This is a genomic window from Enterovibrio norvegicus DSM 15893 (assembly GCF_900115495.1).
Lineage (GTDB): Bacteria > Pseudomonadota > Gammaproteobacteria > Enterobacterales > Vibrionaceae > Enterovibrio > Enterovibrio norvegicus.
On sequence record NZ_FOWR01000040.1, the window covers coordinates 1 to 48,058 of the forward strand.

General features: G+C 48.2%; 47 protein-coding genes and 1 pseudogene. 28 read left to right on the plus strand and 20 right to left on the minus strand.

Annotation, left to right across the window (positions count from 1 at the left end; all coding sequences use genetic code 11):
• Nucleotides 1-2,454, minus strand: a 2,454-nt coding sequence (locus tag BM082_RS19955) for a S8 family serine peptidase (protein WP_140424778.1), incomplete at its 3' end; no start/stop codon positions are given.
• Nucleotides 2,455-2,863: 409 nt separating this feature from the next.
• Here BM082_RS19955 and BM082_RS19960 point away from each other — a divergent pair.
• The 7 genes from BM082_RS19960 to BM082_RS19995 all read left to right on the plus strand — a co-directional run bounded on the left by BM082_RS19960 (nt 2,864) and on the right by BM082_RS19995 (nt 9,442).
• A complete protein-coding gene (locus BM082_RS19960; protein WP_074928353.1) occupies nt 2,864-4,825 on the plus strand; it encodes a RecQ family ATP-dependent DNA helicase in 1,962 nt (653 codons plus the stop codon).
• Nucleotides 4,826-5,559: 734 nt separating this feature from the next.
• Nucleotides 5,560-5,847, plus strand: a complete 288-nt coding sequence (locus BM082_RS19970) for an acyl carrier protein (protein ID WP_017013488.1) — start codon at nt 5,560-5,562, stop codon at nt 5,845-5,847.
• Complete coding sequence (locus tag BM082_RS19975; protein ID WP_074928355.1) at nt 5,840-7,090, plus strand: beta-ketoacyl-[acyl-carrier-protein] synthase family protein; 1,251 nt, start codon at nt 5,840-5,842, stop codon at nt 7,088-7,090. Before BM082_RS19970 ends, BM082_RS19975 begins: the two co-directional genes overlap by 8 nt.
• 23 nt (nt 7,091-7,113) lie before the next feature.
• The gene (locus BM082_RS19980; RefSeq protein ID WP_244276060.1) at nt 7,114-7,626 is read left to right on the plus strand and encodes a 3-hydroxyacyl-ACP dehydratase FabZ family protein; all 513 of its coding nucleotides are present in this window, start codon (nt 7,114-7,116) and stop codon (nt 7,624-7,626) included.
• 265 nt (nt 7,627-7,891) lie between these two features.
• Entirely contained in the window at nt 7,892-8,239 is a 348-nt protein-coding gene (locus tag BM082_RS19985; RefSeq protein ID WP_074928357.1) for a hypothetical protein, read from the plus strand.
• Complete coding sequence (locus BM082_RS19990; RefSeq protein ID WP_074928359.1) at nt 8,232-8,834, plus strand: GNAT family N-acetyltransferase; 603 nt, start codon at nt 8,232-8,234, stop codon at nt 8,832-8,834. Before BM082_RS19985 ends, BM082_RS19990 begins: the two co-directional genes overlap by 8 nt.
• Nucleotides 8,835-8,836: 2 nt before the next feature.
• The gene (locus BM082_RS19995; protein WP_074928361.1) at nt 8,837-9,442 is read left to right on the plus strand and encodes a CPBP family intramembrane glutamic endopeptidase; all 606 of its coding nucleotides are present in this window, start codon (nt 8,837-8,839) and stop codon (nt 9,440-9,442) included.
• Nucleotides 9,443-9,453: 11 nt separating this feature from the next.
• On the opposite strand, the gene BM082_RS20000 is transcribed toward BM082_RS19995, so the two are convergent.
• The 17 genes from BM082_RS20000 to BM082_RS20080 all read right to left on the minus strand — a co-directional run bounded on the left by BM082_RS20000 (nt 9,454) and on the right by BM082_RS20080 (nt 27,446).
• Nucleotides 9,454-10,698: an ABC transporter permease gene (locus BM082_RS20000; RefSeq protein ID WP_074928363.1), complete on the minus strand. Its 1,245-nt coding sequence runs from the start codon at nt 10,696-10,698 to the stop codon at nt 9,454-9,456.
• The gene (locus BM082_RS20005; protein ID WP_074928365.1) at nt 10,695-11,357 is read right to left on the minus strand and encodes an ABC transporter ATP-binding protein; all 663 of its coding nucleotides are present in this window, start codon (nt 11,355-11,357) and stop codon (nt 10,695-10,697) included. The genes BM082_RS20000 and BM082_RS20005 overlap by 4 nt, the downstream gene beginning before the upstream one ends.
• Nucleotides 11,344-12,465 (minus strand): efflux RND transporter periplasmic adaptor subunit, encoded by a 1,122-nt coding sequence (locus tag BM082_RS20010; protein WP_074928367.1) that lies wholly within the window; start codon nt 12,463-12,465, stop codon nt 11,344-11,346. The genes BM082_RS20005 and BM082_RS20010 overlap by 14 nt, the downstream gene beginning before the upstream one ends.
• Nucleotides 12,466-12,663: 198 nt before the next feature.
• Nucleotides 12,664-14,364 carry an ABC transporter ATP-binding protein gene (locus tag BM082_RS20015; protein WP_244276061.1) on the minus strand — a complete coding sequence of 567 codons (1,701 nt, stop codon included), beginning with the start codon at nt 14,362-14,364 and terminating at the stop codon, nt 12,664-12,666.
• A gap of 721 nt (nt 14,365-15,085) precedes the next feature.
• Nucleotides 15,086-16,384 (minus strand): TRAP transporter large permease, encoded by a 1,299-nt coding sequence (locus BM082_RS20020; protein ID WP_017013485.1) that lies wholly within the window; start codon nt 16,382-16,384, stop codon nt 15,086-15,088.
• Nucleotides 16,381-16,881, minus strand: a complete 501-nt coding sequence (locus BM082_RS20025) for a TRAP transporter small permease (protein ID WP_074928369.1) — start codon at nt 16,879-16,881, stop codon at nt 16,381-16,383. Before BM082_RS20025 ends, BM082_RS20020 begins: the two co-directional genes overlap by 4 nt.
• Before the next feature lie 164 nt (nt 16,882-17,045).
• Entirely contained in the window at nt 17,046-18,029 is a 984-nt protein-coding gene (locus BM082_RS20030) for a TRAP transporter substrate-binding protein (RefSeq protein ID WP_074928371.1), read from the minus strand.
• 131 nt (nt 18,030-18,160) lie between these two features.
• On the minus strand, nt 18,161-18,856 hold the full coding sequence (locus BM082_RS20035; protein WP_074928374.1) for an RraA family protein: 696 nt from the start codon (nt 18,854-18,856) through the stop codon (nt 18,161-18,163).
• Complete coding sequence (locus tag BM082_RS20040) at nt 18,856-19,563, minus strand: alpha/beta fold hydrolase (RefSeq protein ID WP_074928378.1); 708 nt, start codon at nt 19,561-19,563, stop codon at nt 18,856-18,858. The genes BM082_RS20035 and BM082_RS20040 overlap by 1 nt, the downstream gene beginning before the upstream one ends.
• Nucleotides 19,563-20,522 (minus strand): cupin domain-containing protein, encoded by a 960-nt coding sequence (locus BM082_RS20045; RefSeq protein WP_017016607.1) that lies wholly within the window; start codon nt 20,520-20,522, stop codon nt 19,563-19,565. The genes BM082_RS20040 and BM082_RS20045 overlap by 1 nt, the downstream gene beginning before the upstream one ends.
• Nucleotides 20,523-20,639: 117 nt before the next feature.
• Nucleotides 20,640-21,608 (minus strand): nuclear transport factor 2 family protein, encoded by a 969-nt coding sequence (locus BM082_RS20050; RefSeq protein ID WP_017016608.1) that lies wholly within the window; start codon nt 21,606-21,608, stop codon nt 20,640-20,642.
• On the minus strand, nt 21,605-22,624 hold the full coding sequence (locus BM082_RS20055; protein WP_017009688.1) for a LacI family DNA-binding transcriptional regulator: 1,020 nt from the start codon (nt 22,622-22,624) through the stop codon (nt 21,605-21,607). Before BM082_RS20055 ends, BM082_RS20050 begins: the two co-directional genes overlap by 4 nt.
• The gene (locus tag BM082_RS20060; RefSeq protein ID WP_017016609.1) at nt 22,624-23,394 is read right to left on the minus strand and encodes an SDR family NAD(P)-dependent oxidoreductase; all 771 of its coding nucleotides are present in this window, start codon (nt 23,392-23,394) and stop codon (nt 22,624-22,626) included. Before BM082_RS20060 ends, BM082_RS20055 begins: the two co-directional genes overlap by 1 nt.
• A complete protein-coding gene (locus BM082_RS20065) occupies nt 23,391-24,446 on the minus strand; it encodes an ester cyclase (protein WP_017013479.1) in 1,056 nt (351 codons plus the stop codon). Before BM082_RS20065 ends, BM082_RS20060 begins: the two co-directional genes overlap by 4 nt.
• A 6-nt stretch (nt 24,447-24,452) precedes the next feature.
• On the minus strand, nt 24,453-25,769 hold the full coding sequence (hisD, locus tag BM082_RS20070) for a histidinol dehydrogenase (RefSeq protein ID WP_017016610.1): 1,317 nt from the start codon (nt 25,767-25,769) through the stop codon (nt 24,453-24,455).
• A 61-nt stretch (nt 25,770-25,830) separates the two neighbouring features.
• Nucleotides 25,831-26,358 (minus strand): ester cyclase, encoded by a 528-nt coding sequence (locus BM082_RS20075; RefSeq protein WP_017009692.1) that lies wholly within the window; start codon nt 26,356-26,358, stop codon nt 25,831-25,833.
• The gene (locus BM082_RS20080; protein ID WP_017016611.1) at nt 26,355-27,446 is read right to left on the minus strand and encodes an ABC transporter ATP-binding protein; all 1,092 of its coding nucleotides are present in this window, start codon (nt 27,444-27,446) and stop codon (nt 26,355-26,357) included. Before BM082_RS20080 ends, BM082_RS20075 begins: the two co-directional genes overlap by 4 nt.
• A 440-nt stretch (nt 27,447-27,886) precedes the next feature.
• Here BM082_RS20080 and BM082_RS20085 point away from each other — a divergent pair, with 440 nt between their 5' ends.
• From BM082_RS20085 to BM082_RS20105, 5 genes are all read left to right on the plus strand, one after another.
• Entirely contained in the window at nt 27,887-29,131 is a 1,245-nt protein-coding gene (locus BM082_RS20085) for an ABC transporter substrate-binding protein (RefSeq protein ID WP_074928381.1), read from the plus strand.
• A 51-nt stretch (nt 29,132-29,182) separates the two neighbouring features.
• Nucleotides 29,183-30,214 (plus strand): carbohydrate ABC transporter permease, encoded by a 1,032-nt coding sequence (locus BM082_RS20090; protein ID WP_017009695.1) that lies wholly within the window; start codon nt 29,183-29,185, stop codon nt 30,212-30,214.
• 9 nt (nt 30,215-30,223) lie between these two features.
• Nucleotides 30,224-31,102, plus strand: a complete 879-nt coding sequence (locus tag BM082_RS20095) for a carbohydrate ABC transporter permease (RefSeq protein WP_017009696.1) — start codon at nt 30,224-30,226, stop codon at nt 31,100-31,102.
• Between the two features lie 3 nt (nt 31,103-31,105).
• Nucleotides 31,106-32,140: a nuclear transport factor 2 family protein gene (locus tag BM082_RS20100; protein ID WP_017016613.1), complete on the plus strand. Its 1,035-nt coding sequence runs from the start codon at nt 31,106-31,108 to the stop codon at nt 32,138-32,140.
• A 152-nt stretch (nt 32,141-32,292) separates the two neighbouring features.
• Nucleotides 32,293-32,814, plus strand: coding sequence for a DUF2058 domain-containing protein (locus tag BM082_RS20105; RefSeq protein WP_017009698.1), 522 nt, complete (start codon nt 32,293-32,295; stop codon nt 32,812-32,814).
• A gap of 70 nt (nt 32,815-32,884) precedes the next feature.
• Here the strand turns inward: BM082_RS20105 and BM082_RS20110 are convergent, their stop codons facing one another.
• Nucleotides 32,885-33,451, minus strand: coding sequence for a hypothetical protein (locus BM082_RS20110; protein WP_017013474.1), 567 nt, complete (start codon nt 33,449-33,451; stop codon nt 32,885-32,887).
• A 391-nt stretch (nt 33,452-33,842) separates the two neighbouring features.
• Between BM082_RS20110 and phnC the strand changes: the two genes are divergently transcribed.
• From phnC to phnP, 14 genes are all read left to right on the plus strand, one after another.
• Nucleotides 33,843-34,676 (plus strand): phosphonate ABC transporter ATP-binding protein, encoded by an 834-nt coding sequence (phnC, locus tag BM082_RS20115; RefSeq protein ID WP_017009700.1) that lies wholly within the window; start codon nt 33,843-33,845, stop codon nt 34,674-34,676.
• A 27-nt stretch (nt 34,677-34,703) separates the two neighbouring features.
• Nucleotides 34,704-35,699 (plus strand): phosphonate ABC transporter substrate-binding protein, encoded by a 996-nt coding sequence (gene phnD, locus BM082_RS20120; RefSeq protein WP_017013473.1) that lies wholly within the window; start codon nt 34,704-34,706, stop codon nt 35,697-35,699.
• A 137-nt stretch (nt 35,700-35,836) separates the two neighbouring features.
• Nucleotides 35,837-36,625, plus strand: coding sequence for a phosphonate ABC transporter, permease protein PhnE (gene phnE / locus BM082_RS20125; RefSeq protein ID WP_017009702.1), 789 nt, complete (start codon nt 35,837-35,839; stop codon nt 36,623-36,625).
• A gap of 72 nt (nt 36,626-36,697) precedes the next feature.
• Nucleotides 36,698-37,393 (plus strand): phosphonate metabolism transcriptional regulator PhnF, encoded by a 696-nt coding sequence (phnF, locus tag BM082_RS20130; RefSeq protein WP_017009703.1) that lies wholly within the window; start codon nt 36,698-36,700, stop codon nt 37,391-37,393.
• On the plus strand, nt 37,394-37,846 hold the full coding sequence (gene phnG, locus BM082_RS20135) for a phosphonate C-P lyase system protein PhnG (protein WP_017009704.1): 453 nt from the start codon (nt 37,394-37,396) through the stop codon (nt 37,844-37,846).
• Nucleotides 37,843-38,451 carry a phosphonate C-P lyase system protein PhnH gene (gene phnH / locus BM082_RS20140; protein ID WP_017013472.1) on the plus strand — a complete coding sequence of 203 codons (609 nt, stop codon included), beginning with the start codon at nt 37,843-37,845 and terminating at the stop codon, nt 38,449-38,451. Before phnG ends, phnH begins: the two co-directional genes overlap by 4 nt.
• The gene (locus BM082_RS20145; RefSeq protein ID WP_017013471.1) at nt 38,442-39,542 is read left to right on the plus strand and encodes a carbon-phosphorus lyase complex subunit; all 1,101 of its coding nucleotides are present in this window, start codon (nt 38,442-38,444) and stop codon (nt 39,540-39,542) included. Before phnH ends, BM082_RS20145 begins: the two co-directional genes overlap by 10 nt.
• A complete protein-coding gene (locus BM082_RS20150; protein WP_074928382.1) occupies nt 39,539-40,426 on the plus strand; it encodes an alpha-D-ribose 1-methylphosphonate 5-phosphate C-P-lyase PhnJ in 888 nt (295 codons plus the stop codon). Before BM082_RS20145 ends, BM082_RS20150 begins: the two co-directional genes overlap by 4 nt.
• The gene (gene phnK, locus BM082_RS20155; protein ID WP_017013469.1) at nt 40,417-41,238 is read left to right on the plus strand and encodes a phosphonate C-P lyase system protein PhnK; all 822 of its coding nucleotides are present in this window, start codon (nt 40,417-40,419) and stop codon (nt 41,236-41,238) included. Before BM082_RS20150 ends, phnK begins: the two co-directional genes overlap by 10 nt.
• An 8-nt stretch (nt 41,239-41,246) precedes the next feature.
• Entirely contained in the window at nt 41,247-41,969 is a 723-nt protein-coding gene (gene phnL / locus BM082_RS20160) for a phosphonate C-P lyase system protein PhnL (RefSeq protein ID WP_026024855.1), read from the plus strand.
• A gap of 15 nt (nt 41,970-41,984) precedes the next feature.
• Nucleotides 41,985-43,121: an alpha-D-ribose 1-methylphosphonate 5-triphosphate diphosphatase gene (gene phnM, locus BM082_RS20165; protein WP_017013467.1), complete on the plus strand. Its 1,137-nt coding sequence runs from the start codon at nt 41,985-41,987 to the stop codon at nt 43,119-43,121.
• A gap of 45 nt (nt 43,122-43,166) precedes the next feature.
• Nucleotides 43,167-43,742 (plus strand): ribose 1,5-bisphosphokinase, encoded by a 576-nt coding sequence (gene phnN, locus BM082_RS20170; protein ID WP_074928386.1) that lies wholly within the window; start codon nt 43,167-43,169, stop codon nt 43,740-43,742.
• Nucleotides 43,735-44,397, plus strand: a complete 663-nt coding sequence (locus tag BM082_RS20175) for a DapH/DapD/GlmU-related protein (protein WP_017013465.1) — start codon at nt 43,735-43,737, stop codon at nt 44,395-44,397. The genes phnN and BM082_RS20175 overlap by 8 nt, the downstream gene beginning before the upstream one ends.
• A 71-nt stretch (nt 44,398-44,468) precedes the next feature.
• Nucleotides 44,469-45,227: a phosphonate metabolism protein PhnP gene (phnP, locus tag BM082_RS20180; RefSeq protein ID WP_017013464.1), complete on the plus strand. Its 759-nt coding sequence runs from the start codon at nt 44,469-44,471 to the stop codon at nt 45,225-45,227.
• Nucleotides 45,228-45,471: 244 nt separating this feature from the next.
• Here phnP and BM082_RS20190 read toward each other — a convergent pair.
• A pseudogene (locus tag BM082_RS20190) lies at nt 45,472-46,095 on the minus strand (carboxypeptidase M32); the annotation flags it as partial.
• A gap of 279 nt (nt 46,096-46,374) precedes the next feature.
• On the opposite strand from BM082_RS20190, the gene BM082_RS20195 reads away from it, so the two are divergent.
• Together BM082_RS20195 and BM082_RS20200 are read left to right on the plus strand one after the other, a co-directional pair.
• Nucleotides 46,375-47,403, plus strand: a complete 1,029-nt coding sequence (locus BM082_RS20195; protein ID WP_017013462.1) for an outer membrane beta-barrel protein — start codon at nt 46,375-46,377, stop codon at nt 47,401-47,403.
• A gap of 406 nt (nt 47,404-47,809) precedes the next feature.
• Nucleotides 47,810-48,058, plus strand: a 249-nt coding sequence (locus BM082_RS20200) for a transposase (protein WP_074928388.1), incomplete at its 3' end; no start/stop codon positions are given.

Below are 48,058 nucleotides of genomic sequence, written 5' to 3' on the forward strand. Positions count from 1 at the left end.
TACGGTGTCATTACGACGATAAGTGACAGAGCCTTCTGCTACGTCAATCGATAAGGTATCGCCAACCGCAATTGAGCCAAACGTACCTTTTGAACCACCACTTTCATAGATATATAGGGTGCTATTAATGAGATAGAACGCGTAATCAATGTCGGTATAACTTGCAGAGCTTTCAACATTGCCAAGCCCAATCATGTTGTAGGTGCCGAGCGCATCAATCTTAAAGCTAAATCGGTAATTGTCGCTAAAACCATACGTGGAGATTCGGGCAGAGTTAGCTTGATAACCCCACGAACCGCCATTGGCAGAAAGCACATCGTCAGCAAATGTCGCGTTACCTGTTAACACAGGCCAATCCGTAATATCTGCTTGTGTACGAGATTCTAATTCATCGGCAAGGCCATCGTTATCACGGTCGATATCTCCATTATCACCGACGCCATCGCCATCAGAATCGGTTGTTTCGTTTGGATCATTCGGGAAGGTGTCTGTGTTATCGCCAACGCCATCGCCGTCAGAATCCGTGGTTTCTGTCGCGTCGAGTGGGAAGGCATCGTTAGCATCTTCAACGCCGTCATTATCGTCGTCGTTGTCAGTGTTATTACCTACGCCATCACCGTCGGTATCATACTGCTCTGATGGATCAAGTGGACGCCAGTCATCGCTATCCGAAACACCGTCGCCATCATCATCGGTATCTGTGTTGTTGCCGATGCCATCGCCATCGGTGTCGACGGTTTCATTGGGATCTTTCGGGAAGGCATCGTCAACGTCGAGCACACCGTCATTGTCGTCATCGGTATCAACATCATCGAGAATGCCATCGCCGTCGGTATCAAGAATCACAGACTCCACCAGGGTTTTCATGTCCACGATCGCGCCAGAACGCGTTAATCCCTGCCAAGCGGCTACAGGGCGGGCGGTGTCCATGACGAGATTTTTGATTTCACGGAATGTCATAGTCGGGTCCATGGACCACGCAAGGGCGATGACGCCCGTCATCACGGGTGTGGCTTGGGATGTCCCACTAAAGCCTGAATACCCACCGCTAGAGTTGACGGTGTTGAATTCTGTTGGAGCGGCGATATCCACACTTACCACGCCGAAGTTTGAATAGCTGATTCGGCCTTCGCTGCGATTAGAGGCGGCGATACTCAGAATGTTGTCGTTGTCATACGACGCAGGATAAACAGGGCTGGAATCAATATTGGAATTAAAGTTGTGAGAGGCAATCACCATCAAGTGGTCATCGTCTTGAATTTCAGTGATTAGATCTTTGAAAGCTTGGCTGTAATCCCCACGAATTCCCCAACTGTGGTTCGAGATTTTCGAGCCTTTATCAGTGGCATAAGAGAGCGAAGCCATCGCATCAGACACGGCAGCAGCAAAACTGAGCGGTCCCCCCGTGTCCATTAGCTGACAGGTCCAGGCACTGCCGACGTAACCAATACTGTTATCACCGCGGCCACATATTGTACCTGCTACGGGTGTACCGTGACTGCCAAATACACGATTGGTTCGGCCATTAATGTCATCGACAATGCCATTGTTATCATCATCAACGCCGTTGCCTTCAATTTCGTCTGGATTCACCCAGAAGTTGCCTTGGAGATCGGGATGGCTACGTAAAATACCTTGGTCATAAACCGCGACAGGGCCAATGGCAGAGGCATCGGTAATGGTATCCCATGCTTCATAGGCGCGAATTTGGTTGAGCCACCAGGCGGTGCCGTTGCTTATGCCATCATTCGTTTCGTTGGGCGCGAGGGCCCATTCGATCAAATAATCAGGCTCTGCATACGCAACAGCAGGGTGGGCATTCACCGTTTCGAGCGCTTCAAGAAACGACATGTCGTTGGGAATGGTGTACACGTGAACGCGACCTTGAGGGTCCGCCTCGTTAACGGGTCGATCGTGTATCAACCCGATATCTAATAAGGCTGTTTGGCTTACCGCGTTATCAAGAATTCGCACTGTCAACGCGTTGGGTACATGTTCCGACGCTAGCATTCGCGCAAAGGTCGGTAAAAGGAGCGGATCGCGGTTTTTACTTAGGTGGTAATTTTCAAACTTTAGCCAACCCGGCGTGCGTGCCTGAGCCAAATGATCTTGCACTTGTTGGCGCCAGTAGGGGCTGTCAGGGTGACTCTTAATGGATTCAGACAACCAAAGACGTTCCGGATCTGTTGGAATTGGAACACCGTTCCCCGCCAAGCTTTCCGAATAAGCCAGCACTGGAGGGGGAATGGGTTTCACGTTTTTGTGAGGCGCTAAATGGGGAGAAAATCGACCAGAAGACGAGGTGTCTTCGGCAGATGCTTGCTGGTTTTCTTGACCGCTGTTTGCGCTGAGATAAATCACGCTGCTTGTGAAGAGTGTACCGAGGATAAAAAGTGCGGCTTTTGTGTAAGGACCTTTTTTTTCACCATGATTTTTTTTATTTAATTCAGACACAGGCTAACCCTTTTTATGATTGGTCACGTCCATCGCGAAACGTCTGGATGACGAGATTGGGGCACCGCGTGTTCGCTACCTTTGATACCTAATGTAAAGCTAATTGCAAAACAGATAACTGCAGATTCTTATATGTATATAAAAAGAGTAAGCGAAGGTTTGAAGGGAAATTTGTCACAGTTTTACGACGGTACTTATTCTTGCCATTGCTAATAAAGGGAAAATCAATTCACGTATAAAAGGCATGATTTAATTGTGGTTTTTTTAGTGAGCTGACAAAAAGTACGATTTACAAGGCTCTCAGATAAAACAGAAGGTTTCTCTGAGTAATCCGCCTTTCTCCTCGAAGACAACAAAGGGGAGGTGTAAACTAACGCATTTCGTCAGCATTCCAGATAAGAGACGGCTAATGCACGCAAACGCTCAATATTTACAAACGCTCCAACAGGTTTTTGGCTTCGACGGTTTACGCGGAGGTCAGCAGCAAGTTGTAGAGCAAGTGCTTGCAGGTCATTCTTCAGCCGCAATTTTCCCTACGGGTTCGGGCAAATCCCTGTGTTATCAGTTACCCGCACTGCATCTTCCTCACCTCACCTTGGTGATCTCGCCGTTGTTGGCGTTGATGAAAGACCAATTGGATTTTCTGAAAGGTAAAGGCATTGCAGCGGCATCTATTGATTCGTCCCTCACCTATGATGAATCGCGCGAGGTAATGCGCTCAGTAAAAGCGGGCGAAACGAAGATCCTGATGATTTCGGTGGAACGTCTGAAAAACGAGCGCTTTCGCCAGTTCATTTCATCAGTTCCCATTTCCCTGCTTGTTGTCGATGAAGCGCACTGTATCTCCGAGTGGGGACATAACTTCCGACCTGATTATTTAAAGCTTCCTGCGTATCGTACACAGCTCAATATTCCACAAGTTCTCTTGCTGACCGCGACTGCAACGCCGCAGGTCATTGACGATATGCGCACCAAGTTCTCTATTTCGCCTGAAGATGTCGTCGTCACGGGCTTTTATCGAAGTAACTTGGATTTGAATGTGTTGCCGTGTAAGGAAGAAGAAAAGCTTTCCGTACTGAGTCATGTTGTTCAGCAAGCGCCTAAAGACCAACCCACCATTGTGTATGTCACCCTCCAGCAAACCGCGGAACACGTGGCGGCAAACTTAAGTGCGCAAGGCATTCCTGCGAAGGCGTACCATGCCGGTATGGCGAGTGAAGATCGTCAACGAATCCAAAATGGGTTTATGCGTGGAGACATCAACTGCATCGTTGCAACGATTGCATTTGGCATGGGGGTGGACAAAGCCGATATCCGCGCTGTCATCCACTACGACTTGCCAAAGTCGATTGAGAATTACAGCCAAGAAATCGGACGGGCTGGGCGCGATGGGCAAGCATCAGTGTGTTCAGTCCTCGCTAACCGAGAATCTGTCAGTGTGTTAGAGAACTTTGTGTATGGCGACACGCCAGATCTCAACGCCATTCGTGCCGTGATTGACGAGATTGGTGCGACGCCAAGCGGCAACGCATGGGAAGTGATGCTGAATAGGCTCTCGAGAGAATGTAACGTTCGTCAGCTGCCGCTTAAAACCCTTCTGGTTTACCTTGAGCTTGCGGGCATTATCGAACCTCAATTTAGTTATTTCGCCGATTATCGCTTCAAGATGTCTGTTTCCGTTGATCATGTTCTGAGCCAATTTGACGGCGAGAGAAGACAATTTGTGGATGCGGTTTTCCGTGCCTCACCAAAATCACGCACCTGGCATACCGTTGACTTTGAGGCGCTGTGGCAGGGCTATCAAGCCGATAGACAGCGCACAGTGACAGCACTCGACTATTTTGCGGCCAAAGGCTGGATTGAACTTGAAAGCAAGCAAATGACGGATGTGTTCCGTGTGCTTGAACTCGGTGCTTGCCAAGGTGATAGCGCACATCTCCTTAGCCAAGAGATCCACCAACTGTTCTTGTCCAAGGAAGAAACAGAAATCAACCGTGTCCATGCGATGTTGTCTTTGTTTGAAACCAACACGTGTTTAAGTCATCGATTGGCGAGTTACTTTGCGGATGAACATGCGCCAGCGCAATGCGGGCACTGTTCAGTGTGCCGTGGCAACGTAGCAGTGCTTCCGCATGCCAATGTTCAAGGTGAAATTGATTTAGCACTTTTACAGCGTGTGATCAAACCCCTGGTTGAAGCAGCAGCGAAAGAAGGCCTAGTGGTATCAGTAGAAGCAATGACGCGATTCCTCTGCGGTATTGCTACACCGCTCACTGGGCGATTAAGAGCCGGCAAAATGGAAGGGTTTGGGAAGTTTGCGAAATACCCCTTTGATGAGGTGCAAACGAAGGTTCGGTCTGTTGGTGAGTGACGACGTTTTTCTTCTTATCCAAGTCGCAATCGTATTGCGACTTGGAGTCTGCTCAACGCACAATCTCATGGTTATATATGCCTAGCTAAAAATACAAATAGTTAGGGTGTGCTAATGTTTCAATTGACGAAATTACATTCAATTTAAGGCTAATTGTTAGCTGAGATTATTTTATCTTAAAGTGATGTTGTCGTTGCATATCCAAGAATTCCCCTCACCAAACACCGCTTACGAATGTCGTAGAAAGTACCAAGTATTTTCTATATTTATTAGTGTCTAACGCACTATGTTTATTTAAAGTGTCATGAATCTCTTAATCAATTCAAAGAGGGTTAAAATCACACATTTATCTCATTTGAATAGAGTGCGTATTTGTATTGAATTTTATGTTTCATGAATGAGATGTGGCGATGATTTAATGGATGCTTTATTGAATAGGGTATAGCGGGAAATAGTATAGGAGTATGCTTGAAGGTAGATGGTCATGAATTGACTATTTTTAATTTAAACAATGGAATGAGTGAGTTTTTTTCGTTATTTCCCCTTTGTTGAATGTCAACCCCGCCAACAACATCAACGCACAATTAAGGCAGCAATGCGGCATCTGTTTCAATATAGACGTTTCTAAGCGGTTTGACGCTGATAAAACCCCTTGATAACCTTTTTACAAAGAAAAAATACACACAAGTACAACGATACTTGTTCAATTAATTCATGAGCTTGGTGGTAATAATATGAGTAATTCTATAGGAAATTCAAAATATTTAACGGACTCGCTAATATCTGAGATCATGAGTCGCTTAGAGTCGGAGTCAGAAACTGCGATTGCAGCGAAGGATATTTTACCCACGATGTCATTGCGTGAGGATCTAGGAATGGACTCTATGCAGGCTGTGTCGCTTACCCTAGACCTAGAAGACTCTTTGTCTATTTCTATAGATGATGAAGACTTAATTAAACTCGACACTGTCAGTGACCTTTTGAACATTATTGAATCCAAGCTAAGTCAAAAAAATGGATAGTCGTAGACGTGTAGTGATCACCGGTGTGGGTGTCGTTTCTTCAATAGGCAATGACTTTGACACGCTGACGGAATCTTTAAAGCTTGGTCGCAGTGGTATTCGTGCGGTCAAATCATGGTCTGAGTTTGGGTTAACGAGCCGTGTTGCGGGCTTGATTGATCTCGACGAGGCTAAAATACAGTCTGCGAACATCCCACTAAAACTCCGCAGAGCGATGCCGACCTCTACGCTTTATTGCAGTGTTGCTGCAAGTGATGCTATTTCGGCTTCTCGCTTAACCCCTGAAGAACTCGCTGACCCTCGAACTGCTTGCCTTGTTGGCAGCGGTGTGGCGGATGTTGGTGTGATACACAAAGAAGGGGCGAGGTATTACGCAGGGAATGTGCGAAGAACTGAACCCTATACTGTGCTCAAGTCCATGAGCAGCACGGCGAGTGCCATCCTCACTAAGCTCTTTGGCATCACAGGGCGCAGCTATTCGATCTCGTCTGCGTGTGCGACGGGTGCGCACAACATTGGGCACGCTTACGAACTGATCCGTGATGGGGTGATTGACCGCGCCGTAACGGGTGGCTGTGAGGAGGTGAATGAGTTGATCGTTGCGTCTTTTCAAGCATTGAGAATGGCCCTTTCTACAGGGTTTAACGACACACCTGAAAGCGCATCGCGCCCCTATGATACTGATAGAGATGGGTTTGTGATTAGCGGTGGGGCGGGTGTACTTGTATTGGAATCCCTTGATTCAGCGTTAGCGCGTAACGCGCCCATTTATGCAGAAATTGTAGGTTATGCCGCCAATTCAGACCCTTATGACTTAGTTCTACCACAAGCCGATGGCGGTACATTTGTTGATTGTATTGCCAGTTCATTAGACGACGCGGGTATTTCCCCTGTCGATATTGATGCCATTAACACGCATGGAACAGGGACTGTCGCGGGCGATGTGGCCGAAGTGAATGGTCTACGCAGGGCGTTTGGTAACAATGTTCCAAGGTTCTCGTCGACAAAATCAATGACAGGGCATGCGATCGGTGCAGTCGGGGCCATTGAGTTGATCGCTTGCATTGCGATGCTGAAAGAGGGCTTTATCGCCCCTTCTATCAATATCGATAATCTCGATCCTCTTTTTGCTGATGCCCCTATCGTTCGAGAAACCACAGAGGCTGATTTGAAGACAATGCTGTCTTTGAACTTTGGTTTCGGTGGAACGAACGCAGCGACGATCCTGAGAAAAATGGACTGACACTTTGGAATCTGTGACTGGCGATGATGAATAGACGTTTTATTGATGGGTTGAGGGGGCCGCAAGGCCACCTACAAAAAGAGGCTATTCGCGCGATCTTATCGTACGGCGATGCCTTTTTGTTTGTGGACTCCGTGAGCCATTTGACTGATTCGGATATCGTCGCGCAATACCACATCCCCGAATCGTCTGAACTGATTGATGCACACTTCAAACATGCCCGCATGATGCCGGGTGTTCTAATGGGCGAAGCATTAGCACAAGCCGGTATTGTGTTAGTGCATTACCGAAGTGAGTTTGAAGAAGAGACAGATGTGATTGCGAGTACCGTCAACCAAATGCGGTTTAAGTCTCCCGCATTGCCCGGAGATACCTTAGAAGCACGCGTCAGCATAAAGGCGATCAATCGTCTTGGGGCGAGGCTCACTGGGCATTCCTACGTCAATGATCGCGAGGTATTGTCTGCCACGTTTGATCTCACGTTTATAAAGCGAAAGAACCTTATTGAACATATCTCTCAACACGTCACGCGTTGAGAGCAGGCGTATCCTATTTATTCGCCCAATCATCAAATTGCTGCATGCCTATACAAGGTGAATTCGAGTACATGGAAGTCGTTTGGGTAAACTTCAACTGTCGTGTGATAGACATTTTGGACGTTGTTTCATCATGCGTTAAACAATATGAGTGGGGATTTTAGTGTCCTTTAGATTAGCAACGGTAAATGACTTTATTGATGTAACGCCATCTCGTTTTAGGTGCTCGAGTTATAAAAATTCAGCATATCCTCTTGGTTGTTCAATGTCAGAACTTGATTCAGCGTTGGGAGAGGGGGACTTTGCTTTTTTTAATGAAACGATCAACGTGGGATTTATCAGAATAAAAGCCATGTTTCATGGCATCGCCTATCTTGATTTCCATTTGCTCAGTGGCATGGCCGACAAAGAAGTGCAGTCTGTGTTGAGCTGGCTATCTGAACACTACGATATCGGAAAATATTACCTGCAGTTACTTCCCCATGAACAGCTGGAGCTAGATTGCTTAACGCGTTTAGGTTTCACCGAAGAAGCGCGTTTAAGAGATCAGTTGTTTGTTGAAGGGACATATTGCGACTTAATCATGATGGGAAGTGAGGATAAACGTGTTTGACAGTGTTCGTGGAATCTATTGCGCTATTCGTCGCCCCAATCTCGAAGATCTGGATACCATTAGTCGCTGGCTAGATGATCCTTACCTGAATTCGACCGTTTTTGACAGTTCAACCTTTGTTAACGGGGCTCAGGAACAAGCGATGACCTGGCTAGAACAGAACGCGACTGTTTATGGTGCTGACAACCTCTTGGGGTTGGTCTGTTCTGTGAAAAGTGGCAAGCCAATCGGGATGGTCTGGTTCAATAACATTGACTGGAAAAGCCGCACTGCAGATCTTCGTTATTTGGTCGGGGAAGCCGAGTATCGTACCAGTGTGTTCGGGCCTGAAATCGCGCTGCTCAGCCTTCAAATGGCTTTTAATGTGATGAATTTACATAAGATTTTTGGTTACGTTTTGTCGGGGAATGAGGATTCAATGAGTCTGGTAGAATTTGGGGGCATTAAAGAAGGTGTGCTCAAAAACTACGTGCGAGTAGGCGATGGATGGAACGACTACCATCTTTATGCCATGTTCTCAGATGACTTCCGGGCATTTTTACAAAAACACAAAGATGGGGTGTTACGCCGCCACTTTAAGAAAGGCCTATTCTAAACGTGGGCCTACTTGCTTTACTGCTTACGTTTGTTGTTTGCGTCTCTTTTTTATACCCGCGAGTCATCGGTGATCGCCTTGGCTTCATGTTCATGCTCCCCGTGCTTGCCTATACCGTGATTTTCTATGTGGATTGGCAGTTTGCGTCTCTGACTCAACTTTTTACGATGATTGTCGGTGGGGCATGTGTCGGTATCGGTTTGCTGTTCGCGGGGTTACCCTTGAGTTCACCTCAACCAAAAGCATTCATGGTAAACAGCCTGCGCGGGTTGACGAGCCTTAAAGAAAACAGGCCTTATCTCTTATTTCAAGTTGGGATAACGTGTTACGAAGAGTTGATTTGGCGAGTATTTCTGATCAGCACATTGTTGTTGGTGCTGCCTGCTTGGGCAGCAATCTTCCTTTCTTCTGCACTTTTCTGGACCGTTCACGGGGAAAACAGACCGTTAGGGTGGCACTCATTAGAGTTTTTTATCTTCTCAATGGTGCTTGCTGTTGCTTACAACCTGTTTGAATCCGTGCTCTTTGTTTGGGTTATTCACCTCACCAGAAATGTCCTTATTCTTTCTGCCTCGGACTATGAGCAACGTCAGGCTAGCCGGAGCTAAAAGGTGTATGTTCACGCATCCCTGAGCGCATCCACAGGCTTCATTTGTGCCGCTCTTCTCGCGGGGATATACCCCGCAACCAGTCCAACTAAAATTGACACAAAAAGGGCAATACTGATGCCTAACATTCCCGGAAATAATGGGAAGCCTGTAAAAACGTCTAAAACCACCCCAATGAGCATCCCCACGGCCAATCCCGCAAGGCCACCAATCAAACATATCAGCACTGATTCGACAATAAATTGCACCATGATATGGCTGCGGTGCGCGCCAATGGCCGCACGAATACCGATTTCCCGTGTCCGTTCAGCAACCGCTGTACTCATGATGCCGGCAACACCTATTGCCCCTACGATCAACGCGCTAGAGGCGGCAATAATGCCAATGATGGTGACACCGCCAAGAATGTTATCTGTGGTTTTGATGTATGACGCGAGGGTTTCACTTTGATATTCAAACACGCCTTGATAGCGTCGCGAGAGCACCCCTTTTAGCTGATCGGCGGCGGCTTCAGCGGCTTCGACCGACGTGGCTTCAACTTGTAGGTAGTTAACGTCGCTATTTCCATTCAGTGTTTGAATAAGCGGGTAGCTCACTAAAATGCGATTATTCACATCTCCGCCTGCTGAACCGATGCTAGCGAGTAAATCTCGACTTTTAGATCGCAGAACACCAACAACCTGATATTCACGCCCTGAGATTCTGAGTGTGAGACCTAAGGGATTGGGCATGCCGGGAAACAGGTCAGAGGCCACGGTTTCGCCGATAACGGCGACAGGTCTACGATTTCTGATTTCTACTTCTCGAAGGCCTCTTCCAATGCGCAGCTGGTCATTGTTGATGGCGAGGTAATCGACATTAACGCCGATGACTTGCGCGTTGTTGTAACGATTGCCCGCTTGAATGACAGGGGCGGGACCTCTCGGGTTTACAACAGGACTGATGAGACTGACTGAAGGACAACAATCACCTTGAAGGGCGATTAAATCGTTGTTGTTGATGCCTGTTCCTGTGCGTGTACGTCTATGCGGGTCTTTGCTGCCATGCGCCCGATATACCCAAACAGATTTCAGGCCGAACGTTTCTAATTCCTGCATGACGAATGCTTTGCCACCGGTGCTGACGGTATCAACCGTCATCACGGCGGCGATACCGACCGCAATGCCAACCATACTCAGCATGGATCTGCCCCAATTAGCTAGCATGGCCAGTCGTGCTTCTTTAAACAAGTCGGGCAGGATGCGGAGTGTTTTCATGTCACTATCCTGCCGTCTCGCATGTGTAGCACTCTGTCAGCCGCTTCGGCCAAATGTGCATCGTGAGTGACCATGACAATGGTATGCCCGTCAGCATGTAGCGCTTTGAACAAATCCATCACCTGCTGCCCAGTTTGGCTGTCTAATGCGCCAGTTGGCTCATCTGCGATCAGTAATTTTGGCTTGTTCACCAACGCTCGAGCAATTGCCACACGTTGTTGCTGTCCACCGGAGAGTTGATTCGGGAAATGCGTTGCGCGATCGGCGAGGCCCACGCGTTCGAGTGCAGATAACGCCATGGCTTTGCGCTGGGAAGACGGGGTGCCTTGGTAGACCAAAGGAAGCATGACGTTGGCTAAAGCATCACGGCGTGATAACAAATTAAACGATTGAAAGATGAACCCAATTAACGATGAACGAAGCGTTGCGAGCCCATCATCCTCCGTTAAATGAACGGCGGTGCCATCCAAATGGTAGGTGCCTTTGTCGGCGTTGTCTAAGCAGCCAATAATGTTGAGAAGGGTGCTTTTTCCTGAACCAGAGGCACCCATTATGGTCACGAATTCTCCCTGCTTAATGCTCAGGTCAACGCCTTGTATGATGGGCAAGGGCGTGTCTCCTCGGAAGTAGGATTTATGCAGGGATTCAATCTTGATCATGTTTCGCTGCAAACCTTGCTGTACGGCCATTTTCAAGATACCCGCTATCAAACAGGGCAACCTGTTGCCCTTCTTGAACGCCGCTGAGGATTTCAACATGTGTGTCCGTTTCTAACCCTGATTCGACAGGTTGCAAACGAATGACGCCTTGTTCTACCAATGCAACTTCAAAGTGCCCAGGCTCGCGTTCACGCAGGGCGCTGTAGGGCAGTCTAAGCACATCGCCTCGTTCTTCTATCACGATTTCAATGTCCAGTTGTTGCCCGAGCAGAAGTTTAGGGGCATCGGCACCTAACCCCATGCGTACTGGAAACGTATTTAAATGGCGTGCTGATGTACGCTCGATAGCGGGGCCAATCCAATGAATTTTCGTTTGCCAGCCTATGTCTGGGAAAGCATCAGACGTCACATTGACCAATTGGCCAACGTGAATTCTTCCGGTATCAACGGCATCCAGGTTGGCTTCAATTTCCCATCCCTCAATTGCGACGAGTTGGAAAAGCTCCGTACCGGCTTCTACCCATTGCCCAGATTCGGTCCACTTATCCACGATAACGGCGTCGAAAGGGGCGTTAAGCTTTTGCCAATCTTGTTCAAGTACACGCATTTGGGCGTCAGCGTGGGCAATAGCAACCGCAGCTTGTGCGGTTTCCATTTCAAATTTAACTTGGTCTAGCGCTTCGACGGAGACGAGGTTTCTATTGGAAAGCTCCGATACTCGATTGTAGCGTTGCCTCTGTTCTTTTAAACGAACAGTTTCTTGCTGAACGACGGCTTTAGCGCGTTTGAGTCGGGTCATGGATGCGCGGTTATCCATGGCGGCCAAAGTGTCATCTTTGTTGACCAGATCTCCGCGAGCAACATAGACCTGCTCGACGCGACCATTCACTAAGGCTGTCAAAGAAACGGTACGATCATTAATCACTTCACCCGTCACTCGAATGATGTAGGCCATGTCATTGCGTTGTACTTGCACGCCTGACACTTCCAGAGGGGGCGTTTGGTAGAAAAAGTAGCCTGTGGCAGCAGCTGAAACCAGAATAAGGATAGCGAAGGTGCTCTTGAAGTAGCCTCTCACAGATTGCTTACTAGACTGCTTCAATTTCATAAGAGGTGCTCTCAATTCTCTATCCCTACTGCTTCATACATTACGAGGCCGTTAGCGCTTTCACTCTTATATATTTAAGAGGCTATGTGGGGAGTATATCCCTTCGCGTGTTGATCATAAGTCTCAGTTTTGCTTAAACATTCAGTCTCTATCAGCGAGTGAGAACGGACAAGGCTTCCTGTTTAAACAAACCCACGCTTAACTCACCTTTTTTGGCGCTGTTTCAGTCACGCGAGTGGCGTTACTTAAGCTGTCGTTCTCTAGATAAACGACACGTTCAACCGCATCAAATAGGCGGTCATCATGGCTGACAATCACCACAATTTTTGACTGTTTAAGAGAGCGTATAACATCAATCAGCAGGGTTACCGCTTCACTGTCCAAGTTATTCGTGGGCTCGTCCATTAGCAAAATCGGTGTATCGCGCAGTAATGCACGCGCGAGGCCTAGTTTTTGGACTTGGCCACCTGATAGCTCTGAATGGGCATTTTTAATGACATGATCAATGCCTTGGTCGAGGCGCTCAACCCACTTATCCAGCCCTACCAAAGAGAGCGCTGCTTGAATCTTTTCCTGCTCAACGTCCATGCCAAACGTCACGTTGTTACGAATGGAGTCTGAAATGATGTGGATCTTTTGCGGCACCATCGAAATCCACTGAGACCGGCTTGGTAAGGTATTTAGGCGTATAGTGTCGAGTGCAATGTGCCCTGATTGCGGTTTGAGCTCTCCGCTAAGAATGGTGAGTAGCGTTGATTTTCCAGCCCCGTTACCGCCGTTAATCAAGTGTGCTTGGCCTTTATTGAAAGCCAAGTCTAGCTCGGTGAATAAAGGGTAGTCGTGCTGGTAGGAAAAACTCATCCCCTCCAAACGCATCGACTCAATGGTGGTTGAGGGGGCGATGTCGGCACTAACGCGATCAACCGAATCTTGCTGAGATTGCGCTTGCGCTAAATCCCCCAGTTCTTTTACGCGCATTAACGCCGTCAATTCGTTAGGCATACTGGAAGCAAACTCAATGATCCTAATCAGTGAAGGCACCATCAAGTTGAGTGTCGCCATATAGGTGATGATTAAGCCCACGGTCAACTGTTCTTCTATGACCATCGCACCACCAAGATACCAAATGATAACCACGGCTAGCATGGGGATCCCCATAATGATCATGCTCACTTTGGTATCATATAATTGACGGGTGAAGCGCTTCCGCTCCAAATCTTCAACGGCTTTTCGGCAATATTTCGAAAAGAAATTGCTAGCATCATATATTTTTATTTCTGCATCAGCTTCTATGGTTTCTTGTACGACAGTGAATTTTTTTGCGGAGGCATCCGTTTCATCTTTAGATGATAACCATAGAGCACTGTCAAATCGCATGTAAACAAGGATAGCTGCGGGTAGCAAGACAAGAAGAATGGCACTTAATTGCCAATTCATGAAAAAAACGATCACTAATAAAACGAGCGATAAGACGAAATGATGGATAGCGCTTGATAGCCCATAAGGCATAATGACTTCAAACTGATCTATATCCCTTGTGACTCGCGAGAGTAGATCACCATTATTGATTTTTATTCGCTGATTAAAATTCAAACCCAGTATGCTTTTAATAACATCCTGATTAAAATCAATCATAATATCTTCGCGTACTTTTAGACGAAATCGCGCGTTTACATAACTGGTCACCAAATAACCGCTATAAAGAATGGCGAGCAACGAAACAGTCTTCAGCAGTAAATCTGAATCTGCGCTAGGCAGCACTTGGTCAATGATATGGCCTGACAGGTAGGGCAGTGGCGCCTGAAATGCTGTTAGTAATAAAGCTAATAGCAGAAAAGATAAAGAATGATATTTTCTTCTTTTATAGATGAGCTTGTATAAGTAAGAAATTCGGGTCACAGTCCGATCCTGGTTTAGAGGAAAACTATTTCCCTAAAAATGTGTAAAGTGGGGATAAAACATCATCCCCATTTTATTATAAAATTCCTAATATATTTTTAACGTATATTAAGGTGTTCCACAACAAGGACCTGGATTAGGATGAGTAGGCTTTTTATGTTTCGTAGCCAGTACAGGTCCTTTTTTCGCAGCAAAGTTTATTTTTTTCATAATCTTTCCTTTTTTAATGAAGCCAATGATTGACGTAATTACTGTGTGTATTTTATTTGTCGACTAAATAAATACCATGGCATTGTTGTGGTGATTCTTTTGGAAGTCAACTTTTAAGAAGTGATGAACTGGGCCTATATTTATTGAATCGTTAAAGTGATGAGAGTGTCGTTTATTTGAGAATGAAAGAGGCTATGCTTTACCATTAATTTCTCATTAATTATTTATCCGTTACTCATTAATTTTTCATCATCACCCCATCCATTTCCCATTTATTTTTATGGTGTTTCACTTATGGTTAAAATTTGAACGCGATTGGTCTGGAGGATAGGACGAAATTGTTGGGTATCTATGAAGCAAGATCACTGCGACATCAAAAACGATTTTTCTCTGTTTCGATGTCACAGTGAACGGAAATACCTCTCATCTCTTCCATTGCCATGGTGTTTTACGCATCGCTGACGTGTCAGTCCTGCCGGCGGCACCTTCTCATTTAACGCTATCACTTGGCCTATTTATACCCAAGGAAGTACTCCGGCAAAAATAGAGATATTTGCGGAATAAAAGTGATAAGCAGAAGCGCTCCAATCAAGGTAATAACCCAGGGTAGTATCCGCTTGGCTATTTTCTCGAAGGGTATCTCTCCCACTTGGGCCGCCATAAAGAGGTTTGCGCCAAGCGGAGGTGTCACGAAACCGATGGCAAGCGCCACGATCATCACAATGCCAAAATGCACTAAATCCACGCCAAGTTTGGTGAGCACGGGCAGTAACACTGGCGTCAGGATGACAATCGAGGCCAGCGTTTCCAAGAAGGTGCCGATGATAAGGAGCAATACGAGTATCGCGAGGAGGACGAAATATTTGTTTTCCGTACTCGATAAAACGAACTGCGCCAGTTCGGTGGGGATCTTCTCTAGTGCGATAATGCGACCAAAGGCCACGGATGCGCCGATAATCACGAGCACTGCGGAGACCAGCATGGCCGACTCCAGCATGATCTTGGGTAATTGCTTCATCGGAAGTTCGCGATACACCAAACAAGACACGATCAAGGCGTATACCACGGCTACGGCAGAAGACTCCGTTGGCGTGACAATGCCGCCGTAGATGCCACCGAGAATAACAATGGGCATGATGAGTGCGAGCTTTGCTTCATTGAGTACATGGAAGATTTCTTTGTATGTCGCGGGTGCTCGAGTATCTACCATGTGAGCATGGCGGTTTTGTCTGCGGTGAAAGTAGTTGTAAGTGATCAAAGTAATGGCGATCACGATACCGGGCAGAATCCCTGCCATAAACAGCGCCGTCACTGATACGCCCGCCGCAACGGCGTACACAATCATGACCACGGAAGGGGGAATCATCACGCCTAATCCGCCAGCACTCGCTACCATAGCGCCAGCATAGGCACGGTCATACCCTCGCTGAACAAGGGCGGGGATCATCGCTAAACCGACCGCTGCGACTGTGGCAGAGCCTGTACCTGATATGGCTGCGAAGAATAGGCAAGCCATGATCGTGACGGTACCTAAATCCCCGGGTGCGCGACCAAACAAGGTATCGGCAACGGCAATCAAACGTTTGGAAATTCCCCCTTTGCTCATGATGTTGCCTGCAAGGGTGAACAACACAACAGCAATCAAGGTGAAGCTGTTGATGCCACTGACGAGCCCAAGCGCATATAAATCGGGCTTGAGAAAAGGGATGTACATAATGGCGAGAAGCGATGCTGAACCAAGGGCGATACCAATCGGTACGCCAATGAGTAACATGCTAAAGAAACCTGCGAAGAGAATCAGTGATGTCATGATGGTTTCTCCTCGCTGTTATACAGACTCAGATCACTACGTACACCAATTTGGTACAACGAATAGAGAAGTCGCAAGCTACACAGCAACCCCGAAAAGATGATGGCGGCGTAAAGCACAGACGTTGACCATTGTGTGGCTGATAAGGTTTTACCGCGCTCGATGGCTTGTTGCGTAATTTGTACGCCAAGGTAGCACACCGTGACGGAGTAGATGAGGAAGATGGATTCGCTGATAAACATCACAATCCGTTTCTTCTTTTGCGAGAACTTGTCGACAAAGTAAGTGACTCGCATGTGCCGATGTTCGCGGATGGCGTAACTGATCCCAAAGTAAATGAGGTAGACGAAGCACAGCCTTGCGATTTCATTGGCGATAACGATAGAGGTTGAGAAGGCAAAGCGCGCGATCACATCAGCAAACACCAACACAATGATCGCGAAGAGGCTGGTGACGATGATGGTAGGTTCGAAATACTTTTCGATGATCCGAAACATGGTGGATGACTCTCCCTGACAGCCCATTTGAGAACGGCCTAGACACAAGCTAAACACAGGGCGTCTCAATCTTTGAGAAGCCCTATGCGCGATGCTCTAAGTGTTAAGTACAGTGCTAAGTGAGCAAATTATCTTTCTTTACGAGTGATAGTGCTGTGTCACCACTAAGGTTGAAGGTTCGACATAAACTGGTCGTAGAAATCACTGCCCACTTTTTTACGTATGTCGGCTTCAATCGCGGTGTTCATGGTTTTACCCAAACGTTCGCGGTCTTCTAACGGTAGGCTGTTAACCTTGAGCCCTTTTTCTTTGAGTGCTGCTAACGTTTCGTTATTTGTCTTCAAGGTTAAGTCGCGTTGAAGTAGCACGGTTTCTCTTGCAACTTCATCAATCAATTGACGGTCTTTGTCATCAAGATCGTTGTACCACTCGAGGTTGGCCATCCAAAGTTCAGGCCAGTAAATGTGATTGGTGAGCGATACGTATTTCTGCACTTCAAAAAAGCGCTCAACAAGCATGGAAGACAAGGCACTTTCTTGTCCGAAAATCAGGTTTTGCTGGAGCGATGAATAGATCTCTCCCCATGTCAGCGGGATGGGCACGGCATCAACAGAACGCCATGCACTGATGGCGATAGGGTTATCCGCCGATCGCATACGCAGCCCCGCAAATGCGTCATAACTATCAAGCGGTGCGCGGTTGTTGGTGAAGCTTCTAAAACCTAATTCCATAAAGCCCATTGACTTCAAGCCGCGTTTTTCCATGGCGGTGCCCAATGATTTGCCTGCTTCGCCATCAAGCACATTTCGTGCAGTGTCTTCATCGGCAAACAGCAAGAATTGGTCAAGTACAGCCAACTCATTCACTGTAGAAGACAGGTGAACGGACGCGCCCGTTGCCATGGTAATGTTGCCAGACTGAACAAGTTCGGTCATTTCTCTCACGCTACCGAGTTGGCCGCCAGGGTAGATTTCAACATCGATGTCCCCGTTGGATCGTTTCTCCAATTCTTTCTCAAAATAAAGCAACGATTGATGAATGGGGGAAACTTCTGGTGTGGCGTGGCCAATCCGAATGGTTGTGTCAGCATAAGATGCGCTGGTGGAAAGTAATCCGGCTATGACGGTCATCATCAATGAAAATTTCATGGTGTACTCCTTTTTTGAGCCGTAAATGCCTGCACCGCTCATTATGAGCAGCGTGGTGGTGTTTCTGTGTTCATGGGTATTGCGTTGGTGTTGTCTCAGCGCATCGAAATCACGCGAGACGATGAAAAACGCTAAGTTCGCACACGCTCGAATTCAGCCCATGCTTTTTCGAATCGGTCAAAGTTGAAGCCTTCTTCTCTTGCCGCTTTCAAAATGATTTGTTCATTCCTGAGCAAGGTTTCAATGGCGTCAGCGAGCAACGGAATGATGTCCGTCGGGATCACCACTGCGCCATGTCGGTCAGCATGGATGAGATCGCCGTGGGACACGTTTAAACCGAATACGTTAACGGGTTCTCCAATACTCTCGATATGAACAAACCCATGACTTGGGCCCACTGACCCTGCGAGAACGAGAAATTCATCGGGTAAATCGCCGAGATCGCGCATCACGCCATTGGTTAATACACCACTCAATCCGAACCCCTTGTGGACATTGGTATTGATTTCCCCCCAAAACGCGCCGATGGCGTCCGGGAAATCCAAATCTTCAATCACTGCGAGGGAAGGGAAGGGGGCTTCCGACATGTATCGGTAGTAGTCCATGCGCAGTTTTTTTACATCATCAGCGGGCAACCTAGAAGGTTCAAGTGCCGCAATCATTGCCGTTTTTGCATACCCCACGATGGCGGGATTTTCGGGGGCTGATGTTTGCAATGTTCCCCGCGTGAAATCGTTGAATCCGCGTTTACCTTGAGCGACTTCTATCGCGTTGCACACCGTTGGGGTGTCCACACTGATCAGTAATTCATAGAGCGTTTTATCCATTAACTATTCAACCATGCAGCGAGTGCGCGCGTGGTTGCCTCCGGTTGTTCGAGAGTGGGAAGATGGCCAGCGTGTTTAATGACCACATAATCTGCATGAGGGATGAGGGTTTTGATCGCATCATGTCTGTCTTTTGGGCATAGCTGATCGTCTTCACCCATTAAAATCAAAGTGGGAATATCAACATGCTTGAGCGTTTCTTGTTGATCGGGTCGATCTCGCAGCGCCAGAGATTGATTGACGAATGCTGCGTCGCCGAGGCTTTTCGCCATGTGAAGACAAATTGCTTCGATATAGTGATTGGGGTGGTCTCGGTGAAGATACTTAGGGATCATGACCTCTTGCATGACACTCAGAAGCTCCCTGTTGGCGACACGATCAAGATGGATCTGTCGTCCTGCTTTTACCTCGTCGATTTCTGCGCGCGGGTTAGTATCCATGAGCGCTAATCTGCTGATGCGATGCGGCGCTTGCCGATAGACTTCCATCGCCAATATGCCGCCCATAGACAGGCCCGCGAGTGCGAAACGTTCAGGCGAATTTTTGAGCACTTTTCTGGCGAGTGATGCCATCGATTGTTCAGAAGCAATATCCATCACTATGACGTTTCGATCTGTTTGGAATGCTGCTATTTGTGGCGCAAACAATCGCTCATCACACATCATGCCGGGCAGAAATACCAAAGGCTCAAGAGAGACGTTGTTCATTACGCATCACCTGTCCAGGTTAACCCTGCTGCATCTTCTGTTCGCGTGACGCGGAAAAGGCTCGATTCACCAGATACATTGACGTCGAGGTGATAATCCGTGCCCTCTGGTAGCCAAACCGTATCGCCGGGGTTGAGGGTCAGTGACTCGTCTTCCCAAGCAAGCGTCCAATGCCCGCGCATCACCATTAACACCACATCTTTTTCCGCCGTTTGTGCTTGCTGATTGAGAGAAGTGCGTGTGAGAAAATCCACGGTGAATCCTGGTTTGTCTTTGAGTAACCCATTTTCACCAATAACTAGCACCGGTTGTTTTGCCGAGATGGCGACCATATCCCAGTAGCGGGCAACGTAGTGCTTCACCACGGTTGCTGCATCTGGACGAAGCAGGGCGTTGAGCCACTGTGCTTCTGGCAGTGGCATTTCACTTTCGCCGGTTGGCAAGGTTTCGTTTTTCTCTGTGTCGTACAAACGGCCACTTTCACCGAGTACCAAGCCATGCGCATCGGCTGCTGCTCGAACGTGAGGGGCCCAAATGACCCCACCACCCGCATCATCGCCACCAAGGATGGACATGATCATGCCGTAATCGCTGCCAATGTTTTCGAAGCCGCGGAACATGCGGGTGGGAATGTTGAAAATGTCGCCTTCTTCGAGCACAACCTCTCCGTCTTCGCCGGTTTCTCCCCAAAAGAAGCGCCAACGACCTTTGAGCACAAAAAAAACTTCTGCTGTATTGTGAGAGTGAAGAGAATTGAAACAGCGTGGTGGTTGGCCAGCCGCGCCAATATTAAAACCCGGTGTGGCTTGAATATGAATGTGCTGGTCGGGGCTTTCGGACACACCACCACCAATGATGGTAAAGTTTTCTTTCTGATCAGAGCCCGGCGTATGCGCGTCGATAAAGGCGGAACGACACGGTATCAGGTCTCCAAACCTTACCCATTGCGGTTGTTTCATTTCACACTCCTTGTTGTGGCGGCTATCTCGTATTGCGGCAGCTCTCTTGTCTTGTGATAGCTCCCTTGAATCGTAATAGTTCTCTTGAATTGCAATAGTTCTCTAGAATCGCAATAGCTAACCCGTATGCAGGGCGATTTGCTTCCAAATGGCCGTTTCGTCAAAGACGACAAATTCTCGTCGGATACCACGTGGTCCAAACTCCACGTGTGCAGCGCCCATGACGTAAACATTCGCGCCCGTCGGTTGCCCGAAGCGACCCCAACCGGCATGTTTTCCATAGAGAGAAAATCGAATGGCGGCACGGGGTGGCATTAACGGGTCTTCTCGGCCAATTTGGTGCTCAATGGTGAACGTTGCGCCGGGAAAGCTTGCGCGTAATCCGAGCCAGAAGGCTTCAACGGCAGACCATGAATAACCAGACTCACCGCTTGGGTGCGAGACCTGACATGCGCGATCGTAATCTTCTGGAATGCACGAATATTCCGCGCTCATCAAACGTTTCAAGGTTTCGACGTAAGCGTCGCCCCAGACGTTGTCATTCCCTTTGCCAAGGTAGGGGCCTAAGGTGTCTTGTTCTGGCGTAAAAGGCTTGTTGCAGTTGTCTGCACCGCCTTCGGCGTGGATTTGGTCAATCGCGAATTGTTTGGGGTCATGACCGAGCTGTCGAACGATCGATCCTTGGTCTCGAATCAACCATTCATCATTGATTTGGTTGTTGATGGCATGGCAATCGGCGATCACTTGGTAACAAAGTTTCTTGCCTGTGGCTTTCCCAAACTGGCCATCACGGGTATGGGTAGCTTGAGATAAAATACGATGGGAAGACAACATGCCTTCTTCCGGTGAACCCGACCAAATCACGTCCTCACCCAGTAATACCCGATCGGGCAATTCGTTGAGCACTGAGCTGGTTTGCGCGATAACGTCTTTGTTGCCAATCGAAATGCCAGCAGGGGTTCTTACGACAATGTCTGACGAATAGTAGTCATGCAGTGAGTGGATATTTCTCCCTTCCCAAATCTCTTCCGTGATGGACAAGATATAGTCGGGAAAGTCTGTGAACTTACTATCAAAGCCTTTCATGATTTCCAACCTTCGGGGATTTTTGCGGATGTGCGAACCAAGAGCGGCGAACCGATAGCCACCTTCTGTGGGGTATCGTTCTCATGGCTGATTTGTTGTAACAGAATACGTACTGTTTCATTGACCATGATGTCTGCATGCTGGGCGAGGGTGGTGAGGCCATAACTCGGCCAACTTGCCGCTGGCACATCGTCATACCCCACGACGGAAACATCGTCAGGAATACGTAACCCTAGTTCGAAACGCAGCGTGTCCATCACGGCGAGTGCCATGTGGTCATTGGCGACGAAAACAGCGTCAGGCGGATCGTCCTGAAACATGGCTTTGGTTGCCGCACTGGCTTTTGCCATATCGAACATGCCTTCGCCGCGCGAATGCAATGCCATGCCGGCTTGTTGTAAGCCGGCGCGAAATCCAATTTCTCGGTCGCGCTGTGTTGATGTGCATTCCAGACCAGCGATGTAGCTGATTTTTTTATGTCCACCTGCCACCAGAAACTCTGCAGCAGCCATGCCGCCACTAAAGTTGTCAGAGGTCACAGAAGAGAATTCACCGCCTTGTTGGGCGCGGTTGAACAGTACGATCGGAACGCCTACCGAACGGCATCTCACGGCCAATTCAGATGACAACTCGACGGAAGCGGCGATGATGCCGTCGACTTGGTAATCCAGAATTTCTTCAATGACTTCATCAACCACGCTGTCGACATTGTTCGCCATGAAAATCAGGACGTGATAGCCCTGTTCTTGCAATAAATTTGACAGCTTTTCCAATGCTTCGGGGTAAAATTGATTGTTGAGGTAGGCCACCACAAGTCCAATCACGCGGCTTTTACCTGAGACCATGGCGCGTGCAAGCACGTTTGGGCGATAACCCAACTCTTCGGCGGCCTTTTTGACTTTATCGATGGTTTTCTTGGATGCGGATCCGCCGGGCGTAAAGACACGACTGACGGCAGACTGACTGACGCCGGCATGTTTTGCTACATCGGTTGAGGTGATCTTATCGTTTGCCATTACTCTGCTGTCCAGCCTCCGTCAACTTTGAGCGAGGTTCCCGTGACCATGCCTGAAGCGCTAGAGGCGAGGTAAAGCACTGCGCCCATTAAATCTTCCACTTCACCGACACGATCTAACTTAATGTTGCTTTGCAGCCATGCTAGCTTCTCTGGATCTGCGAAGGTGCTTGCGGTGAGTTCGGTTTTGATGAATGTGGGGCAAATTGTATTTACACGAATGTTCTGTTTGCCCCATTCAATCGCCATGGCTTTGGTAAAACCTTCAACGGCGTGTTTGCTGGCGCAATACACGGCACGGTCGATGCCGCCAACGTGCGCCATTTGGCTGGAAATGCTAATAAAACTGCCGGGCTTCTGCGCTTCCATTAGGCGACGAGCGGCAAATTGGAATAAGAAATACGCGGCTTTCACATTCAGATCGAAGACCGTGTCGAAATCAGCTTGCTGTGTATCGAGCGCGGGTGAATGAATCGCGAGCCCAGCAGAATTTAAAACAATGTCGTAAGGTTCTCGCGCATTTAGAGCCTGCTCAAGTGCATCAAGTTGGGTGACATCCAACACCAAAATATCAGATTGGTAACCTTCTTGGTTGAGGGCTTCTTTTAGTTCTAATAGCTTTTCTTCGCGGCGAGCGATTAAGGTGACGTGGGCACCCGCACTAGCGAGTGTCGTCGCACAAGCTAGGCCAATACCCGAGGAGGCACCGGAGACAAGTGCTCGTTTTTTAAAGAGATCAAAAGAGGGTGTGATGGGTAGCGATATGGTCATAACCTTTCCTTTGGCAAAACGACGGATCCTGTCGGTCTTGATGTGTTGAATGCTTTTAGTCTCGCAAAAACATCGACCCCAAGTTGCGCATAAATGTCTAATAGATCGATAAGCACCCAGTTTTCTTTGATTTTCTTATCTTCGATGCGCCAAAAGTCGAGACTGCGTAAGGTGATTTTCTGGTTTGTTGGTGCAATACCTAGCCATCCGTCGCCGGACAAGGTTTGGCGCATGTTCGGCCACCCCGTTACCGCGACATAGTTATCTTGTGCAAAGAAATGCAGTGTGATGTTTTCATTATCTAATCCACGATCGGGCATCGCGTTTAAAAATGGGATTTGGTGCCATTGACGAAACCCAGACAAACCGCGACACGTGCCTATGCCAGATGGGCCATACCAGGTTAAATCTTCATGCCAAGCCTCCGGCAACCTCATTACATCGGGGCCGCCTTGCGAGGGATGCTGCCCGAGGTTGTTGAGCATACGGATAACAATTTCAAGATTGTCATCACCGCTTTGCTCGCTATTCATGGGTTTGATGCCATCCAACGTGGCAGGGGCAGGCACTAAACCTTCCCGGCCAAGTGACGGCGCCATCGGCCATGCATTGGCTTGTTTCATGACTTCCACGATATCCCAAATCACGTGTGCTTCTTCGATGCCATTTGGGGTAATGCGGTAAAATTCGTGGTACCGCATGTGCACAAATTGCCCCGTTGGCGGTATGTCTAAAAATGGGGCGATGAAGGTGCCGCAGTAATATCCGCAACAACCCACCCAGCTATTTCCTTGTTGGTCTTGCCCGTTAATGACAATGGTGTCGCGCCTTTCCGCATCGGGAATTGCCGTGACAAGCGCGTGATAACTGCTGTTTATCCATGCGCTTGCCCCGTGTTGGTCGCCAAAGGGATAGCACATGTGAATGTTTGCATTCTCGCTAAACATGTCAGACGCAATATCATGAAGTGCCATGATATTGATGCGCCGCTGGCTTTCGCGCCAGCGGGTAAGCCCGTTCATCCATGATGCTATGTCAGCCGCGTTGGTCATTAAAAATCAGCCTCGTGGTGCCGGTTGACCATAGGGAACGTCTTTCTTTCCATAGCGTCTGACGCGTACATTGCATTGTTCAGCGTGGCCTACGAAACCTTCTAACATGCACAGACGAGAGCCGTATTCGCCAACGAGCGTGGCGGCTTCATCGGTGGTGATCTTCTGGTAGCTGTGGGTTTTGAGGTATTTCCCTACCCAGAGTCCGCCCGTGTAGCGCCCCGCTTTTTGCGTGGGCAGGGTGTGGTTCGTGCCAATCACCTTGTCACCATTAGACACGTTTGTGCGTGGGCCAAGGAATAAGCCGCCATAACAGGTCATGTTTTCAAGGAACCAATCATCACGATCAGTCATGACCTGGACATGCTCATAGGCTTTTTCTTCTGATACCTCCAGCATCTCCTCATAGGTGTCGCAGAGGATGATTTCTCCGTAATCTTCCCAGCTCACCTTGGCGGTATCTGCCGTGGGTAATATTTTCAGTAAGCGTTCAATTTCCACCAAGGTGTCTTTCGCGAGCTTTTCGCTATTGGTGACCAATGCGGCAGGGGAGTTATAGCCGTGTTCTGCTTGTCCGAGCAAATCTGTGGCACACATCTCTGCATCGACGGTGTCATCTGCGATCACCATGGTTTCCGTCGGGCCTGCAAACAAATCAATGCCTACACGGCCAAATAGCTGACGTTTCGCTTCGGCAACAAAGGCATTTCCGGGCCCAACGAGCAAGTGCACAGGTGCAATGGTTTCTGTTCCTAGCGCCATGGCACCGACGGCCTGAATACCGCCCAGCACGTAGATTTCATCTGCGCCACCAAGATGCATGGCTGCCACAACCGCAGGGTTAGGTTCCCCTTTGAAAGGAGGAGTACACGCAATCACACGGGGTACTCCCGCCACTTTGGCTGTGGCGACGGACATGTGAGCAGAGGCAACCATGGGGAACTTGCCGCCTGGCACATAACAACCCACGCTTTGAACAGGGATGTTTTTATGACCCAAAATTACACCGGGTAGCGTTTCAACTTCGACGTCAGTCATCGAATCGCGTTGAATCTGGGCAAAGTTGGTGACTTGTTCATTGGCGAAGCGAATATCCGCCATGTCTTCTGGTGATACTTTCGCAATCAAGTCCGCAATATCTTGCTCTGAAAGAAGGAAGGATTCTGGTGCGTAATTGTCGAACTTAATTGCCAGTTCTCTGACCGCAGCGTCACCCTCGCTCTCAATTTTCTTTAACGTATCTGAAACGATCTGAACGACTTTCTCGTTATCGCTGACTTTGTCTGATTCAGATTTTCCCGTTTTAAGGTAAGTGATAGCCATCAATGTGTTCCTATTCATCGTGTTTCTCCATTCACGGAGCAAACGGAGAGATTCAAAGTGATTAAGTGGGTTTGGGGGGTGTTTTTTGATGAGTATCGAACGCCTCCCAGCCTTCGCCATCAAACACATCCACGCCGAGCTGATGAAGAACATGGGGAAAATCCACCATCACCCAGTTATCTACGATCTTTCCGTTCTGAACTTTCCAGAAATCCATGTAGCGGATTTCTACAGTTTGATGGGTGGGTTCTACCCCCATAAACGTACCAGTATGTTTGGCGGTCTGATGCCCAAAAGCCGCGGCCCATTCGCCCATGTAGAGTCGTGCTTCATCGACACAAATTTTGTCTGAGAATGCGGCTTGGAAGGGCTTTTGCCAGTTGCGTTGAAATTCTTCCAACCCAATCTTGGTGCCACAGCCTTGGTTGCCAAACCAGCGAAAGGTCTCTGCGAAAAACTCACCAATATCGCCGATTCGATGATCATTAAGTCCATCAACCATGGATTCTATAACGCGGCGTGTTTCATCCGTTTGGCTCAAATCGGTGTCTTTGGTCAAACTCGCTTGTTCGGGTCTTGAGCCTCTCATTCTGATTGGCTCCCGTTATCGAGTCTTAGGCCTGTGCTTGCATCAAAAAGATGGCAAATCGAGGCGGGGATGTTTGTCGAAAACACATGACCGATTTCAGTGGAATAGTCCTTACCCGCTTTCACTGCGACGAGTGCATCACCTATTTTTACGGTGATCATCGTGGCTTCCCCGAGTAACTCGATAGAGAACACATTGGCCTTAATGCCACTGATTTCCGTCACATCAGGTGCACTACCCACGGGGTTTACCTCGGCATCTTCTGCGCGAAATCCCAGCGTGATATCTCCTGATAAAGCGGTATCTAATCCTCGAATGGTCATGTTTTCTGCGGTGAAGACACCATTACTGATCGTGCCTTTGACAAGGTTCATGGCAGGTGAGCCGATGAAGCTCGCCACAAACGTATTTGCCGGATAGTTGTAGATTTCTGTCGGCGTACCGACTTGCTGTACATTCCCAGCACTCATCACGACAACACGATCAGCCAAGGTCATGGCTTCAATCTGGTCATGCGTGACATAAATGGTGGTGATTTGTAGTTCGTGTGACAGGTTCTTGATTTGAGCGCGTGTAGAGACCCTAAGTTTTGCATCAAGGTTTGATAACGGTTCGTCCATCAAAAACACATTGGGTTCGCGAACAATGGCGCGGGCTAACGCGACACGCTGACGTTGCCCGCCAGAGAGATCAGCAGGGCGACGATGAAGAAAGTCAGTCAGTTCGACCATCTCTGCGGCTCGCATGACTTTCTCATCATGCGTTGCGGGGTCTATGTGCCTTACCTTTAGGGGAAAACGAATGTTTTCATACACGGTCATGTTGGGGTAGAGCGCGTAGCTTTGGAATACCATGGCGACATCGCGATCCTTTGGTTCCAAATCATTCACGACCTTGCCGCCAATCAGTATGTCGCCGCTGGTGGCATCTTCGAGGCCAGCAATCATGCGCATCGTGGTGCTTTTTCCACATCCTGATGGGCCAAGCAATACAAGAAATTCCTTATCGGGAATGGTTAAGTCGAAATCTTTAACCCCGACAAAATCTCCCCATCGCTTGTCGATATGACGTAATTGCACTTCTGCCATGACTGCTCTCCATGTTCCAACGCGGTCTGAATTTTGGTGACTGGGTACGTATTCAAAATAAACAGTAAAATGCGCGTCCGCAAACATGCTTATGCTGTATGTTTGCGTGTGATCACATAAATATATTTGTATGTGTTCGTTTCTCAAATGCAAGAAATTTATGTTAATCAGCAAGTTATAGAGAGGTGCTTTACGAAGGGTGATCAATTAACTTATTGATAATAAGCGATTAATGGTAAGGCGTAGGAATGTTAACGTATGGTTAATTTCTTGAATTTTGTTACTTGCCAATATCTCTTTTAGGCATAATTATTTTTGCATACGTAATCAAAAATATTCTTGTTGTCGTGGTCTCAAGGAAGATCTGGCTTCAAGTGTGTCGTGCTTAGAGTGCTTGTTACTGTAAGACGAAAACCCTTCTTGAGAAGTTGGAGAGGAAAATGAAAGTCAAACTGATAAGTACATTTGCGGCGGGATTGGTCACCTTGTTCAGCCACACACTCAGTGCAGAACAAATTGACTGCGGTGTTGATGTTGGAAACGTGAGTATTCTGTCCAATGATTTCCCAGCATTGCATGCTGTTGCGGCGATGGCTGAGCGATGTGCGACGGACAGGGTTGTTGTGACCAAAAACCAATCGAAAGATCATCGCGACATTCAATCCGCTGCCTTGAAAGCCAAGCCCTCGAAATATTCTACTGCGATTGTTTCTACCAGCTCGATTGTTCCGTTACTCAATGAAGGGCTGATTCAACCCCTTGATGCGTTAGTGGCAAAACATGGTCAGAGCTTGCAGCCGACGCAGTTGATAAAAATTGATGGCAGCGTGATGGCTGTGGCTTTCATGGCTAACTCTCAACACCTTTTTTACCGTAAAGACATGTTAGAAAAAGTCGGTGCGCAGCCGCCTAAAACCTATGACGAGTTGATCGCGACAGCGAAGAAAATACAAAAAGACGGTTTGATGAAATACCCCATCGCGTTGAACACCAAAACGGGCTGGAACCTAGGGGAAGAATTCATCAACGTATTTAGTGCAACAGGGGCAGGGTTCTTTAAACCAGGTAGTGCCATACCGAACCTAAACAATGCTGAGGGAATAAAGGCGCTGAACACTTTGAAAGCGCTGACCGAATTGTCCAACCCTGATTTTTTAACGTTTGATTCCAACAGCACTCAAGCCCTTTGGGAAGAAGGCAAAGTCGCTTTTGCGTTGATGTGGGGCTCTAGAGGAACTGCGATTTTAGACGATGAAGGGTCGACGCCGGAGATTGTTGGTTCAACGGTTTTAACCAATACGCCCGCGTTTACGGCAGATGGCACCCCAGGTGCCACGTTGTGGTGGGACGGTTGGACTATCGCCAGCAATCTTTCTGAGCAAGATGCCGAAGCGACCTTCAAAGTGATGGTGCAAGCCATCTCCCCTGACATGATGAAGGCAAATTCCCAAAAAGCCGTGTGGTTGATTGAAGGTTATGAACCCGATGCGTCTGCGATGGGCGTCATCAGCACGGTACAACAACAAGCCAATCCTTATCCGATGTTGCCGTACATGGGTCTGTTGCATTCAGCGTTAGGTGCTGAACTTCCAGACTTTCTACTTGGAAATGAATCGGCAGCGCAAGCGCTTAAAGATGTCGAAGATGCTTACATGACGTCTGCACGCGAGCAGGGCTTCCTTTAATCTTGTTGCCCCGAGAGGAATCGGGGCGTCTAACGGCAAAGGAGTGGGTCCATGCCACATCGTACGTTTATGAAGTTTATGTGGCCGTCTTTATTGGTCATGTTTCTGCTCATCGCATTACCTATTGTGTCGGTGTTCGTTCAGTCATTGCACGTAGAGCATGAACAGATAGTGCTTGAGACGGAAAACTGCGGGCCATTTGGCTGTAAGAAAACGGTATCTGTTGATAGAGAAGCGACTGACCAACTGCGTGAAGAAGAGCCCCTTGGGCGTTTTAACGGGTTAGATACCTATACGAATCGCAGCCATTTGGCGTTTGAAAATGTATCCGAAGCGTGGCGTTCGACAGATTCGCTCGGCGGTTTCTTCAACGGCTTGATGAATTTACCTTTCTACAAGGCGCTGGTATTCACTTTGGCATACACCTTCATAGTTACACCCTGTGTGATCTTTTTTGGCATGGTGGTTGCTCTGTGCGTGAATGCGTTGCCGAAGCTAGTAAAAGGCCCCACGATTTTCTTATCGCTCCTGCCCATGATTGTGACGCCATTAATAGGGTCATTGATCTTATTTTGGATGATTGATGCGGATGGCGTGATTGGTGCCACCATCCAAAATTGGTTCCAAGATGACAGCTTGTCCCTAAAAGCCTCACCCGCACTGACATGGATAACGCTGTTTGTGTACGGCATTTGGTCATCTATTCCATTCTCTTTCATTGTCTTTTACGCCGGATTACAAACAGTGCCCACGGACACATTGGAAGCCTCAATGATAGATGGCGCATCTCGCTGGGAAACGATTCGCTATGTTGTCATGCCGCACATGGCACCACTGGTGACCTTTGTTGCCTTGATGCAGTTGATGGACAACTTCCGTGTGTTCGAGCCCATTGTTGGTTTTGCGGCAGAGGCTCATGCGACCTCGTTAAGTTGGTTGATCTTCAACGATCTGCGCGGCACTGATTCGCAATTGTTTGGCTCCGCTGGAGCGACCTCCATGCTCACTATTCTTGGTGTGGCTATCTTGCTTATGCCTGTGTTCATCCGGACATGGCGCGATTTCAACCGTAAATCGGCGTAGGAGTTCATCATGGAAGAAGTACGTAGAAAGCCGATTTGGCTTAAAACATTGTCGATAGGGTTCGTGATTGTTTGGCTATTAATAGCAGCAGGCCCGTTCCTTTGGACCGCATGGGGCTCGTTCAAGGTTCAGGCGGATTTTTTCTCGAAATCTGATTGGATGAACGCGATTTACGGGGTGAAAACCTTGCTTGAAACAGGCGGTGAATTTACGGGGCAGGGATATTACGGCGCGTGGATTGAGCAGGATTTTTGGCTCGCTGGGATCAATACATTCGTTGTTGTTTTTTCTGTTGTCATTATTTCACTCACCATAGGCACTCTAGGTGGGTATGCGTTGGCCCGTTCTGGTTTTCGATACTCCCTGTGGATTTTGATGATTGCCTTGGTGCTGCGCGCGATGCCGCACATCACCTTGGTATCAGGCTATATGTTGCCCTTTTTCGAATGGAATTTATGGGGGCACCTAGGCACGACAATCATTGTGTTGGTCGCGATTAACCAACCCTTCACTCTCTGGATGCTGCACTCTTTCTTTTTGAATATTCCGAAAGACATGGATGAGAGCGCCATGGTCGATGGCTGCACGCGATTCCAAGCATTCCGTCATGTCATTATTCCGGTCATGTGGCCGGGGGTAATCACCACAGGCCTGTTTAGTTTCTTGCTCGCTTACAACGATTTTGCTGTAACAGGCATGTTGCTGAGCCAAGATAACCAAACCATGGTGCCAAAAATTGCGAGCTTCTTGGGTACCACGCAGGTGGAAGGAAACGTGATGTTTGCCGTTGCTGCGGTGGTCTCTGCGATGATCCCGCTGTTCTTCCTTGTTCTGTTCTTCCAAAAACAAATCGTGTCGGGTTTAACCGCAGGCGCGGTGAAGGGGTAGGTCATGCCGCAAGCGTTACAAGATGCCAAGCAATGCGTATTTACGTTTTATCAAGCGCTTGATGGTGCAACTGTTCAAGATGTACCGAAGGTGTTGGAAACGTATTGCAGTGCTGACTATCAGTGGCGTGGTTGCCACCCCTTCAATGAGTTGGAGGGGCAAAACGCCGTCAGTGATCAATTCTGGCAACCGTTGAAAACCAGTTTGAAAAAACTGCAACGCCGTCAGGATGTTTTCATGGCGGGCGAAAACAGCTTGGCGTCTGACGGCTCAGTGTGGGTGGTGTCCATGGGCCATCTTATGGGGCTGTTTGATAATGATTGGCTCGGCATTGCCAAAACCGGACGGATGGCATTTCTGCGCTATTGCGAGTTCACCCAAGTGGTGGAAGGCAAGATCGCGCAGTCAGCCATGTTTATGGATATTCCAGGCTTGATGGTGCAAGCCGGTGTGAACCCCTTCATGCCGCAAACCGGCGCACAGCTTATTCAGCCAGGACCAATGAACCATTCTGGTTTGATGTTGGATGAACAAAGCGCTGAGGCATCGGCAAAAACACTGTCGGTGATTAATCAAATGATCACCGACTTAGGCAACTGGGATCATGACTTGAGCCTTGAAGAAGAGCTAGCCTTGAGTTGGCATGATGACATGATCTGGTGGGGGCCAACCGGTATTGGTGCGAGCTACACCATTGAACGTTATGCCAAGCAACATTCAGGGGTGTTCAGGTCAAGTTTCTCTGAGCGTGTTTTTAATGGCCATGTCTGTAAATTTGCCGAAGGCGAATTTGGTGGCTTTTTTGGTTGGCCAAATCTCTCGCTTAAACCTTCTGGTGGATTCATGGGGCTGCCGGCCAGTGACAAGTTCTTCGACATGCGTGTGATTGATATCTATCGACGTGACGGTGAAAAATTGGCTGAAAACTGGGTATTTATCGATTTGCTGCATTTTTTCCATCAGCAAGGGATAGATATCCTCGCAAGAAACACGTACCTCAGTGCAGACACTCAACGTGATCAAACAAAGAGGACCTAACTATTTAAAAGCACTACGTTGCGGATACATCACGGGTGGATGGAGACTTTTTTCCTTTGACCTTGCGCGTATCACTTATTTTCCCATAAGTATCGGTGGTATTATCTAGGGATAGAATGAAACGGGGAAATGATGCCCGCGACGGAGTCAAAATGGCAAAACTATCGTTACAAGAACAAATGTTACAGGCTGGCCTGATCGACAAAAAGAAAATGAAAAAAGCCGGTAAGACATCGAAAAAATCACGCACTATGGCGAAAGAAGCGAAAGCAGCAGTTGAGGAAAAACGTATTGCTCAAGTTGCTCAAGATCAAGCGCTGAATCGTCAGAAGGAGTCAGACGCTCAGAAGAAAGCAGTCATGGCTCAAGTGAAGCAACTTGTAGAAATGAACAAGATTGATCGTAGAGATGGCGACATCGGGTACAACTTTACCGATGGCACGCTTGTTAAGAAGCTTTACGTGAACAAAGAAACGCAAGCACAACTTGTCAACGGTCGTTTGGCAATTGCACGTTACCTGGATGGGTATGCCATTGTTCCTGGTGTTGTGGCAGATAAAATCAGTCAACGTGATGAAGACACCATCATTGTGAACAACACTGTTGATGAGCAAGCCATTGACGAAGATGACCCATATGCGGACTTCAAAATTCCCGATGATTTGATGTGGTAACTCCCCCTCAATAGATCAAAAAAAGCCGACGTCGTGTCGGCTTTTTTATTTTTAGACGAAGTACTTTCGTTTAGTCGATAGAGACATCGCCTTCGAGATCTTTCAGGATCATTTTTTGAATGTCGATGCCCATCGTCATGACGATTAAGCTCCAGTTCAAAAATGGCAGAGACCCATTGGCAACACCGTGTGCAAAGTTCGATGCGTTCCAGTGGAAAACTGTCGAAAGCTTCTCGGTCGTTAGCGAATCATAATTGTCATTGTCAATCAGATCGCTGAATTGCGCTTGAGTCGGGCAAAGAAACTTGTCGTTTGGTCTAAACGCCGTTGGCTTGAAGTAAGACAGCACCTTTCTCACATTCACTTCTATAACGTCACCGTTACTTTGAATGTTCGGCTTACCAACCAGAGCACATAGGAAACACCAGCATGGGTAAGGGATAGAGGAAAGGTTGTCTGGCTCGTTTTTGTAACGAGCAGTCCAAGCATTGACGTTCTTTGGTTGCAACCCCGTCACTTTCGCAAGTTGAACAGCGTCGTACCCATTGTCTTTCAATAGGTTAATAATCACCGCAACTTCTGAAACAAAGGGTTTTGTCCATCGGCTGAAAGGCGCAAGTGTTGTATCTCTAATCATGGCTGAGTTAAATCTTATCTTTAAACAAACAGGTGGTTTGCTTCATTGTAACCTTGACCGGAATCATACGTGCCTCGCTTTATAAGTCTAGTTTTATTGCGCTTGCGCTTACGCCTTAAGGAGTGAGGTGATGAATCAACATAAGCGCTCTTTGCAATACATCTCACCCGCACCTAAAACACACAGCATGAAGTTTTGGTGAATAGCTCGTCTAGACAAGTCACTGAGCTTAGCGAGATAAAATAATCAGACGACCGAAAACACTGGCCGAAGTGGTTATATACATCTCCCTAATTTAATGAAACATCAACCCACCTGAAACCATTCCGTTATAAAAACGACACAAACTGGCTACACGATAGGGGCACCACATAACGAGGTTCCCTGAAACATGGATAGCATTATCGAAGTGAATGGTCTGACAAAGACGTTTGGAAAGAACAAAGCGCTCGACCAGATCAACCTCAAAATCCAACACAAAGAAATGACAGCACTACTCGGTCCATCTGGTTCTGGTAAATCGACGTTGCTTCGCCACCTAAGTGGCCTGGTCTTCTCTGATAAAACTGAAGAGGGACAGATTCAGGTGCTGGGTAAAACCGTACAGAGTCAAGGCAGAGCTTCCGGTCAGGTTCGTCATTGTCGCGCTCAGGCGGGTTACATCTTTCAGCAGTTCAATCTGGTAAATCGATTGTCAGTGATGACCAATGTGTTGATTGGTGCACTCAACTACACACCATTTTGGCGCACGCTTACTGGAAACTTCACCAATCAACAGAAAGAAGAAGCCATGGCGGCGCTTGAGCGTGTCGGCATGCAGGATTTCGCACACCAACGTGTTTCTACACTCTCTGGTGGTCAGCAACAACGGGTGGCCATTGCCCGTGCGTTAATGCAGAAAGCCCGCATCATTTTCGCCGATGAGCCTATTGCTTCTTTGGATCCTGAATCTTCCCGCATCGTGATGGAGCTTCTCAGCGACATCAACCGACGTGAGGGTATTCCTGTGATTGTCACGCTTCATCAGGTCGACCATGCCCTCAAATATTGCCAACACGTTGTCGCACTGCGCGACGGCAAGATTTTCTATCAAGGCGAAAGCGCCGCAATTGATAAGCAGGCATTGGCTGACCTTTACGGCAGTAAATCTGAAATAACACTGGAAGTCGGTATGGATGAACAGCCAGCTTCTGTGAAAAAAGCACCACTTTCTCTCATCAGTTAAACCGTTAACGCATAAAGGACGATGACGATGTTACGAGCACTACGCAAAATCACCTGTGGACTTGGCATGCTGGCTGCGGCTGTTGCTGCCCCTGCGTCTGCTGAAGAAACAATGGACACACTGAACTTCGGTATTATCTCTACTGAATCCCAGCAAAACCTCAAATCAGTATGGGACCCGTTCCTGGAAGATATGAGCGATAAGTTGGGCATGGAAGTGAAAGCCTATTTTGCCCCTGACTACGCGGGCATCATCCAGGGCATGCGTTTCGACAAAGTCGATGTTGCATGGTTTGGTAATAAATCTGCGATGGAAGCGGTTGATCGAGCGGGTGGCGAAATATTTGCCCAAACAGTTGATGCAGCTGGAAACCCAGGTTATTGGAGCTTATTGGTTGTTCATAAAGACAGCCCAATCAACAGTGTTGAAGACATGATTGCAAACCGCGGCAAACTGGCTTTCGGTAATGGCGATCCAAACTCAACGTCTGGGTTCCTTGTCCCTTCTTATTATGTGTTCGCAAAGAACAACATCCAACCTTCTGACTTTAAACGTACGTTGAATTCAAGCCATGAAGTGAACTTGTTTGCGGTAGCCAATAAGCAAGTTGATGTGGCAACCAACAATACAGAAAACATGCGTCGTTTCGAGCGCACTAATCCTGAAAAATTCAAAAATATCAAAGTGATTTGGCAATCGCCTCTAATCCCTTCTGACCCCATCGTATGGCGTAAGAATCTGCCAGAAAATGTGAAAGATGATGTTTACGACTTCTTTATGGATTACGGCACGACAGGTGATGCGAAGGAAGTTGCAATTCTTAAAGGCTTGGACTGGGCACCGTTCAAACCGTCAAGCGACTTGCAACTCTTACCGATCCGCCAACTGGCGATGTTCAAAGAGCTGAATGGCCTGAGAAATCAGGACAAACTTTCAGATAAGCAAGCGTCTGAACTGGCGAATATCAAAAGTTCTTTAGCTGCGCTTAACCGCCAAATGAGTGCGCTAGAAGCGATGGAATAAAGGTTACTCGAGCAACCAGAGGGAAAAAGGGGCATCAGAGACCACACAACGCCTCTGATGCTCTCCCCAGGCTGCTCGGAAAGATAGAAGCATGGCTGGCCAATAGGCTGACGAATTAAGCTTGATGGAATTCAAAAATGAGCAGTGATACCGCCGTTTTAATCGCGCCACAAACATCACAATGGAAACGCTTTGTCGGCATGTTACTTGTCGCCATTGTACTTGCTTGGTCTTGGCAAGGTGCAGAAATGAATCCAGCACAACTGGTAAAAGACTCAGGAAATATGGCTGAGCTGGGCGCTGATTTCTTCCCCCCGGATTTTACTCACTGGACGCTTTATGTTGAAGAAACTTTGATCACAATTCAAATCGCGATTTGGGGCACAGTGCTCTCTGTCCTTCTTTCCATTCCTTTGGGTCTGCTTTGCGCAGAAAACATTGTGCCTTGGTGGGTTTACCAGCCGATGCGCCGTTTGATGGATGCAGCGCGTGCCATCAACGAAATGGTATTCGCCATGTTGTTTGTTGTCGCTGTGGGGTTGGGGCCGTTTGCTGGGGTATTGGCGCTATTTGTTCACACCACGGGTGTGTTGGCAAAGCTGTTCTCAGAAGCTGTCGAGGCCATTGATATTGGCCCTGTCGAAGGTGTAAGGGCAACGGGCGCCAACAAAATTGAAGAAGTGATGTACGGAGTATTGCCTCAGGTGCTGCCACTATGGATTTCTTTCACCTTGTACCGGTTTGAGTCGAATGTCCGCTCAGCCACCGTGGTTGGTATGGTTGGTGCGGGCGGTATTGGTGTGTTGCTCTGGGAAGCGATTCGAGGATTTCAGTTCCAGCAGACTGCGGCCATCATGCTCATCGTGATTGTGACCGTCAGTTTGATCGACTTTGCGTCTCAGTACATTCGCAAAATGTTTATCTAACAGCTCAACCTTTTATTTGACTCAACTTGTCTAGATAACCCAGAAGCGCAAAGGGATGCAGAGGGATTAATCATGCGAGTTTATTTAGATATCGCCAGGCATCTCGAACAGGAAGTTCGAAAGCATTTTCAGGCGGGCGATTACCTGCCGTCTGAATCCAAACTGGCGAAGAAATATGACGTTAACCGCCACACAGTAAGACGCGCTATCGACGAGCTGGTTTTTACTGGACTCGTCGAGCGTCAACAGGGACGCGGCAATATGGTGGTCAGTCAACCTTATGACTACCCCCTGCATTCTGGTGCGCATTTTACTGACAACTTGATAGAGCAAGGCAGTTTACCGACCAGCCAGGTGATCAGCAGGGGTTTGGTCGCTGCGAACGAGAAAATGGCAGGTATGTTTGGTGTTGAGCTGGAATCGCAAATCATCAAGCTTCGCACGCTTCGCAAGATCAACGGCATACCCGCTAGCGTCATCGATCACTATCTTGCCGATCTTGATTGGTGGCCAGTCGTAAAGCACTTCGAAGTGGGCTCTCTACACGTTTTTCTCAAAGAAAAGTTGGATATGAGCCTGACTCGTAAAAGCACTCGGCTTAGAGCCATGATGCCGAAAAAGACCGATTGTCGTTTGCTTCAACTGTCAGGCAAGACACCCATTATGGTGTTTAAAACCACCAACGTAATCACAGGAACTGACCGGATCGTGGAGTTTTCATCATCCCATACACGTTCTGATCTGGTCGAGATTGTTTTGGAGCATTAAATGGAACAGGAGCAACACACACCGCGTCAGCGCTGGATGTCAGTCCTCGCCAGAACGCAAGCCGATGCGCTGATAGCGCACTGGGAAAAGCTCTGCCTGACACCGCAATATCAATTGGTTCGCGCGCCAGAGCTTGGATTGGCTCAGGTTCGTGCTCGAATGGGCGGAACAGGCAATGCCTTCAACATGGGCGATGTCACTATTACCCGCGCCGTGGTTCGATTGGAAAGCGGCGAGTTGGGTTACAGCTATGTCACTGGTAGAAGCAAACAACATGCAGAACTTGCTGCTGTGGTAGACGCAATGATGCAAACCACAGCGCATGATGCGCTGCAGCAAGCGCTGATCTCACCGCTTGCTGCAGAGAAAGCAGAGCAAGAACAGTTACGTGCAAGGGAAGTGGCGACCAGTAAAGTGGACTTTTTTACCATGGTGAGAGGAGAGGACGAATGAGCAAGATAACAGCGGGTTTTGACTCTCCCGTGCATGATGCGCAGCAGGTCTTCCGTGAGTTAATGGAAGCTATGTCCCGCCCTGGAAAGCGCGTTTCACTGGATTATTCTACTCAGTTTGGCTCTGCCAGCCTTGCTGCAACACAGGTATTGCTCACGTTAGCAGATAACGCGACCCGCTTATGGCTTTCACCTCACTTTGGCACAGATAAAGCCTTGATTGAAAATATCCGTTTTCATTGCTCCTCACCGTTGACAGAGCTGAAGTCCGAATCCGTTTTTGCATTGGTAAGAGGCAGTGAACTCGAAGAGTTCGAAGGCTTCAATATTGGGGACGAACAGTACCCCGATAAAAGTACCACCTTGATTATTGAAGTCGATAGCCTGACAGAAGGCGATACGTTGAGCTTTGCGGGGCCAGGTATTCAGTCTACAACGGAAATGAAAGTGAAGGGTTTGAACCCATTGTTTCTTCTCGCTTTGGTAACAAAACGCAGCCACTTCCCCCATGGTGTGGACATTCTGTTTACCTCTGGCAGTGATGTTATCGCATTGCCTCGCTCGACAGCAGTGACATTGGAAACGGAGGAAGCCACATGTATGTAGCCGTAAAAGGGGGCGAGAAAGCCATCGCTGCTGCCCATGAATTACAGGATAAGAAACGCCGAGGTTCCCTTTCACAAGCTGCGCTGAATGTGGAGCAAATCGCCGAGCAACTGGCGGGGGCTACTGACCGTGTAATGACTGAAGGTGGCATCTATGACAAAGAACTCGCAGCGCTGGCTATCAAGCAAGCGGGCGGTGATTTAGTAGAAGCTATCTTCCTGCTTCGCGCTTATCGCACCACCTTACCTCGGTTAGCGGTCACCGAACCTGCCAAGACCGAAACGATGAAAATCGAGCGCCGTATCTCTGCCACCTATAAAGATTTGCCGGGCGGACAGGTGCTTGGTCCGACTTATGACTACACCCATCGTTTGCTTGATTTTGCTTTGTTGGCAGACGGAGGAGAACTTAGCGAACCCGCCAAACTGACTGATATTGATGAGATGGCACATTGCCCGAGAGTGATGAGCATTCTGGAAAACCTCGACCTGACGGTGACTGAGGAAGATAGCGGCAAAGTCCCAGATGATATCACCATGGAGCCTCAAACATTCCCGGCAAACCGAAGTGCAAGGTTGCAGCAGCTCGCTCGCAGTGATGAGGGTTTCTTGCTGGCACTGGGCTATTCCACCCAACGTGGTTACGGGCGAAATCACCCATTTGCCAGTGAAATTCGTTCTGGAAAAGTCACGCTTGAAGTTGTTCCTGAAGAACTAGGCTTTGCCATTGAAATTGGTGACATCGAAATGACCGAATGCCAGATGATCAATGGCTTCACTGGCAGCAAAAATCACAAAGCGAAATTTACCAGAGGTTACGGTGTCACTTTTGGTTTTTCTGAACGTAAGGCGATGTCGATGGCATTGGTAGACAGAGCGCTGCTGTGTGGGGAATACGATGAAGTGCCACAGGGGCCCGCGCAGGATGAAGAGTTTGTGCTTTCACATGGAGACAACGTGGAAGCAGCCGGCTTTGTCAGCCATCTGAAACTGCCGCATTACGTGGACTTCCAAGCTGAGCTCGAACTCATCCGCAAGCTTCAGAAAGAATTTGATGCCCGTAAAGCACCGAGCGAAGGAGAAGCGAAATGAATACGCAAGCCGTTCAAAGCGGTTATAACTTCGGCTATCTCGATGAACAAACCAAACGTATGATTCGACGCGCACTGCTGAAAGGCATTGCGATTCCTGGCTATCAGGTACCTTTTGGCGGCCGTGAAATGCCGATGCCTTATGGATGGGGCACGGGTGGTATTCAAATTACCGCAGCCATTATCGGTGAGCCTGACGTACTCAAAGTGATTGATCAGGGCGCAGACGATACCACCAATGCAGTTTCCATCCGTTACTTCTTTGAAAAGGTTGCTGGCGTTGACACTACAGAGCGTACTGAACAGGCCTCCTTGATTCAAACCCGCCACCGTATCCCAGAAAAACCGCTGGATGAAGGTCAGATACTGGTGTATCAGGTCCCGATCCCTGAGCCCTTACGCTTTATTGAGCCACGTGAAACAGAAACCCGCAAAATGCATGGTCTGGAAGAATATGGCGTGATGCACGTGAAGCTCTACGAGGATATCGCGCGCTATGGCCATATCTCGACCGCATACGCCTACCCAGTGCGGGTCAATGGTCGCTACATCATGGACCCTTCGCCCATTCCAAAATTCGATAATCCCAAGATGGACCAAATGCCCGCGCTTCAACTCTTTGGCGCTGGCCGTGAGAAGCGTATTTACGCCATTCCTCCTTACACCGATGTGAGGAGTTTAGATTTCGACGATCATCCCTTTGAAATCCAGAAATGGGATGAGCCTTGCTGTATCTGTGGCTCAACAAGCAGCTTTCTGGATGAGGTAGTGACGGATGATAAAGGTAACAGAATTTTCGTGTGTTCCGATACCGATTATTGCAATGACCAGCAGACACAAAATGCTCTGAAAAAGGAGCAAGAGGAGAAGCGCGCGTGTCAGTAACAGAGTTAGGTCGCGAGCACGCGACGCTGCGAGCAACGAACTTGCAGCCACTATTAGAAGTACAAGGCCTTACCAAGCTCTATCAGCCAGGCAAAGGGTGTCAGGAGATCTCTTTTGATTTATGGCCGGGCGAAGTGCTGGGTATTGTGGGGGAGTCAGGCTCAGGAAAGAGTACCTTGCTGCGTGTGCTTTCAGGCCGCGAAATACCGGATTCAGGCGCCGTGAATTATCAGTTCGAGAACGGGGCCCAGTCGAGCTTATATGCGCTCTCTGAAAGTGGACGCCGTCGATTAATGCGTACCGATTGGGGGGTTGTTCACCAGCATCCACTGGATGGATTACGCCCGAGGGTTTCCGCTGGCGGTAACATCGGTGAGCGACTCATGGCGGTGGGAAACAGACATTACGGTGATATTCGGGAGCAAGCGCTGGACTGGCTTTCTCAGGTGGAGATCCCTACAGACCGAATCGATGATATGCCGATCACTTTCTCCGGTGGTATGCAGCAGAGGCTGCAAATTGCCCGCAACCTGGTGACGCATCCAAGACTCATCTTTATGGATGAACCGACAGGCGGGCTTGATGTGTCTGTGCAGGCAAGGTTGCTGGATTTGATACGAAATCTCGTTACGGACTTAGGACTGTCTGTAGTCATCGTGACCCATGATTTGGCTGTCGCGAGATTACTGGCTCACCGACTGGTGGTAATGAAAGAAAGCCGAATTGTTGAGGCTGGACTGACTGATCAGGTGCTCGATGACCCGCAACATCCTTACACGCAGTTGCTCGTATCATCCGTCTTGCAGGGGTAGTAAAGACCATGACAAACACAACTATGTTGAGCGTATCGAACGTCAGTAAGACTTTCGTCCTTCACAATCAAGGCAGCGCAAAGCTCTCCGTACTCGCAGACTCCAGCTTCTCTGTCGACAAAGGAGAGTGCGTCGTGCTGCTGGGGCGTTCCGGTGCAGGCAAGAGTACCTTGCTCCGCGCGCTCTATGCGAACTACCTCGTCGATAAAGGCGAAATCAATGTACGGCACCAAAATACAAAGCAAGGCGAGCATTGGGTGGATATTGCTAATGCGCTGCCTCGCGACATTCTGGATGTTCGCAAAAACACCTTGGGTTGGGTAAGCCAGTTTCTGCGCGTCATTCCGCGTATTAGTGCACTGGATGTCGTCGCGCAACCTTTGGTGGAGCAAGGGGAATGCAAAGACACTTCACGCCAAAAAGCGGGTGCTTTGTTGAAGCGACTCAACGTGCCGGAACACCTTTGGCATTTGGCACCCGCGACATTTTCTGGTGGTGAACAACAGCGTGTGAACATCGCTCGCGGATTTATTGTCGAATCACCGATTCTGTTGCTCGATGAACCGACTGCATCACTGGATGAAAAAAATCGTGATGTAGTGATTGAACTCATTCTGGACGCTAAGCAACGGGGAGCCGCGATTGTTGGCATATTCCACGACGAATATGTGCGTCAGCAGGTGGCAGATAAGTTCTACGACATTTCAACCGCAACACTGAAGCCAGCTTAAGGGAAGGAAGCGACAATGATCATTACTAATGTTCAACTGGTGTTGGAAGACGAAGTCGTCAATGGCTCGTTAGAAGTTGAGAACGGCATTATTCGCGCCATGTCTGATTCACCTAGTCAACAACCGGGAGCGGTTGATGGCAATCAGGGATGGTTGATGCCGGGGCTGATTGAGCTACATACCGACAATCTGGAAAAGTACTTCACACCCCGACCAAAGGTTAGCTGGCCTGCATTTTCGGCCATGGCAGCGCATGATGCGCAACTTATCGGAGCCGGTATCACAACGGTTTTGGATGCGATTGCAGTGGGTGATGTTCGTGATGGCGGTCATCGTCAGGATAATCTCGACAAGATGATTCATACCATTGTCCAAAGCGGCGAAAGAGGCCTTAACCGGGCAGAGCACTTTGTTCATATCCGTTGTGAGTTACCCCACGAGACGACGGTTGATTTGGCTAAGCTTTACCTCGACTTGGAGCAGACCCATATGGTGTCCCTAATGGACCACTCTCCGGGTCAGCGCCAGTTCGTTAATCTCACCAAGTATTACGAATACTACCAGGGAAAATACAACCTCAATGACGAGGAGATGGCCGCATTCGAACAGGATCAGCGTGAAAAGTCCGCGATATGGTCAGACTTAAACCGACGAGCGATTACGAGCCTTTGCCATGAGAGAAATATCCCTCTTGCAAGCCATGACGATGCGACCCGAGCTCATGTGGAAGAGTCACGTGCACTGGGCCTAGTGTTGGCGGAATTTCCGACCACTGTTGAAGCTGCGCAGCGCTCCCATGAACTTGGATTAAAAGTAATGATGGGGGCACCCAATGTGGTTCGCGGCGGCTCGCACTCAGGCAATGTAGCAGCGCATGAGCTGGCGTCGTTGGGCGTGTTAGATGCATTGTCGTCTGATTATTTCCCCGGCAGTTTGCTGGATGCGGTTTTCCGTCTCGCAGATGATGAGCGCAACGCGCTGGATCTGGCGTCGGCGACTTGCCTAGCGACACGTAATCCAGCGTCTGCGCTTAGCCTTACTGACCGTGGCGTCATTAAAGAAGGCATGCGGGCAGATTTGTTGCTGGTTGAGCGCCATTACGACCAACCTTATGTGCAGCAAGTGTGGCGTCAGGGGCGCCGTGTGTTCTAGGGTCTGTTGACCTTGGGTGATCACACCCTAAGGCAGGATAAGAAAATGGCAAAGCTGTTTTACGTACTCGGTGCTTCTGGGGCAGGAAAGGATTCGCTGATCAATGCAGCCAGAGAACGTTTCTGCGACAGGCTAATGGTGGCGCATCGTTATATTACACGCCCGGCCTCGGCTGGTAGCGAGAATCATGTGGCATTGAACGAGGCTGAATTTGACCTTCGGATCAAGCAAAAACTGTTTTCAATGCACTGGCGAGCGAATGGACTGCGCTATGGGGTAGGGCGTGAAGTGGAAACTTGGTTGGCGTCAGGCATGGATGTGATGGTGAATGGTTCTCGCGCGTATTTGCCATTTGCCAAGGGCGTATTTGGAGAACAGCTGGAAGTGGTGTGGATTTCGGTCAGTCCCGACGCTCTCAGAGAGCGCCTTGAGGCACGTGGGAGAGAAAGCATGGGTGAGATTACGCAACGCTTGGAACGCGCTATTCACTATGATGCGGTGCGTCCGGCCAATGCGATTCATCTGGACAACAGTGGGAAACTTGAAGACACCGTCGCTCAGTTTGCTTATCAATTAGATATCGTGCTGTGCAAGGAATACCGAGACAATCACGATGAATGAGCATCACTTCGACACAAATTTTATTTTGCATGAAGAGGCAACAATTTGTCACGATGCTGTGGTCACTGATTCGGCACTTGGGCGCTGGACGGAAGTCGGCGAGCGCACGCTATTAGACCATGTTGCACTGCAAGACTTCAGCTATATTGGTCCCGACAGTGAAGTGGCGAATACTGAAATTGGTAAGTTCACCTCGATTGCGTCAAAGGTTCGTATTAATCCCGGCAACCACCCTTGGTGGCGTCCAACTTTGCATCACTTTACCTATCGCCCTGGAAAATATGGAATGGAAGAACTCCAACAGGGCGGCTGGGACAAGGACGCAGAAATATTCAACTGGCGGGCGGAAAACCGGGTGACCATTGGTCACGACGTCTGGATAGGGCATGGTGTGATCATTCTGCCGGGTGTGACCGTCGGCGATGGTGCGATCATTGGCGCAGGCAGTGTTGTCACCAAAGATGTGGAAAGCTATACCATCGCGGTTGGCAATCCAGCGAAGACGCTGCGGCCACGGTTTGAGAATATGGATACCGCGAGGAAGCTGGAGATCCTGTGCTGGTGGGATTGGCCGGAAGAGAAAATCAGGCAGTATTTTCCGTACTTTCAGCAAAGCGCCGAAGCCTTTATTGAAGCAGTAGAGAATCGCCACTGATTGTCAAAACTTAAAGGGTTTAAATTTCAAAGTTAGGCAGATACCCAACTTTTTTGTGTATGGAAGAACCAATGTTAAGAGTGACCTTGCTAGGAACAGGGGCGGCAGGGGGCGTTCCCCTCTATGGATGTGCATGTGCCGCATGTCAAAGAGCCAGAGAACACACGACATTTGAACGAAAACCCTGTTCCGCTATGGTGGAGTGGGGAAAAGGAAGCGCACGAGAGAGGTTATTAATTGATGCGGGCTTGATGGATCTGCATGAGCGCTTTCCTGCGGGGAGCTACCATGGCTTTTTGCTGACGCATTTCCATGTCGATCATGTGCAAGGGCTTTTTCATTTAAGGTGGGGCAACCCTTCACCCATTCCTGTTTGGTGTCCTGATGACGAACAAGGTTGCGCTGATCTTCTCAAGCATTCTGGTTGCTTGCGGTTTCTGCCAGAAATGAACCATGGCGATGCGGCCAATATTAATGGCCTCCGTGTCACCCCACTTCAACTCAAACACTCGCGGCCAACGGTTGGGTACTTATTCGAATATGGTTCAAAAAGTATCGCGTACCTTACCGATACAGACGGACTACCCGCTCAAACACTTGATTTCCTTGCCTCGCTAACCCAGTTGGATAGTTTAATACTTGATTGTTCTTTTCCGCCCGAGCACGGGGGCTCAAACCACGGAAACGTTGAATCTGCACGCCAGGTTTATGAAAAGCTGAGGCCAAAGCAGTTTATCGTTACTCATATTGGTCATGATCTGGATTGTTGGTTGATAGAGAATGACAATCCAGACTGGATGGAAATTGGCCGAGAAGGGATGGTGGTATAGCGAGGTTTTTCGTTGCACTAAATCATCGCCCCCTCTCAAGCGTAAGAGGGGGGCGATGACCGTCAGTCATGAAGCTTCCTATGCTATTGCTCTATCAGTGCCTGCAGTTCGTTGGCGGCCAGTTTAGAGACGTTTCTTACATTGGCGCCATTGCGTTCTGTATCTTCGATAACGGATTTCAGGTTATCTTTCCTTCGGTATTTCTGGCGATCTTACTTTTGATTTTCTGCACTGATGCTTTTCTTCAATTGTTGAGATAACGCGCAATAAGATGTTGTTTGAAATATTCCGGATTGAGCGGTTCACCCGTGGCCTGAATCACTAATTCATCAGTGGATAGCGTTGAACCTTTCGACCACACATTTTCTTCCAACCATGCACTGATTGGTGAGAAATCGAGGTTCCTTAAGCACGCATCCACGTCGACGGTTTTGCGCATCGCAGCCATGAATTGAGCGGCATACATAGCACCTAGCGTATAGCTTGGGAAGTATCCGAAACTTCCGTCGGTCCAGTGAATATGTTGCATACAACCCTTGGTGTAATTCCCTTCAGTATCAATACTCAAGTATTCCTGCATTTTTTTGTTCCAGAGGGCAGGGATATCATCGACTTCTATGGTCCCTTCAATCAGGCCTCGTTCGATTTCGTAGCGAAGAATGATGTGCGCAGGGTAGGTGACTTCGTCGGCGTCAACGCGAATAAAGCCAGGCTGAACGCGTTTGTAGAGTGTGTTCATGTTATCAAGCGAAAATGCGGGGTCGGCTTCTCGGCCAAATGTTTGGGCTGCCATTTTTGCGATGTGCGCGACAAATTCCGGTGGACGTGCGATCTGCATTTTGACGAACAGGCTTTGATTTTCGGAAATAACACTAATAGCAGTCGAGGTGAAAACGTCATTGTTATAGTGGCTAGTAATGCTGAAATTTTATTTTTGGGGAGTGTTTACTAGTTGGGTTTATATTGCCCTGATGCGTTGGGGTTTTAATTTATAATCAAGTTTTATTTTTGTAAGTTTATTCCTACCAAAAAGATGGTTGAGTTTATATGAATGATCTTTAAGATTAAATGCTCTTTAAATAAATCCCTTTAGCTAAATTCAATTGTTGTTAGTTGTTAATTTTGTTATTGGTATAAAAGGTTAATTATGAAAATCACAAAAACAAAACTGGCTACGGTTATTTCATCCGCATTATTTTTGGCTTCGGTTTCAAATGTGGCAACTGCCGACGTGTATGTAGGTGCAAAGTATGGTTGGAATGACACAAACAAAGATTGTAAGTCTGACAGCCGTTGCGAGAGTGATGGACAAGTAGCTGGCATATTTACTGGATACGAGTTTAACGAGTACGTTGGACTAGAGCTGGATGCCGACTACTTGGGGCAAATAGATAGCTACCAAAATGGCACACTGGCTGATGATCTGTATGCAATTTCGCTAACGCCTAAAATTAATCTCCCCGTTACTGAGAATATTAATGTATTCACCAAACTAGGTGGGGCATACGTTAACTTTGATGGTAATCAAGAAGACTATGTTTTCACCGGTGCGGTTGGTGCTGAGTATGCCGTGAACTATAACTGGAAAATTCGCGGTGAGTACCAGCGCTTTGAAGATATAGAAACTCGCATGCTGTCTTCCGTGGATGCCAATGTTTTCACATTAGGCGTTCAGTACAAATTTGGTTCGCCTGCACCAGTATACGTCACCAAAACGATTCAAATGACCGATGTTGTTGAAAGTACAGAGCTTGTCACTTACACGCACCCAGTCGTGCTTAAGACGGTACAGTTTGGCTTCGACTCGGTGATGATGAATGATTCATCAAGCCTTCGCGAAGCGGTAAAAGTGCTAAAAGCGTACCCAGAAGCTAAGGCAAATGTGATTGGCTTTACTGACAATACAGGCCCGCAAACAGTTAACCGTCTACTGTCTGAAAAGCGTGCGAAAGCGGTAGCGGAATATTTGGAGCAAGACGGTGTTTCATCAAGTCGCCTGAAGGTTGAAGGGATAGGCGATGCTGACCCTGTAGCTGATAACGATACAGCAAAAGGCCGAGAAATGAATCGCCGTGCTGTGGTTGAAGTCCCTTCGTTTGATTATCAAGTTGAAGAAACGGTGATGAAAGAAGTGGTTCGTGATGTCACTGTGACTGAAGAAGTTATCGCGGAATAACTGACGAACCAATCTCAGACCATTTAATGGTTCTAAAATATTACAATTAGAGGAAACAGCGTGTTGGATGTTCAAATCGACAGGATGTCGAACCTCTATGATCCTAAAATCTAGTTCCTGCGTTAAATTATCATCCTTTATCCTTTATCCTTTCTCTCCCTTGAATCGTCTACTTAGCCCGATTTCGTCACGTTCGGGCATTTAGATTCTCGCTCGTTGTTTAAACTCTTCAATGTAAACACAAACACAGACCAACGGTCACTAATGGCATGAGTGAATTGAAAATAGCCGTTATGAACATTACTTTTTCCGTTTAATACAGTCGACAAGTTTCTCCATTAAATGAATAGCCACCGACTTGATAGACACCCCTGAGTTAGACATTATGACTAACAGAGAGGTGTTTATGAGTGGTAAGAGATTTCCAGAAGAATTCAAAATTGAAGCGGTAAAGCAGGTCACCGAAAAAGGCCACCGTGTCGCGGATGTTGCCCATCGTTTAGGGACAACAACGCACAGCCTATATGCGTGGATAAAACGCTACGGCCCTGATGCTTCTCATCATCAAGCCAAGTCTGATGAAAGCGAAGAAATTCGTCGCCTCAAAAAGGAGCTGAAACGCGTCACAGAAGAGCGCGACATATTGAAAAAAGCC

Coding starts and splice junctions, on each gene's coding strand:
- BM082_RS19970 (WP_017013488.1), top strand. CDS start 5,560: ATGAGTAATTCTATAGGAAATTCAAAATATTTAACGGACTCGCTAATA.
- BM082_RS20030 (WP_074928371.1), bottom strand. CDS start 18,029: ATGAAATTTTCATTGATGATGACCGTCATAGCCGGATTACTTTCCACC.
- BM082_RS20005 (WP_074928365.1), bottom strand. CDS start 11,357: ATGATCAAGATTGAATCCCTGCATAAATCCTACTTCCGAGGAGACACG.
- BM082_RS20105 (WP_017009698.1), top strand. CDS start 32,293: ATGGCAAAACTATCGTTACAAGAACAAATGTTACAGGCTGGCCTGATC.
- phnF (WP_017009703.1), top strand. CDS start 36,698: ATGCGAGTTTATTTAGATATCGCCAGGCATCTCGAACAGGAAGTTCGA.
- hisD (WP_017016610.1), bottom strand. CDS start 25,769: ATGGCTATCACTTACCTTAAAACGGGAAAATCTGAATCAGACAAAGTC.
- BM082_RS20095 (WP_017009696.1), top strand. CDS start 30,224: ATGGAAGAAGTACGTAGAAAGCCGATTTGGCTTAAAACATTGTCGATA.
- BM082_RS20195 (WP_017013462.1), top strand. CDS start 46,375: ATGAAAATCACAAAAACAAAACTGGCTACGGTTATTTCATCCGCATTA.
- phnC (WP_017009700.1), top strand. CDS start 33,843: ATGGATAGCATTATCGAAGTGAATGGTCTGACAAAGACGTTTGGAAAG.
- BM082_RS19960 (WP_074928353.1), top strand. CDS start 2,864: ATGCACGCAAACGCTCAATATTTACAAACGCTCCAACAGGTTTTTGGC.
- BM082_RS20010 (WP_074928367.1), bottom strand. CDS start 12,465: ATGAAATTGAAGCAGTCTAGTAAGCAATCTGTGAGAGGCTACTTCAAG.
- phnD (WP_017013473.1), top strand. CDS start 34,704: ATGTTACGAGCACTACGCAAAATCACCTGTGGACTTGGCATGCTGGCT.
- BM082_RS20035 (WP_074928374.1), bottom strand. CDS start 18,856: ATGGATAAAACGCTCTATGAATTACTGATCAGTGTGGACACCCCAACG.
- BM082_RS20065 (WP_017013479.1), bottom strand. CDS start 24,446: ATGACCAACGCGGCTGACATAGCATCATGGATGAACGGGCTTACCCGC.
- BM082_RS20085 (WP_074928381.1), top strand. CDS start 27,887: ATGAAAGTCAAACTGATAAGTACATTTGCGGCGGGATTGGTCACCTTG.
- phnH (WP_017013472.1), top strand. CDS start 37,843: ATGAGCAAGATAACAGCGGGTTTTGACTCTCCCGTGCATGATGCGCAG.
- BM082_RS20175 (WP_017013465.1), top strand. CDS start 43,735: ATGAATGAGCATCACTTCGACACAAATTTTATTTTGCATGAAGAGGCA.
- phnM (WP_017013467.1), top strand. CDS start 41,985: ATGATCATTACTAATGTTCAACTGGTGTTGGAAGACGAAGTCGTCAAT.
- BM082_RS20150 (WP_074928382.1), top strand. CDS start 39,539: ATGAATACGCAAGCCGTTCAAAGCGGTTATAACTTCGGCTATCTCGAT.
- BM082_RS19980 (WP_244276060.1), top strand. CDS start 7,114: ATGATGAATAGACGTTTTATTGATGGGTTGAGGGGGCCGCAAGGCCAC.
- BM082_RS19985 (WP_074928357.1), top strand. CDS start 7,892: ATGTCAGAACTTGATTCAGCGTTGGGAGAGGGGGACTTTGCTTTTTTT.
- BM082_RS20075 (WP_017009692.1), bottom strand. CDS start 26,358: ATGAGAGGCTCAAGACCCGAACAAGCGAGTTTGACCAAAGACACCGAT.
- BM082_RS20040 (WP_074928378.1), bottom strand. CDS start 19,563: ATGAACAACGTCTCTCTTGAGCCTTTGGTATTTCTGCCCGGCATGATG.
- BM082_RS20080 (WP_017016611.1), bottom strand. CDS start 27,446: ATGGCAGAAGTGCAATTACGTCATATCGACAAGCGATGGGGAGATTTT.
- phnL (WP_026024855.1), top strand. CDS start 41,247: ATGACAAACACAACTATGTTGAGCGTATCGAACGTCAGTAAGACTTTC.
- BM082_RS20045 (WP_017016607.1), bottom strand. CDS start 20,522: ATGAAACAACCGCAATGGGTAAGGTTTGGAGACCTGATACCGTGTCGT.
- phnP (WP_017013464.1), top strand. CDS start 44,469: ATGTTAAGAGTGACCTTGCTAGGAACAGGGGCGGCAGGGGGCGTTCCC.
- BM082_RS20090 (WP_017009695.1), top strand. CDS start 29,183: ATGCCACATCGTACGTTTATGAAGTTTATGTGGCCGTCTTTATTGGTC.
- phnG (WP_017009704.1), top strand. CDS start 37,394: ATGGAACAGGAGCAACACACACCGCGTCAGCGCTGGATGTCAGTCCTC.
- BM082_RS20100 (WP_017016613.1), top strand. CDS start 31,106: ATGCCGCAAGCGTTACAAGATGCCAAGCAATGCGTATTTACGTTTTAT.
- BM082_RS20110 (WP_017013474.1), bottom strand. CDS start 33,451: ATGATTAGAGATACAACACTTGCGCCTTTCAGCCGATGGACAAAACCC.
- BM082_RS20050 (WP_017016608.1), bottom strand. CDS start 21,608: ATGAAAGGCTTTGATAGTAAGTTCACAGACTTTCCCGACTATATCTTG.
- phnE (WP_017009702.1), top strand. CDS start 35,837: ATGAGCAGTGATACCGCCGTTTTAATCGCGCCACAAACATCACAATGG.
- BM082_RS19975 (WP_074928355.1), top strand. CDS start 5,840: ATGGATAGTCGTAGACGTGTAGTGATCACCGGTGTGGGTGTCGTTTCT.
- BM082_RS20025 (WP_074928369.1), bottom strand. CDS start 16,881: ATGTTTCGGATCATCGAAAAGTATTTCGAACCTACCATCATCGTCACC.
- BM082_RS20000 (WP_074928363.1), bottom strand. CDS start 10,698: ATGAAAACACTCCGCATCCTGCCCGACTTGTTTAAAGAAGCACGACTG.
- BM082_RS20055 (WP_017009688.1), bottom strand. CDS start 22,624: ATGGCAAACGATAAGATCACCTCAACCGATGTAGCAAAACATGCCGGC.
- BM082_RS20145 (WP_017013471.1), top strand. CDS start 38,442: ATGTATGTAGCCGTAAAAGGGGGCGAGAAAGCCATCGCTGCTGCCCAT.
- phnN (WP_074928386.1), top strand. CDS start 43,167: ATGGCAAAGCTGTTTTACGTACTCGGTGCTTCTGGGGCAGGAAAGGAT.
- BM082_RS20060 (WP_017016609.1), bottom strand. CDS start 23,394: ATGACCATATCGCTACCCATCACACCCTCTTTTGATCTCTTTAAAAAA.
- BM082_RS20020 (WP_017013485.1), bottom strand. CDS start 16,384: ATGACATCACTGATTCTCTTCGCAGGTTTCTTTAGCATGTTACTCATT.